Annotated in this window: 54 protein-coding genes (2 of these 54 cut by a window edge); 31 read left to right on the plus strand and 23 right to left on the minus strand. The window is 71.8% G+C overall.

The genetic code is table 11. The features are described from left to right. On the minus strand, positions 1-782 hold the 5' portion of the coding sequence (locus tag ABEA43_RS37250; RefSeq protein ID WP_345569408.1) for a GNAT family N-acetyltransferase. The gene continues 298 nt to the left of window position 1, outside the view; 782 of the gene's 1,080 nt are visible here — the first part of the coding sequence; it begins with the start codon at positions 780-782; the stop codon falls past the left edge of the window. A gap of 78 nt (positions 783-860) precedes the next feature. Here ABEA43_RS37250 and ABEA43_RS37255 point away from each other — a divergent pair, with 78 nt between their 5' ends. Both ABEA43_RS37255 and ABEA43_RS37260 read left to right on the plus strand, forming a co-directional pair. Then, on the plus strand, positions 861-1,268 hold the full coding sequence (locus tag ABEA43_RS37255) for a DUF2795 domain-containing protein (RefSeq protein ID WP_345569410.1): 408 nt from the start codon (positions 861-863) through the stop codon (positions 1,266-1,268). A gap of 3 nt (positions 1,269-1,271) precedes the next feature. After that, a complete protein-coding gene (locus ABEA43_RS37260; protein ID WP_345569411.1) occupies positions 1,272-2,294 on the plus strand; it encodes a baeRF2 domain-containing protein in 1,023 nt (340 codons plus the stop codon). A gap of 18 nt (positions 2,295-2,312) precedes the next feature. Here the strand turns inward: ABEA43_RS37260 and ABEA43_RS37265 are convergent, their stop codons facing one another. Genes ABEA43_RS37265 through ABEA43_RS37275 form a run of 3 tightly spaced genes read right to left on the minus strand, consistent with a single transcriptional unit; the run spans position 2,313 to position 4,985 of the window. Next, on the minus strand, positions 2,313-2,879 hold the full coding sequence (locus tag ABEA43_RS37265; protein WP_345569413.1) for a LutC/YkgG family protein: 567 nt from the start codon (positions 2,877-2,879) through the stop codon (positions 2,313-2,315). After that, positions 2,866-4,257, minus strand: a complete 1,392-nt coding sequence (locus tag ABEA43_RS37270; protein WP_345569415.1) for a lactate utilization protein B — start codon at positions 4,255-4,257, stop codon at positions 2,866-2,868. Before ABEA43_RS37270 ends, ABEA43_RS37265 begins: the two co-directional genes overlap by 14 nt. Then, positions 4,254-4,985, minus strand: coding sequence for a (Fe-S)-binding protein (locus ABEA43_RS37275; protein ID WP_345569417.1), 732 nt, complete (start codon positions 4,983-4,985; stop codon positions 4,254-4,256). Before ABEA43_RS37275 ends, ABEA43_RS37270 begins: the two co-directional genes overlap by 4 nt. A gap of 87 nt (positions 4,986-5,072) precedes the next feature. On the opposite strand from ABEA43_RS37275, the gene ABEA43_RS37280 reads away from it, so the two are divergent. Next, positions 5,073-5,774, plus strand: a complete 702-nt coding sequence (locus ABEA43_RS37280; RefSeq protein ID WP_345569419.1) for a FadR/GntR family transcriptional regulator — start codon at positions 5,073-5,075, stop codon at positions 5,772-5,774. An 8-nt stretch (positions 5,775-5,782) separates the two neighbouring features. Here the strand turns inward: ABEA43_RS37280 and ABEA43_RS37285 are convergent, their stop codons facing one another. Beyond that, positions 5,783-7,147 (minus strand): sulfatase family protein, encoded by a 1,365-nt coding sequence (locus ABEA43_RS37285; RefSeq protein WP_345569420.1) that lies wholly within the window; start codon positions 7,145-7,147, stop codon positions 5,783-5,785. 148 nt (positions 7,148-7,295) lie between these two features. On the opposite strand from ABEA43_RS37285, the gene ABEA43_RS37290 reads away from it, so the two are divergent. Beyond that, the gene (locus ABEA43_RS37290) at positions 7,296-8,297 is read left to right on the plus strand and encodes an LLM class F420-dependent oxidoreductase (protein ID WP_345569421.1); all 1,002 of its coding nucleotides are present in this window, start codon (positions 7,296-7,298) and stop codon (positions 8,295-8,297) included. Here the strand turns inward: ABEA43_RS37290 and ABEA43_RS37295 are convergent, their stop codons facing one another. Then, the gene (locus tag ABEA43_RS37295) at positions 8,298-10,235 is read right to left on the minus strand and encodes an FtsX-like permease family protein (protein WP_345569423.1); all 1,938 of its coding nucleotides are present in this window, start codon (positions 10,233-10,235) and stop codon (positions 8,298-8,300) included. Beyond that, entirely contained in the window at positions 10,232-10,909 is a 678-nt protein-coding gene (locus ABEA43_RS37300) for an ABC transporter ATP-binding protein (RefSeq protein WP_345569425.1), read from the minus strand. The genes ABEA43_RS37295 and ABEA43_RS37300 overlap by 4 nt, the downstream gene beginning before the upstream one ends. A 92-nt stretch (positions 10,910-11,001) precedes the next feature. Between ABEA43_RS37300 and ABEA43_RS37305 the strand changes: the two genes are divergently transcribed. Together ABEA43_RS37305 and ABEA43_RS37310 are read left to right on the plus strand one after the other, a co-directional pair. Continuing rightward, a complete protein-coding gene (locus ABEA43_RS37305; RefSeq protein ID WP_345569426.1) occupies positions 11,002-11,649 on the plus strand; it encodes a response regulator in 648 nt (215 codons plus the stop codon). A gap of 46 nt (positions 11,650-11,695) precedes the next feature. Next, positions 11,696-12,409, plus strand: a complete 714-nt coding sequence (locus ABEA43_RS37310) for a DUF4328 domain-containing protein (protein ID WP_345569428.1) — start codon at positions 11,696-11,698, stop codon at positions 12,407-12,409. 14 nt (positions 12,410-12,423) lie between these two features. Here the strand turns inward: ABEA43_RS37310 and ABEA43_RS37315 are convergent, their stop codons facing one another. From ABEA43_RS37315 to ABEA43_RS37325, 3 genes are all read right to left on the minus strand, one after another. Then, positions 12,424-16,083, minus strand: coding sequence for a DNA polymerase III subunit alpha (locus ABEA43_RS37315; protein WP_345569429.1), 3,660 nt, complete (start codon positions 16,081-16,083; stop codon positions 12,424-12,426). Then, a complete protein-coding gene (locus ABEA43_RS37320; RefSeq protein WP_345569431.1) occupies positions 16,083-16,349 on the minus strand; it encodes a DUF6504 family protein in 267 nt (88 codons plus the stop codon). The genes ABEA43_RS37315 and ABEA43_RS37320 overlap by 1 nt, the downstream gene beginning before the upstream one ends. Before the next feature lie 79 nt (positions 16,350-16,428). After that, entirely contained in the window at positions 16,429-17,175 is a 747-nt protein-coding gene (locus ABEA43_RS37325) for a GntR family transcriptional regulator (RefSeq protein WP_345569433.1), read from the minus strand. Between the two features lie 226 nt (positions 17,176-17,401). On the opposite strand from ABEA43_RS37325, the gene ABEA43_RS37330 reads away from it, so the two are divergent. The 6 genes from ABEA43_RS37330 (at position 17,402) to ABEA43_RS37355 (ending at position 23,448) form a co-directional block, all read left to right on the plus strand. Continuing rightward, the gene (locus ABEA43_RS37330; RefSeq protein WP_345569435.1) at positions 17,402-18,442 is read left to right on the plus strand and encodes an ABC transporter substrate-binding protein; all 1,041 of its coding nucleotides are present in this window, start codon (positions 17,402-17,404) and stop codon (positions 18,440-18,442) included. After that, positions 18,439-19,263, plus strand: a complete 825-nt coding sequence (locus ABEA43_RS37335) for an ABC transporter permease (protein ID WP_345569437.1) — start codon at positions 18,439-18,441, stop codon at positions 19,261-19,263. Before ABEA43_RS37330 ends, ABEA43_RS37335 begins: the two co-directional genes overlap by 4 nt. Then, the gene (locus ABEA43_RS37340; protein ID WP_345569440.1) at positions 19,251-20,093 is read left to right on the plus strand and encodes an ABC transporter permease; all 843 of its coding nucleotides are present in this window, start codon (positions 19,251-19,253) and stop codon (positions 20,091-20,093) included. The genes ABEA43_RS37335 and ABEA43_RS37340 overlap by 13 nt, the downstream gene beginning before the upstream one ends. Beyond that, on the plus strand, positions 20,090-21,163 hold the full coding sequence (locus tag ABEA43_RS37345) for an ABC transporter ATP-binding protein (protein WP_345569442.1): 1,074 nt from the start codon (positions 20,090-20,092) through the stop codon (positions 21,161-21,163). Before ABEA43_RS37340 ends, ABEA43_RS37345 begins: the two co-directional genes overlap by 4 nt. Beyond that, positions 21,153-21,761, plus strand: coding sequence for an HAD family hydrolase (locus tag ABEA43_RS37350; protein WP_345569443.1), 609 nt, complete (start codon positions 21,153-21,155; stop codon positions 21,759-21,761). The genes ABEA43_RS37345 and ABEA43_RS37350 overlap by 11 nt, the downstream gene beginning before the upstream one ends. Before the next feature lie 61 nt (positions 21,762-21,822). Then, on the plus strand, positions 21,823-23,448 hold the full coding sequence (locus ABEA43_RS37355; protein WP_345569445.1) for a serine/threonine-protein kinase: 1,626 nt from the start codon (positions 21,823-21,825) through the stop codon (positions 23,446-23,448). 124 nt (positions 23,449-23,572) lie between these two features. On the opposite strand, the gene ABEA43_RS37360 is transcribed toward ABEA43_RS37355, so the two are convergent. After that, positions 23,573-24,121, minus strand: coding sequence for a TetR/AcrR family transcriptional regulator (locus ABEA43_RS37360; RefSeq protein ID WP_345569447.1), 549 nt, complete (start codon positions 24,119-24,121; stop codon positions 23,573-23,575). A gap of 115 nt (positions 24,122-24,236) precedes the next feature. On the opposite strand from ABEA43_RS37360, the gene abc-f reads away from it, so the two are divergent. From abc-f to ABEA43_RS37380, 4 genes are all read left to right on the plus strand, one after another. Next, positions 24,237-26,081 (plus strand): ribosomal protection-like ABC-F family protein, encoded by a 1,845-nt coding sequence (abc-f, locus tag ABEA43_RS37365; protein ID WP_345569613.1) that lies wholly within the window; start codon positions 24,237-24,239, stop codon positions 26,079-26,081. A gap of 2 nt (positions 26,082-26,083) precedes the next feature. After that, positions 26,084-26,974, plus strand: a complete 891-nt coding sequence (locus tag ABEA43_RS37370) for a Vgb family protein (protein WP_345569449.1) — start codon at positions 26,084-26,086, stop codon at positions 26,972-26,974. 543 nt (positions 26,975-27,517) lie between these two features. Further along, the gene (locus tag ABEA43_RS37375; RefSeq protein ID WP_345569451.1) at positions 27,518-28,465 is read left to right on the plus strand and encodes a quinone oxidoreductase family protein; all 948 of its coding nucleotides are present in this window, start codon (positions 27,518-27,520) and stop codon (positions 28,463-28,465) included. A 5-nt stretch (positions 28,466-28,470) separates the two neighbouring features. Next, positions 28,471-29,091 (plus strand): LysE family translocator, encoded by a 621-nt coding sequence (locus tag ABEA43_RS37380; protein WP_345569453.1) that lies wholly within the window; start codon positions 28,471-28,473, stop codon positions 29,089-29,091. A gap of 61 nt (positions 29,092-29,152) precedes the next feature. Here the strand turns inward: ABEA43_RS37380 and ABEA43_RS37385 are convergent, their stop codons facing one another. From ABEA43_RS37385 to ABEA43_RS37395, 3 genes are read right to left on the minus strand one after another with little or no spacing between them, the layout of a single operon-like run. Continuing rightward, positions 29,153-30,205 (minus strand): PucR family transcriptional regulator, encoded by a 1,053-nt coding sequence (locus tag ABEA43_RS37385; protein ID WP_345569455.1) that lies wholly within the window; start codon positions 30,203-30,205, stop codon positions 29,153-29,155. Beyond that, entirely contained in the window at positions 30,205-30,996 is a 792-nt protein-coding gene (locus ABEA43_RS37390) for an ABC transporter permease subunit (RefSeq protein WP_345569457.1), read from the minus strand. Before ABEA43_RS37390 ends, ABEA43_RS37385 begins: the two co-directional genes overlap by 1 nt. After that, a complete protein-coding gene (locus ABEA43_RS37395; RefSeq protein ID WP_345569459.1) occupies positions 30,974-31,885 on the minus strand; it encodes an ABC transporter ATP-binding protein in 912 nt (303 codons plus the stop codon). Before ABEA43_RS37395 ends, ABEA43_RS37390 begins: the two co-directional genes overlap by 23 nt. A gap of 95 nt (positions 31,886-31,980) precedes the next feature. Between ABEA43_RS37395 and ABEA43_RS37400 the strand changes: the two genes are divergently transcribed. Next, positions 31,981-32,799: a patatin-like phospholipase family protein gene (locus ABEA43_RS37400; protein ID WP_345569461.1), complete on the plus strand. Its 819-nt coding sequence runs from the start codon at positions 31,981-31,983 to the stop codon at positions 32,797-32,799. Between the two features lie 25 nt (positions 32,800-32,824). Next, complete coding sequence (locus ABEA43_RS37405) at positions 32,825-33,835, plus strand: 1-acyl-sn-glycerol-3-phosphate acyltransferase (protein WP_345569463.1); 1,011 nt, start codon at positions 32,825-32,827, stop codon at positions 33,833-33,835. 46 nt (positions 33,836-33,881) lie between these two features. Here the strand turns inward: ABEA43_RS37405 and ABEA43_RS37410 are convergent, their stop codons facing one another. Further along, positions 33,882-35,381: a cobyric acid synthase gene (locus tag ABEA43_RS37410; protein WP_345569465.1), complete on the minus strand. Its 1,500-nt coding sequence runs from the start codon at positions 35,379-35,381 to the stop codon at positions 33,882-33,884. A 157-nt stretch (positions 35,382-35,538) separates the two neighbouring features. On the opposite strand from ABEA43_RS37410, the gene ABEA43_RS37415 reads away from it, so the two are divergent. Next, positions 35,539-36,897, plus strand: coding sequence for an MFS transporter (locus ABEA43_RS37415; protein WP_345569467.1), 1,359 nt, complete (start codon positions 35,539-35,541; stop codon positions 36,895-36,897). Positions 36,898-36,906: 9 nt separating this feature from the next. Further along, on the plus strand, positions 36,907-37,707 hold the full coding sequence (locus ABEA43_RS37420) for an MBL fold metallo-hydrolase (RefSeq protein WP_345569469.1): 801 nt from the start codon (positions 36,907-36,909) through the stop codon (positions 37,705-37,707). A 3-nt stretch (positions 37,708-37,710) separates the two neighbouring features. Here ABEA43_RS37420 and ABEA43_RS37425 read toward each other — a convergent pair whose 3' ends face one another. Further along, the gene (locus ABEA43_RS37425; protein ID WP_345569471.1) at positions 37,711-38,064 is read right to left on the minus strand and encodes an antitoxin; all 354 of its coding nucleotides are present in this window, start codon (positions 38,062-38,064) and stop codon (positions 37,711-37,713) included. Positions 38,065-38,236: 172 nt separating this feature from the next. On the opposite strand from ABEA43_RS37425, the gene ABEA43_RS37430 reads away from it, so the two are divergent. The 7 genes from ABEA43_RS37430 to ABEA43_RS37460 all read left to right on the plus strand — a co-directional run bounded on the left by ABEA43_RS37430 (position 38,237) and on the right by ABEA43_RS37460 (position 43,375). Continuing rightward, positions 38,237-38,935: an SDR family oxidoreductase gene (locus ABEA43_RS37430; protein ID WP_345569473.1), complete on the plus strand. Its 699-nt coding sequence runs from the start codon at positions 38,237-38,239 to the stop codon at positions 38,933-38,935. A gap of 80 nt (positions 38,936-39,015) precedes the next feature. Then, positions 39,016-40,221, plus strand: a complete 1,206-nt coding sequence (locus ABEA43_RS37435) for a sensor histidine kinase (RefSeq protein ID WP_345569475.1) — start codon at positions 39,016-39,018, stop codon at positions 40,219-40,221. After that, a complete protein-coding gene (locus ABEA43_RS37440) occupies positions 40,214-40,891 on the plus strand; it encodes a response regulator transcription factor (protein WP_345569477.1) in 678 nt (225 codons plus the stop codon). The genes ABEA43_RS37435 and ABEA43_RS37440 overlap by 8 nt, the downstream gene beginning before the upstream one ends. Before the next feature lie 63 nt (positions 40,892-40,954). Further along, on the plus strand, positions 40,955-41,401 hold the full coding sequence (locus tag ABEA43_RS37445) for an ATP-binding cassette domain-containing protein (RefSeq protein ID WP_345569479.1): 447 nt from the start codon (positions 40,955-40,957) through the stop codon (positions 41,399-41,401). Further along, positions 41,284-41,682, plus strand: coding sequence for an AAA family ATPase (locus tag ABEA43_RS37450; RefSeq protein ID WP_345569616.1), 399 nt, complete (start codon positions 41,284-41,286; stop codon positions 41,680-41,682). Before ABEA43_RS37445 ends, ABEA43_RS37450 begins: the two co-directional genes overlap by 118 nt. After that, entirely contained in the window at positions 41,679-42,545 is an 867-nt protein-coding gene (locus ABEA43_RS37455; protein WP_345569480.1) for an ABC transporter permease, read from the plus strand. The genes ABEA43_RS37450 and ABEA43_RS37455 overlap by 4 nt, the downstream gene beginning before the upstream one ends. After that, positions 42,545-43,375: an ABC transporter permease gene (locus tag ABEA43_RS37460; protein ID WP_345569482.1), complete on the plus strand. Its 831-nt coding sequence runs from the start codon at positions 42,545-42,547 to the stop codon at positions 43,373-43,375. Before ABEA43_RS37455 ends, ABEA43_RS37460 begins: the two co-directional genes overlap by 1 nt. Positions 43,376-43,382: 7 nt before the next feature. Here the strand turns inward: ABEA43_RS37460 and ABEA43_RS37465 are convergent, their stop codons facing one another. Further along, complete coding sequence (locus ABEA43_RS37465; protein WP_345569484.1) at positions 43,383-43,721, minus strand: hypothetical protein; 339 nt, start codon at positions 43,719-43,721, stop codon at positions 43,383-43,385. A gap of 127 nt (positions 43,722-43,848) precedes the next feature. Next, on the minus strand, positions 43,849-47,535 hold the full coding sequence (locus tag ABEA43_RS37470; protein ID WP_345569485.1) for a S8 family serine peptidase: 3,687 nt from the start codon (positions 47,533-47,535) through the stop codon (positions 43,849-43,851). A 208-nt stretch (positions 47,536-47,743) separates the two neighbouring features. Between ABEA43_RS37470 and ABEA43_RS37475 the strand changes: the two genes are divergently transcribed. Then, on the plus strand, positions 47,744-48,625 hold the full coding sequence (locus tag ABEA43_RS37475; RefSeq protein WP_345569487.1) for a DNA-3-methyladenine glycosylase family protein: 882 nt from the start codon (positions 47,744-47,746) through the stop codon (positions 48,623-48,625). A 101-nt stretch (positions 48,626-48,726) separates the two neighbouring features. Beyond that, positions 48,727-49,518 (plus strand): DUF1206 domain-containing protein, encoded by a 792-nt coding sequence (locus tag ABEA43_RS37480; protein WP_345569489.1) that lies wholly within the window; start codon positions 48,727-48,729, stop codon positions 49,516-49,518. Positions 49,519-49,602: 84 nt separating this feature from the next. Here the strand turns inward: ABEA43_RS37480 and ABEA43_RS37485 are convergent, their stop codons facing one another. Both ABEA43_RS37485 and ABEA43_RS37490 read right to left on the minus strand, forming a co-directional pair. Next, positions 49,603-50,232, minus strand: a complete 630-nt coding sequence (locus ABEA43_RS37485; protein ID WP_345569491.1) for a phosphatase PAP2 family protein — start codon at positions 50,230-50,232, stop codon at positions 49,603-49,605. A gap of 43 nt (positions 50,233-50,275) precedes the next feature. Beyond that, on the minus strand, positions 50,276-51,016 hold the full coding sequence (locus tag ABEA43_RS37490; protein ID WP_345569493.1) for a phosphatase PAP2 family protein: 741 nt from the start codon (positions 51,014-51,016) through the stop codon (positions 50,276-50,278). A 98-nt stretch (positions 51,017-51,114) separates the two neighbouring features. Between ABEA43_RS37490 and ABEA43_RS37495 the strand changes: the two genes are divergently transcribed. Next, a complete protein-coding gene (locus ABEA43_RS37495; RefSeq protein ID WP_345569495.1) occupies positions 51,115-52,005 on the plus strand; it encodes a diacylglycerol/lipid kinase family protein in 891 nt (296 codons plus the stop codon). Between the two features lie 46 nt (positions 52,006-52,051). On the opposite strand, the gene ABEA43_RS37500 is transcribed toward ABEA43_RS37495, so the two are convergent. Beyond that, a complete protein-coding gene (locus tag ABEA43_RS37500) occupies positions 52,052-53,026 on the minus strand; it encodes a zinc-binding dehydrogenase (protein ID WP_345569497.1) in 975 nt (324 codons plus the stop codon). A gap of 139 nt (positions 53,027-53,165) precedes the next feature. Between ABEA43_RS37500 and ABEA43_RS37505 the strand changes: the two genes are divergently transcribed. Next, complete coding sequence (locus ABEA43_RS37505; RefSeq protein ID WP_345569499.1) at positions 53,166-54,344, plus strand: AI-2E family transporter; 1,179 nt, start codon at positions 53,166-53,168, stop codon at positions 54,342-54,344. A gap of 60 nt (positions 54,345-54,404) precedes the next feature. Here ABEA43_RS37505 and ABEA43_RS37510 read toward each other — a convergent pair whose 3' ends face one another. Further along, complete coding sequence (locus ABEA43_RS37510) at positions 54,405-55,091, minus strand: nucleoside/nucleotide kinase family protein (RefSeq protein WP_345569501.1); 687 nt, start codon at positions 55,089-55,091, stop codon at positions 54,405-54,407. Between the two features lie 71 nt (positions 55,092-55,162). Next, positions 55,163-55,713, minus strand: partial view of a cytochrome P450 gene (locus tag ABEA43_RS37515; protein WP_345569503.1) — the 3' end only. 661 nt of this gene lie beyond the right edge of the window; only the last 551 of its 1,212 coding nucleotides appear in the window; the start codon falls outside the window, past its right edge — the gene reads right to left on this strand; the stop codon is at positions 55,163-55,165.

Genomic DNA, 55,713 nt, shown 5'->3' on the forward strand with positions numbered 1-55,713 from the left:
TAGCCGCCGGTCTCGGACACTTCGCCGGTCCACGCGACGCCCGCGCCCCTCGTCCGCATGCGTTCCGAATGGCCGATGTAGGCCAGGGCGTGCGCCTCCGTGTAGTCGCGCGGCACGCCCGCCTGGGCCTGGGTGAGCGGGTCCGCGCACGTGGCGGCCAGGTGGGGGACGTCCGCGGGGGCGTGCGGCCTCAGGAACAATCGCCGGGTACGCAGCTCCGTCCTGGGCACGGTGTCGGCGGGCACCCGGGTGTCGTCGCGCAGCAGCCCGAAGATGACGAGGTCGTGCGGGCCGTCCACCTCCATGACCGCGTCCCGGAGCACGCCTTCCCAGGTGAAGCCCGCTTTGTGCGCCACGCGGAGCGAGGCGAGGTTGTCCAGGTTGGCCGTCAGGTCGATCCTGCGCAACCCCACGGTCTCGAACGCCCAGCGGGTCAGCCCGCGCACCGCCTCGGTGGCGAAGCCGCGGCCCCGGTAGTACGGGTGCACGCCGTACCCGACCTCGGTGGTGCCCGCGCTCCACGAGGTCTTGAACAGGCTGATGGCGCCCACGATCAGGCCTTCGGCGTCCGTCATGGCCAGGTGCACCCCCTGCCCCGAGCGGCGCAGCTCATGCACGCCGTGCGAGAGCCACTGGGCGATGCCCGAGGTCTTGGCGGGCGCGCCCGGCGGGAGGAACCGGACGCCGGACTTCACGATGGACCGGATCCTGTCGGTGTCCCGGAGGGTGAAGGGCCGCAGCGTCAGCCGTCCCGTGGCGATGTTCACGTCGAGGTCGAACACGGTCGGCAGGGTACACAGCGGCGATGTTTGCCCACGAAAGCGGGGGTAGGGGCCGCAATTGAGAGGAGTGAGGGAACTATGGAACGTGGGAGCGACAAGCACAACCCCCGCCTGGACGACCAGCAGAAGCACGAGACCGAGGGTCTGGTACGCGGTGGCGGCACCACGCATGCCGAGGAGTGGAAGGAAACCGAGGCCATGCCGGCGCCCGGCGAGGAGTCCCCGCAGTCGTACCCCCCAGGACATGAGCCCGGCACCCCCGAGGGCATCACGGCGGAAGGCGTCGATGTCCGCAGCGATCTGGCCAAATGGCTCAGCGACGCCCACTGGCCCGCGTCCAAGGACGAGCTGGTCCGGCACGCCGAGCGCATGGAGGCGCCCGACCAGGTGGTGAGCATGGTGGACGCCCTCCCCGATCGCCGCTACACGAACGTGGCGGAAGTGGCCAAGGCCCTCGGGCTCGGCGTGGAGAAGAGGAGGTGGTGAGGGGTGCGGCTCGACTTCATCAGGCCGCTGTACGAGCGGCGGGGCCCGTACGCGTCCGTGTATCTGGGCGCGCTCACCGGCCCTGAGCGGGAGACGCACTGGCACAGCGTGCGCGACCAGCTCCACCGGCTCGACCACGTCGACAAGGCCACCCTGCAGGCCCTGGAGGAGGAGGCGACCGAGGCCGCCGCCGGCCGGGCGCTGTTCGCCACGCACGGGGACGTGGTGCTGGCCGAGTCGCTGGCGAAGCCGCCGTCCGAGCAGGCGACCTGGTCGCCGTTGCCGCTCGTCACGCCGATGCTCATGCAGCGCGGCGAGAACGTGCCGCACATCCGCGTCATCGTGGACCACGCGGGGGCGGAGGTGACGGTGTTCGGGGGCGGCTCGCCGCGCAAGGCCACCGTCGAGGCCGCCGTGTGGCCGCTGCAGAAGACCGCGCAGGGCGGCTGGTCGCAGAAGCGCTACGAGCGGGCCGTGGACGAGACCTGGGAGCGCAACGCGGTGGCCGTCGCGCATGAGGTCGACGAGCAGGTCCGCCGCATCGGCGCCGAGCTGGTCCTGGTGGCCGGCGAGCCGAAGTCGCGCTCGTACCTGCTGCACCACCTCGGCACCAAGTCCGCGGACCGGGTGCTGATGGTCGAGCACGGCAGCCGCTCCAACCATGGGCAGTTCGAGGAGGACGTGGAGCGGGCGCTCGACGAATGGCTCGACCGCAGGTGCGCCGAGCTGATCGAGCGTCATCAGGAGCACTCGGGGCCCGCCGGCCTGTCCAGGGTCGCCCAGGCCCTGCGGGAGGGCAGGGTGCACGCGGTGCTCGCGCCCGGCGAGCTCGCACAGCGCGTGTGGATCGGCGAGAGCGGCGGCACCCAGATCGCCACCGACCCGGCCGAGCTGCGCCGCTGGGGTGTGGACCGGCCGATCGCGGAGCGTTCGGACTCCGCCCTGGTCAGGGCGGCCGCGATGACGGATGCCGAGCTGTGGTTCACCGACCGCGTCACCGACGTGGCGGCCGTCCTCAGATACTGACGACCGCCCGCTTTGTGCTCAGGTACTGATGATCACTTCGAGGGTGCGCGGGCCGTGCACTCCTTCGACCCGGTTCAGCTCGATGTCGCTGGTGGCGGAGGGGCCGCTGATCCAGGTGAGGGGTCGAGCCGGGTCGAGCCTGGCGATCGCCTCCGGCACGCCGGAGACGATCTGATCGGCCCTGACCAGGCACAGGTGGTAGTCGGGGACCAGGGTCTGCGCCCGGGTGCCCTGGCCCGTGCCGTGGTCGAGGACGATCGTGCCGGTCTCGGCGATGGCCACGGCGCAGCTCGTGATCACGCCGTCGGCCTCGTCCAGGCCCCCGGCCACGCTGAACCCGGCGGATCCGTCGAAGCCGTCCGGGACGATCATGCGGCGGTCGCCGACGCTCTCGGCGATCCTGGCGGGGACGTCCGCCGAGGGGATCACGTGCACGATCGCCCGGTAGTCGTCCACGCGCTCGGCGAACAGGCCGACCAGGTCCTCGACGTACCCCGACGTGCGGTATCCGCGCGGGATCTCCACGTCGTCCGCGCCTGCGACCGCCTTGGCGATCCTGGCGAGGATCTCCTCACGCGCGCTCATTCCGCTCCCACCAGTCTCTGAAGGATTCTTCCGGGATCTCGGGCAGGTCCCTGGTGTCGGTCCACCCCGACAGCGGCCCCGGCAGGCGTTTCGGCACCAGCTTGCGCAGGCGGGTGGCCGCGCGCTGGGCCTTGGCCAGCCGTTCGTGGTCGTTCAGTATCCAGCCCGCCACCTTCATGCCGGCCCGCTCGGCCGCCCCGTGCGGGGCCTTGGCCCGCAGGTCCACCAGCACCTCGGGGATGTCGATGGCCACCGGGCAGACGTCGTAGCAGGCGCCGCACAGGCTGGAGGCGAACGGCAGCGAGGCGTCCAGGTCCGAGGACATGCCCCTGAGCTGCGGGGTGAGGATCGCGCCGATCGGCCCCGGATAGACGGAGCCGTACGCGTGACCGCCCGTCCGCTCGTAGACGGGGCACACGTTCAGGCAGGCGGAGCAGCGGATGCAGCGCAGCGCCTGGCGGCCCACGTCGTCGGCGAGCACGTCGGTGCGGCCGTTGTCCAGCAGCACCAGGTGGAAGTCCTGGCCTTCGACCGCGCCCGTCCACATGCTCGTATAGGGATTCATCCGCTCGCCGGTGGAGCTTCTCGGAAGAAGCTGGAGGAACACCTCCAGATCCCGCCACGACGGCAGCAGCTTCTCGATCCCCACCACGCTGATCAGCGTCTCCGGGAGGGTCAGGCACATGCGGCCGTTGCCCTCCGACTCCAGCACGACCAGCGTGCCGGTCTCGGCGATCATGAAGTTGGCGCCGGAGATGGCGACCTTGCTCTTGAGGAAGCGTTCGCGCAGGTGCAGCCGGGCCGCCTCGGCCAGGGCGGGCGGGTCGTCGGTCAGGTTCTCCGGGACCTTGGGCATCTTGTCGAGGAAGATCTCGCGGATCTCCGACCTGTTGCGGTGGATCGCGGGGACCAGGATGTGGCTGGGGAAGTCGTCGCCGAGCTGGACGATCAGCTCGGCCAGGTCCGTCTCGTACGCGGTGATGCCCTGCTCGGCCAGCGCCTGGTTGAGCTCGATCTCCTGGGTGGCCATGGACTTGACCTTGACCACCTCGGTCTCGCCGGTGGCCTTGACCAGCCCCGCGACGATGCCGTTGGCCTCGGCCGCGTCCCTGGCCCAGTGGACGGTGCCGCCCGCGGCGGTCACGGTCTCTTCCAGCCGGACCAGGTAGCGGTCGAGGTTGCGCAGCGTGTGGTCCTTGATGGCCTTGCCGGCCGCGCGGAGCTCCAGCCAGTCGGGCAGCTCGCCCACCACGCCGGCCCGTTTGCCGCGGATGGTGTGCGTGGCCTTCCTGAGGTTGTAGCGGAGCTGCGAGTTCTGTACGGCCTTCGCGGAGTTCTCCGGGAAATTTCCTGGCATGCCGAGGAAAGTCGCGCTCATTGGGCCTCCTCCGTCGCCGCGAGGATCTCGGCCAGGTGCATCGTCCTGACCCCGGTCTTCTGGCGGCTCAGCGTGCCGCCGATGTGCATCAGGCACGAGTTGTCGGCCGCGCAGAGCACCTCCGCGCCCGTGTCCAGGATGCTGCGGGTCTTGTCGGCGCCCATCGCCGCCGAGACGGACGGGTTCTTGACCGAGAACGTGCCGCCGAAGCCGCAGCACTCCTCCGCGCCCTGCAGGGGCACCAGCTCAAGGCCGCGGACGTTCTGGAGGAGCCTGGTGGGCCGGTCGGCCAGGCGGAGGCCGCGCAGGGAGTGACACGTCGAGTGATATGTCACCCGGTGCGGGAAATATGCGCCTACGTCGTCGACTTTCAGGACGTCGATCAGGAACTCGGACAGCTCGTACACCCTCGGCGTGAGCTCGGCGATCGCCTTCGCGCCCTTGCTGCCCGGCTTGGCCAGCTTCGGGTACTGCTCGCGCACCATGGCGGCGCACGACCCCGAAGGCGTGACGACGGCGTCGTAACCGGCGAACACCTCGGTGAAGTGCCGCGCCAGCCGTACGCCCTCCTCGCGGTAGCCGGTGTTGACGTGCATCTGACCGCAGCACGTCTGGGCGGCGGGGAAGTCCACGTCGCAGCCGAGCCTGCGCAGGAGCGACACGACGGCCTTGCCCGTGCCGGGGAAGAGCGTGTCGTTCACACAGGTGATGAACAGAGCGACTCGCACGGCTCTCCTTCCACTCTATGGTCCGACCACTGTATGGTCAGACCATACCTAACACCACCATTTCCGGCCACCACGAGGGAGGCTCGTTTGGACGGCAGCGGCTGGCGGCCCGTCAAGCGAACCCGGACGTTCGAGGACGTGCTCGCACAGATCGAGCGGCGCATCGCCGAGGACGGCCTGACCGCCGGCGACCGGCTGCCCGCCGAACGCCAGCTCGCCGAGCAGCTCGGCGTCAGCCGCTCGTCGGTGCGCGAGGCCATGCGCGTCCTGGAGACCCTGGGCGTGGTGTCCTCGCAGGTGGGCCGGGGTCCTGACGCGGGGGCCGTACTGACCGCGCGGCCCGACTCCGCGCTGACGGACCTGCTGCGGCTGCACCTCGGGCTGGCCAGCCTGGAGATGCGCGAGGTCATCGACACCCGGCACATGATCGAGCAGTGGGCCGCCGCGCAGGCGGCCGCCGCCGGGGCCGACACCGCCGGGCTCGCCGCCGCGCTGGCCGGGATGGACGGCGCCAGGACGGCCGAGGAGTTCGTGGAGCACGACACGGCCTTCCACTGCGCGATCGCGGACGCGTCGGGCAACCGGCTCATCGCCGCCATCATGCGGTCGCTACGCGATTCGATGCGGAAATACTCGGTCGAAGCGGTGCAGCGCCTGGGCGACACGTCGATCCTGCGGGCCGACCACGTGCGCATCCACCAGGCGATCGGCGGCGGCGACGCCGACGAGGCCGCACGAGCCGTAACCGACCACCTGGCGCACGCCTACCCGTCGCTGTTCGGTCACTGAGGGGTCGATCACTGGCGGACGTCGGCCTGCCGGCACGTGGCTCCCGAGCAGGCCGCCATCGCCGCCAGCCGCGCCTGCAGGCTTCCCAGCAGCGCGGGATCGGCGCTGCCCGCCAGGTTGCGCAGCTGGTAAGGGTCCGCGGCCAGGTCGTAGAGCTGCGTCTCCCCTGTCTCATAACGCACATACGTGTACTGATCCGTACGCAGGGCTTGATACGCCGGCACCGGCGTCTGGGCGGCCGACGACCTGTTCGCCGGCCGGGTGAACTCGACCAGCACGTTTCGCCGCCACTCCGCGGGCGGCGTGCCGCGCAGCAGCGGCGCCAGCGACCTTCCTTCGGCGAACGGCGCCGCCGTGGCCCCGCCCAGCTCCGTGAACGTCGGCGCCAGGTCCACCGTGGCCCCCAGCCGGTCGATCGTGGAGCCCGCCTTGATGCCCGGCCCGCGCACCACGAGCGGCACCCTGATCGCCTCGTCGAACGGCGTGGTCTTGCCCTGCTTGAGGCGATGGGTGCCGAGATGAAAGCCGTTGTCGGAGGTGAAGAAGATGTAGGTGTCGTCGAGCTTGCCGGAGTCCCGCAGCGCCTGGACCACCGAGCCGACCAGGTCGTCCACGCCCAGCATGGCCCGCAGCCTGGCGCGGTAGCGCTCGTCCACGCCCTCCATGCCGGACTCGGAGATCGGCGGCCTGGCCTGCAGCCAGAGCGGCTCGGCGCTCACGTCCTCCTGGTTGAACGACGGCGTACGCGGCGCCATGGCCGTCGGGAAGGCCCCGGCGTGCCGGATGGCGGGATTGGCCGGGTTGTGCGGCCCGATCGGCGCCAGGTAGAGGAAGAACGGCTCCTGCGACCCGGTGATGAAGTCATGGGCCTTGTGCGCCAGCACGTCCGACAGGTAGTCCTGCTCCGACCAGCCGTAGTCGAACAGCTCGCCGTTCTCGTTGAGCCGGTAGCCGTACTCCTCGTAGAGGTCGCGCACCGGCACGTCCCACTCGTTCCACCCCGGCGGCACGAACGACTCGTCGGCCGTGCGCCCCGGATAGTGGTTGAGGAACTTGCCCATCAGCCCGGTGCGGTATCCGGCCTGCTGCATCCAGGTCCCGACGGTGGAACGTTCCAGATCCAGCGCGTGGAAGCGGTCGAATCCGCCTTCGGGCGCGGTGTTGGTCAGCACGCCGTGGCTGTGGACGTACTGGGAGCGCAGGATCGACGCCCTGGACGGGCAGCACCAGGAGTTGGTCACGAAGAACCGGTCGAACGAGGCGCCCTGGCCGACGAGCTCGCGCGTGATGTTCGGAAAGTACGGGAGCGTGCCGGTCTCGAGGTCGTCGGCCATGATGAGCACGATGTTCGGCCGGGAGCCGCTTTCGGCCATCGTCGTCTCCGCCGCCGGCATCAGAAGAACCAGCAGGCAGGCGAGACGGCAGAGACCCTTGACCACAGAGTGTGACTTCCCCGGAAGATCCTCCATTGACACTTAGGACCGCCTCCGCCGTAATAGAACTTAATTCGGGAGGTGTCCTATGAAACTCGGCCTCAATCTCGGCTACTGGCAGCGGAACGCGGACGACGCGACCGAGTCGGTGCTGGCCGCCGAGCGGCTCGGCTACGACTCGGTGTGGACGGCCGAGGCGTACGGCAGCGATGTGTTCACGCCCTTGGCCTGGTACGGAGCGCGTACGAGCCGCATCAAGCTGGGCACCTCGATCGCCCAGATCTCGGCCAGGCCGCCCGTCACGACGGCGATGACCGCGATGACCCTCGACCACCTCACCGGCGGCCGCCTGCTGCTCGGCATCGGCGCGTCCGGGCCGCAGGTCGTGGAGGGCTGGTATGGCCAGCCGTTCGCCAAGCCGCTGGCCAGAACGCGCGAGTACGTCGACATCATGCGCCAGGTGTGGCGCCGCGAGGAGCCGGTCACGGGAGACGGCCCGCACTATCCCCTGCCGCTGCCGGGCGGCCTGGGCAAACCGCTCAAGTCCATCACCCATCCGCTCCGCCGTGACATCCCCGTCTATCTCGGCGCGGAGGGCCCCAAGAACGTCGCCCTGGCCGCCGAGCTGGCCCAGGGCTGGCTGCCGCTGTTCGCGTTCCCCGCCAAGATCGAGGAGATGTACGGCGAGGCGCTGTCCGGCGCCGCCGAGGGCTTCGACGTGGCCGCCATGGTGATGGTGGTGATCTCCGACGACGTGCGCGCCGCCCTGGACGGCGTGAAGATGATGCTCACGCTCTACATCGGCGGCATGGGGGCCAAGCAGCGCAACTTCCACGCCGACATCATCGGCAGGATGGGCTACGCCGAGGCCGCCGAGCACATCCAGGCGCTCTACCTGGCCGGGCGCAAGGACGAGGCGTTCCAGGCGATCCCGGACGAGCTGGCCGACGGCATCTCACTCGTCGGCCCGCCCGGCCGGATCAAGGAACGCCTGGAGCTCTGGCACAAGAGCCCGGTCACGAGCCTGCTGGTGATGGGCCCGCGCGACGAGCCCTCGCTGAAGCTGGTCCGCGACCTGGTGCTCGGCTGACTAGTCGGGGCGGGGCGCGGGGTCGGCGGTGACCGACCGCAGCAGCGGCCTGCTCAGCGCGCCCGCCCCGATCACGCCGGCGAACCCGGCGGCCACGCAGCCCAGCAGCGTGATCATCCCGACCACGCTCACCGAGCCCAGCATGAACGGCATCCCGCAGAACACCCCCACCAGGATCGCCCCGCCGCCCATCACCGTCAGCGGGATGAGCGTCTCCGCGCGCCTGGCACCGTCCAGCACCTCCAGCGGCGTGCCCGCCAGCCGCAGCAGCCCGTACGTCTGCCGCCGGTCCAGGACCGACGACGCCGCCGTGATCCCCGCGCTGGCGATGGCCACCAGGAACGACACCGACAGCACGACGATCGTGCCCACCCGGACGTCGTCCAGGATCTGGGTGCCGAAGCGCTGGTCGTCGTCCTGGGTCGTGGGCGTGCGGCCGGGCACGATCCCGGTCAGCGCGGTGCGCGCCCGGTCGATGACGGCCGCGTCGGCGCTGCTGCCGAGTGCCGCGGCCACGACGTTCTTCGTGGACTTCACGGTGGCCGTGACCTTGGCCGCCGCCAGCCGTTCACGGGCCTGATCGGCCACCTGCGCCACCTGCCCGGCCGGCGCGGTGACGCGGAGCTGGGGCGGTGCGCCGTCGCCGGCGAACGCACCCGGGCTGAGCAGTCCGAGGAAGCCCGCCACGAAGCCGGTCAGCGCCACGCCGCTCACGGTGCGCCAGGCGGAGCGAGGATCGTCCACCAGGCGGCGGCCGGCCAGCAGCCGGGCCGGCTTGCGCGCGCCACCCGCGGTGATCCGGCCGATCAGGCCGACCACCCAGGGTCCCGCCAGGTTGATGCACAGGAACGCCAGGGCGAGCGCGACGGCGATGAGCGTGACGCTGGATCCCCTGCTCAGCAGGGGGAAGACGGCCAGCACGGCCAGCAGGGCGAGCACCCGTACGAACCGCATGGCGGGCGGCGTCTCCCGCTTGGCCACGCCGAGCGGGCTGACCACGACGCGCCGCAGCCCCGCCACCGCCGACAGCCCCACCAGCAGCGGCACCGCCACCAGCACCGCGGCCAGGTGCAGCGGCTCGGGGAACAGGTCGGAGACGAACCACGGGCCGCCCTGCATCTCGATGCCGGACAGCAGCGGCACGGCCAGGGCGAAGACGGCGGCCCCCGTGAGCGCGCCGGCCAGCGCCACGATCACCGCCTCCGCCACCGTCATCCCGGCCACCTGGCCGGGCGTGGCCCCGATCAGCCTGAGCGCGGCCAGCCGCTGGTCGCGCCTGGCCACCGTGAGCCGGGCCGCGGCGCCGCCGAACACCAGCAGCGGCACCACCATGAGCACGCTCGCGATGAGCGTGAGCACCCGGTACGCCTCCGCGTCCTCGCTGGGCGTGCCCGCCAGCCCGGACACCTTGACGGGCGGCTTGGCGATGATCCAGTCGTCGCTGCGCGCCGCCGTCATCTCCGGTGCCGCAGGCTCGTGGCCGACGACCGCGACCAGCTCGTCCGGATGGACCAGCGCCGCGTCGCCGAGCACGCCCGCCGGGTCCGGGTAGCGCTTGGCGAGCTGGTCGGCGGGTAGTTCCTTGGCCAGTTCGGCCAGGGCGGGCGACAGCCACACCTCGCCGGGCGCGGGGAAGCGCGGCATGCCGGGCGGCACCGGCGCCCGGCCGAGATCGGCCAGATCGACGACCGTGATCGCCTGGTCGCGGACGAAGTCGAAGCGCGACGCCTCGATCGCGACCGCGCTCTCCCCCGCGCCCGCGGGCACGGGGTTGCGCCAGGCGCCGCGCTCGGCCCTGGCCTCGAAGGCGGAGTTCGCGGCCACGGCGAACAGCAGCAGCGCCGTGGACACGGCGACGGCGCCCAGCGTGAGCCAGGTGCCCAGCATCCCCTTGCGGCCGCCGCCCCTGAGCAGCCGCCAGGCCAGTCCGAGATTCATGCGGGCACCCCGCCCGCCAGCAGCTGGCCGTCGCGGACCTCGACGGTGCGGTCGCACCAGGCGGCCACGTTCGGGTCGTGGGTGACCACGATGAGGGAGGCGTCGTTGTGCCTGGTCGCCTCCACGAGCAGGCGCATGGTGTCCTGCCCGGTCCGCTGGTCGAGCGCCCCCGTGGGCTCGTCGGCGAACACGACGGCCGGCTTGCTCACCAGCGCCCTGGCGATGGCCACCCGCTGCGCCTGGCCGCCGGACAGCTCGCCCGGCCGCCTGGACTCCATGCTCTGCAGGCCGAGGGGCGCGAACCACTCCCGCGCCTGACGTACCGCCTGGGCCCGTGCCACGCCGCCCAGCATGAGCGGGAGCGCCACGTTCTCCTCCGCGGGCAGCTCGGGCAGGAGCTGCCCGAACTGGAAGACGAAGCCGAAGCGGGTACGGCGCAGCGCGCTGCGCTTGCGCTCGCCCATGGCGTCGATGCGCTGCCCGAGCAGGTGCACCTCGCCCGCGTCCGGCTTCATGATCCCGGCCAGGCAGTGCAGCAGGGTCGACTTGCCGGAGCCGCTCGGGCCCATGATCGCCACGGCCTCGCCGGCCCGTATCGCGATGTCCACGCCGCCCAGGGCGACCGTCTGCCCGAACCTCTTGGTCAGGGCTCGTCCAACAAGCACGTCGTTCATGGCGTCCAGCCTCGCGGCGGCGCGGGGTCCGGCGGATCGTCCGTGCGACCATAACCGCCTCGGCCGAACGGCTGATCCTTAGAGTTGAGAGCGTGACTATTCGGGTTCTCATCGCCGACGACCAGCAACTGGTGCGCACCGGCTTCCAGATGATTTTGGACGCTCAACCGGACATGGAAGTCGTGGCCGCCGTGGCCGACGGCGCGGAGGCGGTGTCCGAGGCCCGGCGGCTGAGGCCGGACGTGTGCCTGCTCGACATCAGAATGCCCAAGCTCGACGGGCTGGAGGTGACCAGGGCCCTGGCCGGGCCCGGGGTCGAGCGCCCCCTGAGGGTGGTCATCGTCACCACGTTCGACCTGGACGAGTACGTCTACGGCGCGCTGCGCTCGGGCGCCACCGGCTTCCTGCTCAAGGACAGCGGGCCCACGCTGCTGATCGAGGCCGTCAGGGCCGCCGCGGCCGGGGACGCGCTGGTGTCGCCGTCGGTGACCGTACGGCTGTTGCAGCACCTGTCCCAGCCCCGGCGGGCCATGCCCCCGGCGAGCGATCCGCTGACCGATCGCGAGCTGGACGTCGTGCGCCTGGTGGCCAGGGGACGCACCAATCAGGAGGTGGCCGGGGAGCTGTTCGTGTCGCTCTCGACCGTCAAGACGCACCTGGGCAGCATCCAGGCCAAGCTCGGTGTCCGCAATCGAGTTGAAATCGCAGCTTGGGCGTGGGAATCCGGCGTGGTGAGCTGATTAACAGCGGGGCTCCCGGGATACAAGTGAATCAGAACCTCAGCGCATGGCCCGGGGGGAGAACAACGTGCGCTACACCCAGACACTGCCTGTCAGAGCAGCCTCCGCCGTCTATGTGACGCTTGCCGCCCACGTCCTTTCCCTCGGGGCTCTAGTGATCTTCGAGCTGTCCCGCGGCCGCCGGCTCGCCGCCCAGCTCGCCGCGTTCGGCGGCCGGCCCCAGGGAGCGGACGCGGAGGCGGTGGTGGGGGCGGTGACGATGTTCGCGGTGCTGATGATGCTGGTGGCGGGCACCTCGATCGCCGCCGCCGCCGCCTACGTGACCTGGCTCGTACGCGCCAGGCAGGCCAACGACCGCTCGGCGGCCTCCGGCCCGGTGGCCGCCGCCTGGCTGATCCCGGGCCTCAACCTGGTCGCGCCCGCCGTGCTGGTGGACGAGGTGTGGCGGCGCACCAGGCCGCCCGCCGGGCAGCGGGGGCGGTGGCTCGCGCTGCTCACCGGATGGTGGGTGAGCTGGCTGGCCACGCTGGCGCTGGTCACGATCCGGCTGCCGCTCGACTCGTCCGCCGGCGACCTGACGGGGGTGGGGGTGCCCGAGCTGGCCTGCTCGGCGGTGGCCGCCCTGCTGTGCGCGACCACCGTGCGCGAGCTGACCCGGCTCCAGCAGGCCGCCCGCACCTGCAGGGCCGAGCCTGAGACCGTACGCGCCTTCTCGCCGCAGCCGTCCACGGGCAGCACGCCGATCGGGCACACGGGCTAGATCGGGCATACGGGCTAGGCCGCCGTCGGACCCGAGCTGCCCTGGCTGGCGTGCCAGAGCTTCCTGGGCGGCCCGGAGATGGCCGGGCCGAGGTCGGAGTAGGGCGAGAGCCTGAAGCCGTTGGCGTACTCGATCCTGCGCCCGCCGACCCCCGCGAGATCCTCGGGAGTCCGGGCGAGCATGGCGCGGACCGCCTCGACGCCCTGGGCGCGCCACAACGCGTCCAGGTCCGTCAGGTTCCAGCAGTCGACGGCGCGCATCGACACCGCTCGGGTGCCCGTGCGCCTGACCACCCCCCTGGCCAGCATGAGCCACGAGCCGAACACCGTCGCCGCGCACCGCCCCTGCACCGACTCGAAGAACGTCAGGTCGATCGGCCCCGTCGAGTCGTCGAGCGTGGTGAAGATGACACGCTGGCCCGAGCGCACCGCCGGGGTCTGTGTCGCCACCTTGACCCCCGCGACCAGCACCTCCGCCCCGTTGCGCTGCGCGAGCAGGTCTCTGGACCTGACCACGCCGAGCGCGTCGAGCAGCTCGTCGTGGAAGCTGATGACGTGGCGGCTGATGTCGATGCCGAGGATCTCCAGCTCGGCCTCGACCATCTCCGTCTCCGTCATCTCGGGCAGCTCGCCGGGCGGCAGGTGCTCGCTGAACCCCAGCGGGAGCTGCACCGACGGCTGCGCGGCCGGCCGCGAGGAGAGATCCAGGTGCGAGGTGTAGCGCTTGGACTTGCGCGGGCCCGCCCGCACGCCGATCGCCGAGGCCCGGTCGAGCGCCCCGACCTGGGCGATCAGGTCACGCCTGGTCAGCTCGCCGGGACGCCATCGCGGGCCGCCCGGGTGCAGGTCGTGGAGCGCGTCCAGGCCGCCGACCTGGACGATCCGCTCGATCGTGGGCCGCGAGGGCCTGGCACGGTCCCAGAAGTCGGCCAGCGACGTGTACGGCTGCCCGGCGACCATCCGCTCGACCTCGGCCTCGCTCACTCCCTTGATCGCCGAGAACGGGACCCGCAACGCGTACCCTCTGCCGATCTCCCCGATCTTGAAGTCTCTGACCCGGCGCCGCGCGTCGCCGCCCAGGGCGGCGGGGCGCACGCGCACCTGGACGCGCGGCCCGAGCCGCTCCACCCGCCAGTCCTTGCCGGACTTGTTGATGTCGAGCTGCAGGATCTTGACCCCGCACTGCCTGGCCTCGTCGATGATGACGCGCGGCGGGTACATGCCGGGCTCGTGCGTGAGCACCCCGGCGAAGAACGCCGCCGCGTGATGCCGCTTGAGCCACGCCGACTGGTAGGTGGGCAGCGCGAACGCCGCCGCGTGCGCCTTGCAGAACCCGAACGCCCCGAACGCGTCCAGCACCTGCCAGGCCCGCTCCACCGCCGCGTCGTCGAAGCCGCCGGCCTTGGCCATGGGCACGAACGTCTTGCGCACCCGCTCCCGTCCCTCCGGCGTGGACAGCGTGCGCCGCAGCTTCTCGGCGAACGACAGGTCCTGCCCGGTCATCACCGAGATGATCTTCAGCACCTGCTCGTGGAACACCACGACACCGTGCGTCTCCTTGAGCGCCTCCCGCAGTTTCTCGTGCGGATAGTACGGTTGCCGCCACCCATGCCTGGCCTCCAGATAGGGGGTGACCATGTCGGAGTTGACCGGCCCCGGCCTGAACAGCGAGATGTCCACGATGAGGTCGTGCATCCTGCGCGGCTCCAGCTTGGCGACCAGCTCGCGCTGCCCAGGCGACTCGATCTGGAAGCAGCCGAGGGTCCTGGAGGCGCAGATCATGTCGTAGGTCTCCTGGTCGTCGTGCGGCACGTACTGCACGTCCGGGTCGCCGCCCTGCTGCGCGTCCAGCTCGACCACGACGTCGTCCACCCGCTTGATCTCGCTCAGCGCGTACGACAGGGCGGACTGCATCCGCACGCCCAGCACGTCGAGCTTGAGCAGCCCGGCCTCCTCCACGTCGTCCTTGTCGAACTGCGACATCGGGAACTCCAGCATGCTGCGCTCCACCGGCGTCCTGTCGCGCAGCCCCGCGTTGCCGATCAGCACGCCGCACGGGTGCAGCGCGATGTGCCTGGGCAGCCCGTCCAGCTTCTCCGCCAGCCGGAACACCCGGTCCAGCCCCGCCTCCCCGAGCCGGCTCTCGCGCAGCTCGGGCAGGTCGGCCAGGGACGCGGTGATCTGCCTGGCCCTGATGTGCGGGAACGCCTTCGCGATCGCGTCGATCTCGTGCGGGGGCAGGCCCATCGCCCCCGCGACGTCGCGGATGGCGCTGCGCGCCCGGTAGGTCTCCATCATCGACACGCAGGCCACCCGCGCCTCGCCGTACCGCTCGAAGATGGCCTGGTAGCAGTCGAGCCTGCGGGCGGATTCGACGTCCACGTCGATGTCCGGCAGCCCGATGCGGCCCTCCGAGAGGAAACGCTCCATGAGCAGGCCGTGTTCGAGCGGGTTCACCTCGCCGATGCCGATGAGGTAGTTGACCAGGCTGCCCGCTCCTGAGCCGCGGATGGCGCAGCGGATGCCCATGCCGCGGATCATGTCCGTGATGCCGGCCACGGCTATGAAATATCCGGACAGGCGTTTCTTCTCGATCACGGCCAGCTCGTCCATCAGGCGTTCCCTGGCATCGTCCGAGCGGCCGAGCCCGCGCCTGAGCAGCCCGTCCTCGACCCGGTGGCGCAGCAGCGGCACCGGGTCGCGGCCGATCTCGGGCAGGTGCAGGTTGGGCGGGTCGTTCTTCAGCGCGAGCAGCTCGGCCGGCTCGATCGCGCACGCCTCGGCCAGCCGCCTGGTGGTGAACAGCAGCCGCGCGACCCGCTCCTGGTCCGCGCCGCAGACCTTGGCCGCCACCTGCCACATCTCCTTGGTGCTCTTGAGATAGGCGTGCGAAGTGGTGCGTTCCAGGTGGCGCGGGTGCAGGGGGACGAGCTGACGGGCCGCGTCGAGCACGTCGCCCACCTGGTGGTCAGCCGGGTCGAGGTAGCGGGCCGCGTTGGTCAGCACGGCCGGCACGCCCATGGACTCGGCCAGGCCGAGCATGCGGACGGCCGTGGTGGCGTCGCGGAAGCCGTACTGGTCGACCAGCTCGATCACCACGCCGGGCACCGCGGAGCGCCACAGGCCGAGCAGCGTCCTGGCCTGCTCCTCGCGCCGCGCGGCCACCGCCCTGCCCACGTCGGACCGGGGGCCGAGCAGCACCACGAGCCCGTCCTCGTCACCGAGCCCGTGCTCGCCGCCGCGCCCCTCCCCCGGGCCGCCCGCCCATTCGCCGACCAGCTCGCGGGTCACCTTGGGCGCGCCGCGCTCGCCCGCGTGGTGCGCGGCCGTGACCAGCCGGCACAGGCGCGACCAGCCGCCGGAGCGGGCCAGCACCGTGACGCGGTCCTCGGACTCGGGACCGGTCCTGGGCCTGGGCGTCCTGATCCCCGGGACCGGGCTGAAGGCCGAGGCGGGGAGGTCGAGCGCCAGGTTCACGCCGAAGACCGGGGCGATGCCGGCCTCCGCGCACGCCTGGGCGTGCTTGATCGCACCGTAGAGCCCGTCGCGGTCGGTCAGCGCCAGGATGTCCATCCCGTGCTCGGACGCCCGCTTCACCAGCGCCTGCGGGAAGGCGGTGCCGTAGCGCATGGAGTACGCGGAGCACACGTTGAGGTGCGGGAAGGGGGGCGCCATCAGTCCCACGCCCGCAACAGCAGCCAGCCGTTGCTGGCGGTGTCGTATCTCAGCTCGTACGAGCCCACCTCGCGCCCGGGACTGGCCTCCACCCGCCAGAACTGACGCTCGCCGGGGTCGCCCTCACCGGTCTTCCACCACTCGCGCGCGACCACCCAGTGGTCGAGAACGTTGCGAACGAGATAGAGCCGGTCGCGCCAGACGAACTGGGTCGGCTCCCCGTCCCTGGTCCACACCTCTATCGGATCGCCATAGAGTCTGCTCAAGACGCTTCTCCCCGCGGCTCTGGTCCGTATGCTGAGCCACCCGGGGGAAGACGGGCGCTTACGACTCGAACATATGTTCTTACGCCCCGAAACGCAAGTCGCCCGCCCGCCGGACGAGCGGGTTGGCGCCGATCGAGTTGCGGATGCTGAAGGTCACGCTGCCGGGGCGGTAGCGGTCGTCCGACGACTCCACGGGCCTGCCCTCGTGCGTGGTCGTGGTCCTGCGCTGCCGCAGGAGCGGGCTGCCCCGGCGCACCCCCAGCAGCCTGGCGTCCTGCGCCCCGGCGGGGACCGCGTCGATGAGATGCTCGCCGTAGGCGAACACCAGCCCGATCGAGTCGTACAACGCCTCGGTGACCGACTCGCAGCCGGCCGGCAGCCCTTCGACGGCGCCGGCCACCCACCCGGCGTACACCGTCCGCTCGACCAGCACCGGCTCGTCCTCCAGCGAGCGCAGGCGCAGCACCTCCAGCACCTCTCCAGGGCCGAGCCTGGCGGACTCGGCGCCGCTCGCGCGCCTGCGGCGCTGGCCGATCACCTGGCCGCCGAAGCGGTAGCCGTTGGCGCGCGCCCACTGCGCGAAGCTGTGCAGCTCGGCGAAGCTCTGGCTGCGGTCGTTGCCGAGCACGATGCGCCTGGCGCCCTGCCTGGAGCCGACCAGGCCCTCGGCGGCCAGCACGGCCACCGCCTGGCGCACGGTCCCGCGGGCCGCGCGGAAGCGTACGGCCAGCTCGGACTCGCTCGGGAGCTGGGAACCGACCGGATGCGCACCGGTCAGGATCTCGTCCCGCAGCTCATCAGCGATCCGTTCATAGCGAGCAACCATCCCCGACCCTTCCCATTCACGAAAGAGCAATATTTATGCGACTTACTAGTGCTCGCTTGTTTGTACAAGTTCCCTTAAGTTCTTTCCACACCCCCTGGAAAGTGGAGGCGTCGTGTTCACATCTCGCGCCCGTTCGGCCGGCGTTGTCGCAGCCCTCACCGTAGTCACCGCGGCATGCGGCGCCGCCCCCAGCACCCAGCAGACCACTCAGGCGTCGGGAGGCGGTGTGAACGCGGCCACCGCCGCCTCCGCCGCCGATTTCGGCGGATTCGACAAGCTCGTCGAGGCGGCCAAGAAGGAGGGGAACCTCCACGTCATCGCCCTGCCCCCCGACTGGGCCAACTACGGCGAGATCATCGAGAAGTTCCAGGCCAAGTACGGCATCAAGATCGAGAGCGAGACCCCCGACGCGGCCAGCGCGGACGAGATCAACGCCGTGAAGACCCGCAAGGGCCAGGACCGCGCGCCCGACGTGCTGGACCTCGGTCAGTCGTTCGCGATCAGCGGCGCCAAGGAGGGGCTGTTCGCCCCGTACAAGGTGCAGGCGTTCGACAAGATCCCCGAGGGGCAGAAGGAGGCCACCGGGCTCTGGGTCAACGACTACGGCGGCTACGTGTCCATCGGCTGCGACGCGAAGAAGATCACCGCCTGCCCGGCGAGCTTCGCCGACCTGCTCAAGCCCGAGTACAAGGGCAAGGTCGCGATGAACGGCAATCCCACCAAGTCCGGCTCGGCCTTCGCCGGCGTGTACGCGGCCTCCATCGCCAGCGGCGGCTCCTTCGACGACATCCAGCCCGGCATCGAGTTCTTCAAGAAGCTGAAGGACGCCGGCAACTACAACCCGGTGGAGACCACGCCCGCCACCATCGAGAAGGGCGAGACCCAGATCAGCATCGACTGGGACTACAACAACGCCGCCTACGCGCCCCAGATGGCGGCCAAGGGCCTCGACTGGAAGGTCAACGTGCCCACGGACGGCAAGTACTTCCAGATGTACGCCCAGGCCGTCAACAAGGACGCCCCGCACCCGGCCGCCGCGCGGCTGTGGCAGGAATACCTGTACAGCGCCGAGGGCCAGAACCTCTACCTCAAGGGCTTCGCCCGTCCCGTCCTGCTGCCCGCGATGAGCGCCGACGGCACCTCGGACAAGACGCTGGAGGAGAAGCTGCCCGCGGTGGAGGGCACTCCCACGTTCCCCACGACCGAGCAGGTGGACGCGGCCAAGGCCAAGCTGGCCAGCGGCTGGGACGCCGCGATCTCGGGATGACCCGCTCCCGTTCGAGGGGCTGGCTGGGCGCGCTGCCGCTGCTGGCGTTCTTCGCATTCGTGTTCGGCGTCCCCGCCATCGCGCTGGTGGCGGGGGCGTTCACGGCGCAGGGGCGGCCGAGCCTGGCGAACCTGTCGCAGAGCCTGCAGGGCGGCTACCTCACCGCGATGATCGGCAGCGTCAAGCTGTCGGCCGTGGTCGCGCTGCTGGGGGCCGTGCTGGGGACGTTCTTCGCCTCCGCCGTCGTGACCTCCCGCTTCACCCTGCTGCGCGAGGCCGTGCTGACGGCCTCGGGCGTGCTGGCCAACTTCGGCGGCGTGCCGCTGGCCTTCTTCTGGATCGCCACGCTCGGCAACTCCGGCGTGATCAGCGGAATGGCCGGGCTGCCGTCGGGCTCCCTGTACACGTTCTGGGGCCTGGTCGTGGTCTACCTGTACTTCTCGATCCCGCTGATGGTCCTGGTCATGGCGCCGGCGCTGGACGGGCTGCGGCCGCAGTGGCGCGAGGCGGCGGCCAGCAGCGGCGCGAGCTCCTGGCACTACTGGCGCTTCGTCGCGCTGCCCGTGCTGGCGCCCGCGATGCTGGGCGGTGTGGTGCTGCTGTTCGGCTCGGCCTTCTCCGCCTACGCCACCGCGAACGCCATGGTCGGCACCGTCGTGCCGCTCGTCACGCTGAAGATCGCCAGCGCGCTCACCGGAGACGTGCTGGTCGGCTACGAGAACATCGCGCTGGCCCTCAGCGTGGACATGGTCGTCGTGGCCGGGCTGGTGATGGCGATCTACCTGCCGCTGCAGAAGAGGAGCTCCCGATGGTTGCACTGACCGGCCTGGAGCGCGTCTCGGGGACCGCCGCCCGGCCGAGGGTGTGGCGCGGGGTGGTGTTCCTGCTGGCCGCGGCCTACTTCCTCATCCCGCTGTGCGCCTCGCTCTGGTACACGGTCTACACGCCGACCACCGGGGTGTCGCTGTCGGCGTACGGCGAGCTGCTGACGGCCGAGGGCTTCGTGCGGTCGCTGGCGCTGTCGCTGTCACTGGCGGTCGCGACCATCGTGCTGGTGCTGCTGCTCGCACTGCCCGCGATGCTCGCCGTACGGCTCTTCGCGCCGCGGCTGCGGCCCGTCATGGAGGTGCTGTGCACGGTGCCGCTGGTGGTGCCGCCGATCACGTTCGTGGCCGGGATCGGCACGTCGCTGCGCACCGGGACCGAGGTGCTCGCGCCCACGCCGTTCTGGGGCACGCTGATCGCGGTGCAGGATCCGGCGTTCCCCGTCGTGCTGGTGCTGGCGTACGTGGTGCTGGTGCTGCCGTTCGTCTACCGGTCGCTGGACGCGGGGCTGCGCACGATGGACGTGCGGACGCTGGTGGAGGCGGCGCGCAACCTGGGGGCCTCGTGGCCCTGCGTGCTGGTGCGGGTGATCGTGCCCAACCTGCGCTCGGCGCTGGCCAGCGCGTCGTTCCTGACGCTGGCGCTGGTGCTGGGCGAGTACACCGTCGCCAGCCTGCTGGGGTACGAGCCGTTCGCGGTGTGGATCGTGACGGTCTCCGGGTCCAAGGGGCAGCTCTCCGTCGCGGTCTCCATCCTCAGCCTCCTGCTCATCTGGCTGCTGCTGCTCGCCGTGTCGACCGTTTTTGGGAAGGAAAAGGGGAAATGACCGCATCGGTGGAGTTTCGCGGGCTGCGGCGGGTGTTCGGCAAGACGGTCGCGCTGGACGGCTTCGACCTGACCGTCTCCCCCGGCGAGTTCGTCGCCCTGCTGGGGCCCTCCGGGTGCGGCAAGACGACGGCGCTGCGGTGCGTGGCCGGGTTCGAACGGCCGGACTCCGGGGCGGTGCTGGTGGACGGCCGGGACATCACGGATGTTCCGGCCAGCAAGCGGGACGCGGGCATGGTGTTCCAGTCGTACTCCCTCTTCCCCAACCTGAACGCCCGCGACAACGTCGCCTTCGGCCTGCGCGTACGCAAGGTGCCCACGGCCACGAGGCGGACGAAGGCGGACGAGCTCCTCGAAATGGTCGGCCTGCCTGCACACGCCGACCGCTACCCGCACCAGCTCTCCGGTGGCCAGCAGCAGCGCGTCGCCCTGGCCCGCGCGCTGGCCCTGGAGCCCCGCGTCCTGCTGCTGGACGAGCCGTTGTCGGCACTGGACGCCAAGGTACGGGTGGCGCTGCGCGAGGAGATCCGGCGGCTGCAGCTCGGCCTCGGCATCACCACCATCTTCGTCACGCACGACCAGGAGGAGGCGCTGTCCATCGCCGACCGGGTGGCGGTGCTCCGGGACGGGCGGCTCGAACAGGTGGGCCCGCCCGCCGAGGTCTACGACCGGCCGGCCACGCCGTTCGTGGCCGAGTTCGTCGGCACCATGAACCATCTGGCCGGGCGCGTCTCGGGCGATCAGGTCACGGTGCTCGGCCAGCTCCTGCCGCTCGACGGTCCCGCTCCTGCGGATCCGTCCGTGGACGTGCTGATCCGTCCGGAGGCGGTGCGGATCGTGCCCGCCGCCGACGGTCCCTCCGAAGTGCTCGCCGCGTCCTTCCGCGGTGCCTCTGTGCGCCTCAGGGTGGCCGTGGAGGGCGGCGAGGTGCTCGCGGACGTGCCGGGGCACGAGGCGGCCCGGCTCGGGCCCGGGACACGCGTCACGGTCCGGCTGGTGGAGCGCCCTGTCCTGGTGGCGGCGCGCACGGTCACGGTCCCCGTACCCGTCATCGCCGCCGATGCCGTCTGACCTCGCGGGGCTCGACGCCGTCCTGCTGGACATGGACGGCACGCTGGTGGACACCGAGGGACTGTGGTGGGAGGCGGCCGCCGCCGTCGCCGCGTCCCTCGGGCGGCCGCTCGGGCCCGCCGACCTGCCCCACGTCCATGGGCGGACGATCGAGGACGTGGCCCGCCACCTGCTCGGGGACGATCCCGGCCGGCAGGAGGTGGCCGGGCGGCTCACCGACGCGTTCGCCGAGCGGGTCGGGCGGGAGGTGACGCTCATGCCGGGCGCATCGGAGCTGCTGGCCGGGCTCGCCGCGACCGCCGTCCCGACCGCCCTGGTCAGCGCGTCGCCCCGGAGCATCGTGGAGCTGGTGCTGCCGCGGCTGGGGCACGCGTTCGACCTGGTGATCGCGAACGAGGACACGGTGCGGGGCAAGCCGTACCCGGATCCGTACCTGGAGGCGGCCCGCCGGCTCGGCGCGGCCCCGCGGCGGTGCGTCGCCATCGAGGACAGCCCGGCGGGCATCGCGGCGGCCACCGCGGCGGGCTGCCACGTGCTGGTCGCGGGGCCGGAACGCGGCCTGCCCACGCTCGACCGCCTGCGCGCCTCCTTCCGGTGAAAGGCCTGTCTCCCCAATGGGGTCTGCGGTTACCGGGCCCGTGTCGGTAAGCTTGCCCGGCGTGAACGGTGAAACCTCCCACATCGGGCGCTACAGGCTGCTGAGCGTGCTGGGCCGGGGTGGGATGGGGACGGTCCATCTCGCCGAGGACCCCGCCGGCCAGCGGGTCGCCGTCAAGGTGATCAACCCGGAGCTCAGCCAGCACGAGCAGTTCCGCATGCGCTTTCGCAGGGAGGCCGACGCGGCGCAGCGGGTGCGCAGGTTCTGCACGGCCGCGGTGATCGAGGCCGCGCTCGACGGCGGCCTGCTCTACGTGGTGACCGAATACGTGCCGGGCCCGAACCTGGAGGAGGCCGTACGCCAGTCGGGGCCCCTGCGCGGCTCCAGCCTCGACGCGCTGGCCGTCAGCGTGGCGACCGCGCTGACCGCCATCCACGGGGCCGGGGTGGTGCACAGGGATCTCAAGCCGTCCAACGTGCTGCTGTCCCCCGTCGGCCCGCGGGTGATCGACTTCGGCATCGCGCGGGCACTCGACACCCTCGGGGGTGTCACGGGCACCGGCGAGCTGGTCGGGACGCCCCGCTACATGGCCCCCGAGGTGCTGCGGGGCGATCCGGTGTCGCCGGCCTGCGACGTGTTCTCCTGGGGCTGCCTGGTCGCGTACGCGGCCAGCGGGCGGGCGCCCTTCGGCGGCGACACGCTGCCGGCGATCGTCTACCAGGTGCTCAACACCGAGCCGAAGCTGGACGACGTCGAGCCCGGTCTGCGTGAGCTGGTCGGGGCCGCGCTGCAGAAGGACCCGGCTCTGCGGCCGACCGCTCAGCAGCTGCTCGACCACCTCGTCGGGCGCTCGGCCGCGCCTGAGCAGGCGGCGCACACCGTACAGGTGGCCTGGCAGCGCGCGACCACGCCGTTCACCGGGGCCATGCCCAGCGGCGCCAAGCGGCGCGGCCGGCTGATCGCCGTCCTCGCGGCGGCCGTCGCGCTGCTCGTGGCCGGGTCCGTGACCGCCTGGGCGGTGCTCAGCCCGAGCGGGCCGCCCGACGACCTGGGCGTGCTCTATCGCGAGGACTTCACCCAGACCTCCGGCGGCTGGAACGGGACCTACGATCCCGACGAGAGCGCGAGCTACGGCTACCGTACGGACGGGACGTACGGGCTGGACGTGGAGGAAGGGTACGAGGAGCGGTGGGCCAAGGCTCCCATCCCCTTCCTCATCGCCACGCCGACGACCACGCCGGACCCGTCGGCCACGCCCACGCCGATGCTGCCCTCGACCGTCGTCGTCGCCGTCACCGCCGAGGTCAAGAAGACGACCGGGACGGGCGAATACGGCATCTACTGCCACAACTCCGACAATGACGACACCTACTACGAGTTCGCGCTCGACACGACGGGCAAGGCGCGGATCCGCCGCATCGTGGACGGGTCCGGCGGGACGCTGGCCCAGCCGGTGCAGGTGGAGGGGCTGCCCGGCAAGGCCAGGATCGTGGCGTCGTGCGAGCAGTCCGGGTCTGCGGTGCGGCTGACGATGTGGGTGAACGATCAGCGGGTGCACGAGGTGGACGACCCCAACGGCATCGGGAACGGGTATGTGGGGGTGTTCGCGCGTACGCCCAAGGGGAGCGAGTCGCTGCTGAAGACGACGTTCGACGACTTCGAGCTGCGCGGTAAGAAGGAGCCCTGACCCGCCTCGCGGGGCCCTGCTCGAAGGCTTGAGGCAACCAGCCCCGTAGAACCCGGCTCCCGCCCTGTGGGACCCCGGCTTGTGGGACCCCGGCTTGTGGGACCCCGCCTCACAGGACCGCGGCCTACAGGACGCCGGCTCGGGCTGCGGCGAGTGCCGCGTCGGCGGCCCGGTCGGCGTCCCGCTCGGTCACCGGCTCGTGCGCGACGAACAACCGGTAGTAGACCGGGGCGACCGCGACCCTGATCACCTCCCGCACATCGACCACGTCGGGCAGCTCACCCCGGGCGATCGCCCGCCGCACCACCTCGGCCGACTGCTCGTGGCGGGCCATGAAGAAGTCGTGCAGCGCCCGAGCCGCATCCGCGTCCTGTACGGCGGCCGCCACGAACGCCGCCGACACCGGCCCCAGCTCCGGATCATCGAACCCGCTGCGCACCAACTGGACGATGCCCCGCAGGTCACCCTCGATCGAGCCGGTGTCGGGGATCGGCCACGGCTCGTCCGTGGCCAGCTCAAGCGCGTCGGAGATCAGCCCCGCCACATTGCCCCAGCGCCGGTAGACCGTCGTCTTGTGCACGCCTGACCGCTCGGCCACGTTCTCGACCGTCAGCCCCCGGAAGCCGTGCTCGGCCAGCTCACCGAGCGTGGCCTGCCGTACGGCGTCACGCACCCGGGCGCTCCGCCCGCCTGGACGCTTGTTCGTTTCCAAAAACTACTCCAGTTGCGTTAACCTTGCCCGCATGGCACACTAAAGCTACAACAGTTGCGATTGGAGTTCCATCCTGATCAGCCTCAAAAAGGTTTCCAAGTCCTACGGCGTGCGGGCGGTCCTCACCGGCGCGAGCATGTCCGTGGGGGCGGGCGAGCGCGTGGGCATCGTCGGCGAGAACGGCTCGGGCAAGTCCACTCTGCTGCGGCTGCTGGCCGGGGTCGAGCAGCCCGACGACGGCGAGATCACGCTGCCGGAGGACACGGGCTACCTCGGCCAAACGCTGGAGCAGACCCTCAACCTGCCGTACCCACCGGCACCCGCCCAACCGCACGGACAGCCGCCGCACGAGCAGTCACCCAGCCTGCCGCACAGACAGTCGCCGCACGTGCCGCACGAGCACACGTCCGCCCTGTCCCACGAGCAGCCATCCGGCCTGCCGCACGATCGGACGTCCGACCTCCCGGACGAACGGGCGTCCAACCTCCCGCACGATCGGACGTCCAACCTCTCGGACGATCGGACGTCCAACCTCCCGGACGAACGGGCGTCCAACCTCCCGGACACCCACGGAGAACCGTCCGGCCGCCCCCTCCCCCTGCTCGGCCACACGGTCCAGGAGGCGATCGACGCTGCGCTCAGCGATCTGCGGGCCATGGAGGCGAGGATGCGGGAGCTTGAGTCCGCACTCACCGACGAGGTCATGGACGAATACGGCGAGCTGCTCACGGCGTACGAGCTGCGAGGCGGTTACGAGGCGGACGCGCGGGTGGACAAGGCGTTCCACGGCCTCGGGCTGGCCCACGTGGGCCGCGAGCGGGTGCTGTCGAGCCTGTCGGGCGGCGAGCGCGCCCGGCTCGGCCTGGCCTGCGTGCTGGCCGCCGCACCCCGCGTGCTGCTGCTCGACGAGCCGACCAACCACCTGGACGAGTCGGCGCTGACCTGGCTGGAAGACCGGCTGCGCGAGCACAGGGGCGCGGTGGTCGTCGTGTCCCACGACCGCATCTTCCTGGACCGGATCGCCACGGCGGTGCTCGAAGTGGAGGAGGGCTCCATCACGCGCTTCGGCGGCGGCTACACGGGTTTCCTCGCCGCCAAGGCGGCGGCCAGGGCGCGCTGGGAGCAGTCCTACGCCGCCTGGCAGGAGGAGCTGCGGCAGCTGCGGGAGCACGCGGCAACGACCGCCCACCGGGTGGCTCCCGGGCGGATGATGCGCGACAACAACAAGATGGCCTATGACCGGAATGCCGGGCGGGTGCAGAGCTCGGTGGCCAGCCGGGTCCGCAACGCGTACGAGCGGCTGCGCAGGCTGGAGGACGACCCGGTGCCGAGGCCGCCGGATCCGCTCCGCTTCCACGGCGCGTTCGGCAGCCGGTCAGCGGGCTCGCGCACGCTCGTCGAGCTGCGCGACGTCCAGGTCGGCGACCGGCTGCACGTCGGCTCGCTGACGATCGGGAGCGGCGACCGGCTGCTGGTCCGTGGCGCCAACGGCGCGGGCAAGTCCACGTTGCTGCGGACCATCGCCGAGCACGCTCGCGGACGGGTCGGCCACTTGCCGCAGGAGGACGCGTTCGACCCGGATCTGACGGTGCCGGCCGCCTACGGACACGGCTACCCGGACGAGCGCAGGGCGGCCCTGCTGAGCACCGGCCTGTTCAAGGCGCATACGCTCGACCAGAAGGTGGGCGCGCTGTCGGTGGGGCAACGACGCCGGCTGGCGCTGGCCAGGCTGCTCGCGGGCGAATACGACCTGCTGCTGCTCGACGAGCCGACCAACCACCTGTCGCCGGTTCTGGCCGAGGAGCTGGAGCAGGCACTCGCCGACTACCGTGGCGCACTCGTCGTGGTGTCGCACGATCGTGCGCTCACCCGGCGCTTCGAAGGAAACGAGATCCAGCTCGCAGGGGGGCGCATATGCTGACCATGATCGACGCAGGCGGGCCGTACGGCATCGCGACCGGGCCCGATGGGGCACTTTGGTTCACGCTCGTTCATCAGGGGCGTATCGGCAGGCTGGTGCCCGGTCAGGATCCGGTGATCCATCAGCTCGACCCGGCCGACGGGTTGCCGACCGTGATCGTGCCGGGGCCTGACGGGGCGATGTGGTTCACCGAGTACAAGGGCGGGCGGGTCTGCCGCATCACCGCCGACGGGCAGGTGACGGCCCATGTGACGAGCTCACCATACGGGCTGGTCGCGGGCCCTGACGGCGCTATGTGGTTCACCCAGCTGGAGACCGGGAAGATCGGCCGCATCGGGCCCGACGGGGCGCTGACGTCGTTCGACGTGCCGGTGGAGGGTGGCATGCCGTCCTTCATCACCACGGGTCCCGACGAGGCGCTCTGGTTCACCCTCAACCAGGGCAACGCCATCGGGCGCATCACGCTGTCGGGCGAGGTGAGCATTCATCCCCTCCCCACGGAGGGGGCCGCGCCGGTGGGGATCACGCTCGGGCCGGACGAGGCGCTCTGGTTCGTCGAGATCGGCGCGGGCCAGATCGGGCGGATCGACGCATCCGGCAAGATCACCGAATACCCGCTCCCCGACCGGACCGCCCGTCCGCACGCCATCGTCCGGGGCCCTGACGACGCCCTCTGGTTCACGGAGTGGGGCGCCAACCGGCTCGGCCGCATCACCGTCGACGGCACCATCGACGAACACCCGCTCCCTGAGTTCGAGCAGGCCGAGGCAAGCGAGGGTGGCGCGGAAGGTGAGGGTGCGGCGCGCAAGGGCGAGCCGCACGGGCTGACGGTGGGTCCGGACGGGGCCATCTGGGTGGCCCTGGAGGCCGGCGCCCTGGCCCGATTCCCCTGACCCCGCCGAGCCCCACCGGCAACCACCATCCTCACGGGGGCAAGGAAGCGCCTGCCACCGCCAAGGGGGCTCTGGGCGCCTGGCTGCGCGTACGGGCGTCCCAGCGCGCGACGTCCCGGCGTCCCGGCGTGCGTCCCGGCGTGTGTCCCGGTGTCCCCGCGTACAGGCGTCCCGGCGTTCGGCGTCCCGGCGTGCGGGCGGGCGGGCGTGCGTTCGGACGTGCGTCCCGGTGTCCCCGCGTGCAGGCGCACGGGCATCCGGCGTGCAGGCGTCCCGACCTGTGGCGTCCCGGGGTGCGGGCTGGCGCTCCACCCCGTCTCGCATCTCCGCGCCCCGGTGTCTCCGCGTGCAGGCGCGAAGGCGTCCCGACGCGTCCCCGCCTCCAGGTGTGCAGGCCAGCCCCCGCCCCCGTGTCCCGGGGTTTGCGGGCAGTTGGGGTCAGGGCGGAGTGCTGTGGTAGGTCCGAGAGCGAAGGCGGGCTGGTCAGTGGGGTGTGCTGGGGGTGGGTGGCGGGTGCGGGCGGGGGCGGAGTTGACTAGGGGCATGCATGCCATCACCATTTCCGCCCAGGGCGGCCCCGAGGTACTCGAATATGTCGAGCGTCCCGACCCCGTCCCCGGTGACGGGGAGATCGTGGTCGACGTCGCCGCCAGCGGTGTGAACTTCATCGACATCTACCACCGCTCCGGCGCGTACCCGCTCAATCTGCCCATCACCATCGGGTCCGAGGGCGCGGGGACCGTCTCCGCGCTCGGCCCCGGCGTGGACGGCGTCGCCGTGGGCGACACCGTGGCCTGGGCCAGCGTGCTCGGGAGCTACGCCGAGAAGGCCGTCGTGCCCGCCGGCCGGGCCGTACCCGTGCCGGACGGCGTTCCGGCCGAGGTGGCCGCCGCGGCGATGCTGCAGGGGCTGACCGCCCATTACCTCACCCACTCCACCCACGAGGTACGCCCGGGCGACCAGGTGCTCGTGCACGCCGGAGCCGGCGGCATGGGGCAGCTGCTGGTCCAGCTCGCCAAGCTCAAGGGCGCCAAGGTGTACACCACCGTCTCCACCAGCGAGAAGGAGAAGCTGGCGAGGGAGGCGGGGGCCGACGAGGTCCTGCGGTACGAGGACTTCGCCGAGGCCCTGAGCGGCAAGATCGACGTGGTGTACGACGGCGTCGGGGCGGCCACGTTCGACGGCGGCCTTCAGGCGCTGCGCCCGCGCGGCCTCATGGCTCTTTACGGCGCCGCCAGCGGCCCCGTCCCCCCGGTCGATCCCCAGACGCTGAACAAGCAAGGCTCCCTCTTCCTCACCAGGCCCACGCTCGTCCATTACATCGCCGAACGCGCTGAGCTGCTCCAGCGCGCCTCCGACCTGTTCGGCTGGATCGCGTCGGGCAAGCTCGCCGTCAACGTCTCGCACCGCTACCCGCTGGCCGAGGTTCGCCAGGCGCACGAGGATCTCGCGGGCCGCCGGACAACAGGGAAGCTCATCCTCATACCCTGACCGGTATGGACATCGCAGGATCGATCTGGTCGTTCGCCGCCGTGGTGGCGCTCCTCACGCTCACCCCCGGCCTCGACACGGCTCTCATCCTGCGTACGTCGCTGCTGGCAGGCCGGCGCCCCGCCTGGGGTGTGACGCTGGGCATCCAGCTCGGCACACTCGTCTGGGGCGTGCTGACCGCGGCGGGGCTGTCGGCGCTCCTGGCGGCCTCGCAGCCGGCCTACGACGTCCTGCGCTGGGCCGGCGCGGCGTACCTGGTGTGGATGGGGTTGCGCATGCTCCTGGTCAAGGACGGGCCGGAAGGTCTTCCCGAGCAGGAGGCGGTGGGGTTCGGGAAGGGGTTCACCCGCGGGCTGGTCACGAACCTGCTCAACCCCAAGGTCGGGGCGTTCTACGTGGCGATGCTGCCCCAGTTCATCCCGGCCGAGGCCCCGCACGCGGTCATGGGGCTGCTGCTGGCCGGGGTGCACGTGGCCGAGGGGCTGGTGTGGAGTGTCGTGCTGATCGGGTTCGCGTCGTTGATGAGCGGTTTTCTGCGTACGCCTGCCGTGCGGCGTTTCCTCGACCGTCTGACCGGCGTGGTGATCATCGGTTTCGGCGTCCGGCTGGCGTTGATCGACGATTGAGCCCCCCGGTTCATGCCTGGGCGACGGTTGCGGTCTCTGGGCTCTGATGGTCTTGAACGGCTTACGTCCCGGTGCCGTTCTCGAACGGCTGGGTCCCGCCCTGGAAGCCGGTGGGCCAGCCCAGCAGGCGGGCGCCGAGTACGGCCGTCTCCAAGGTGAAACGCTGCGTCGGGTCGTCCGGCGAGAAGCCGGTCAGACGGCGGATGCGTTCCAGCCGGTACGTGACCGCCCGCGGGCTGAGCCCCAGCCGCCGGGCCGCGGCCGTCTGGTTGCCGTGCGAGGCGAAGATGGCCTCCAGGGTCTCCAGCAACGGCTCATGCCCGCCCCGCGCCCCCAGCAAGGGGCTCAGCACGCTCGTCACCAGATCCTCGATGGCGCCCCTGTCGCGCAACAGCACAGGGAAGACGAGCAGGTCGGCCGCCTTGACCACGTCGATCTTGAGCTTCAGGCCATCGGCCAGCTCCAGCGCCTGAGCCGCCTCCCGGTACGACGTCACCACGCCGCCGGGCCCCCGATGCGCCCGTCCCACGCCGACCCGCCACCCGGCCGGGAAGCGGGTGCGTACGTGATGGGTGAACTCCCCCACCGCGGCCGGCAGCGTCGCGGGCGCCACGCACACCAGCAGCCCGTCGCGTACGGCCACGAGCACGTTGTGCGAGCCGAACCTGGTGATCAGGTCCCGCTCGATCCGCTCCTGGTGCCCCTCGCCCAGGCCCCTGGCCACGGCCACCACGTACGACTCGGCCAGCCGCAGCCCGAAGTGCTCCGCCCGCTCGGCCAGCCGCTCGGCCCGTCCCTGGAGCAGGTCGTCCACGAACTCCCTGCGCGCCGCCTCCTCGTTGCGCAGGGCCGCGAGCTGCGCCTGCTCGTACCCCTCCATCAGCGCCGACACCGCCCTGCGCAGCGCGGGCAGCACCCCCGGCAGCCCTTCGCCGGCGGCCAGCGCGCCGTCCACGAGGACCCGCAGCGGGATCCCCAGCTCGGCGGCCCGCGTGCCGGCGGCGCGGTAGGCGTCGAGGGCTTCGCGATCCGGTAAGCGCCCGGTCGCGGCGGACTCGGCCAGCACCTTGCGATGCCCGCCGAGCAGGTCGGCGGGCACCTCGGAGATCGCCATCACACTCCCACGTCACGCCTGTCGAACGCGAGCACCGCGGTGAGCGCGAGCACGGCCGTCGCCCCCGCCAGGACAAGGTAGTCCCCCACCGGCAGCCCCTCATAGAGCGGCCTGCCCTCGGCGTAGTAGTGGAACGGCGAGAGCCACTTGAGCCACGCGATGACGTCGACGTTGCGGCCGATCGTGACGACCATGTAGCCGGCCACCACCCACACCCCGACCACGGCCGAGGCGACCATCCGCCGCCCGGTGGCCGCGCCGACGGCCAGCGCCATCGTGCCGAACAGCAGCCCGAGCAGCAGCACTCCCGTGTGCGCGGCCAGCATCCGGTCGAACGGCACCCCCATCTCGACCGCCTCACTGACCGCCCACGCGACGGCCAGGGTCACGCCTGCCACCAGGAGCATCGACACCGCCAGCGCCGCGAACCTCTCCAGCACCAGCCGCCGCCGGTCCACCGGCAGCGTGACGACCAGCTCCAGCGTGCCCGCCTCCTCCGGCTGCGCGATGGCCCGGTTGGCGAGCAGCGTCGCGCACACGATGAACAGCATGGGGACGAAGAGCTGGTAGACGACCGTCTGCAGGTAGCCGGTGCCGGTGACGAAGTCCTCGAAACCGCCCATGAGGTCCTTCAGGGGGCCGGGGAACTTGCCCATGGCGGCCCGCCCGTAGGTCTCGGGCGAGAGCTTGACGCTGGCGTACGTGCCCAGGTAGACGCTCATGAACAGGCAGATGCCGACGCACCAGAGGATCAGCGCCCGCCGGTTGTCACGCAGACTCTTGGTGATCATGGTGCGGCTCCTCGTCGCTGTAGTAGGTCAGGAAGATCTCCTCCAGGTCCGGCTCCGCGCTGACCATGTGCACCACGGTGAAGCGGGCCGCCGCCTTGACCAGCGCGTCCGGCCGCCCGTCGATCGTGCACCGCACGCTGGCGCCCTCCACCCGCAGGTCGCGTACGCCGGGGAGGTTCTCGAAGGCCGCCCGCGGCACCGGCGCGTCGAAGTGCAGCTCGACCCGGCGCACCGCCTTCTCGCGCAGCGCCGCCACGTCCTCCACCGCCACCAGGCGGCCGGAACGTACGATGCCGACCCGGTCTGAGACGCTCTCCACCTCGGCGAGCACATGCGAGGACATCAGCACGGTACGACCGGACTTGCGCACCTCCCTGACCAGGGCCAGGAACTCGTGCTGCACCAGCGGATCGAGCCCGCCCGTCGGCTCGTCCAGGATCAGGAACTCCGGCTCGTGCATGAACGCCTGGATCAGCCCCACCTTCTGCCTGTTGCCCTTGGAGAGCTTGCGCATCTGCACCGACAGATCGGCGTCGAACCGCTCGGCCAGCTCATGGATGCGGGATTCCGGCACGCCGCCGCGCACGCGGCCGAGGAAGCGCAGGTAGTCCGCGGCCCGCTCGCGGCCTTCGAGCGCCAGCTCGCCCGGCAGGTAGCCGATCCTCGCCCGGATGGAGGGCTCGCGCGGATCGGCCCCGAGCACGCGTACTGTGCCACGGGTGGGCCTGATCACGTCGAGCAGCAATCTGAGCGTGGTGGTCTTGCCGGCGCCGTTCGGCCCGAGATAGCCGAAGATCTCCCCCGGCTGGATCTCGAGCGTGAGATCCTCCAGGCCCCGGCGCCCGCCGTAATACTTGGTCAGCCCTTCGGTCTGCACCACTGCTGTCATGGCGGCATCGTCCCGTTCGCCGGGGTGCTCCGTCACTGGACGGGTTCGGCAGGCTGCCGAGGGTTTTGCTTCCGGGACGCGGCAAGGAGAGGGTGGTGGATGTGGAGACCGCGTTCGTGCTCGGTGGCGGCGGCGTGCTCGGCGCGCACGAGGTGGGCATGCTGCAGGCGCTCGACGAGGCCGGGATCAGCCCCGACCTCGTGGTGGGCACGTCCATCGGGGCCCTGAACGGCGCGCTGATCGCCGCCGCCCCCGCCAAGGCGGTGACTCGGCTGACGTCTTTGTGGCGCTCCGATGTCGTACGTACGGCGTTCGCCGGCAACTGGGTCACCCGATTGTCCACGCTGGCCAGGTCCGGCACCCATCTGCACCCGATCGGCCCGCTTCGTGAGCTGCTGAGCGCGACCGTGCGGGTTTCGCGGATCGAGGAGCTGGAAGTCCCGTTCCAGTGCGTGGCGGCCTCGGTGGAGCGGGCGGCGGCGCACTGGTTCACCGGAGGGCCACTGGTCGACGCGGTGCTGGCCTCGTGCGCGGTGCCCGGCCTGCTGCCGCCCGTGCAGATCGGCGGCGAGCACTTCTACGACGGCGGCCTCGTGCACAGCATCCCGATCGGGCGGGCCGTGCAGCTCGGGGCCAAGCGCGTCTACGTCCTGCACGTCGGGCGGATCGAACGGCCGCTGTCGCCGCCGCGGCGGTTCTGGGAGGTGGGCATGGTGGCGTTCGAGATCGCGCGCCGGCACCGCTTCGCCGAGGACCTGGCCACGCTGCCGCCGGGCGTGGAGGTGCACGTGCTGCCCGCCGGGGTCACCGAGCCGCTGTCGCCGCTGCGCTATCGCGACCTCTCGCAGATCTCCGCGTACATCGATCGGGCGTACGAAGCGTCTTCCCGCTACCTGCGGACGGGAGGAGGATGAAAGGTGAGACCGTTCAGGGAGGCCCATGTTGCTCCCCCCTCGCATCCTTCGCCGGCTCGTGCTGGCTCCGCTGGTCATCGTGGTGACCTTGTTCATGCTGGTGACGCTGCCGTTGTGGCTGATCGTCACCGCCGCGGCCTCGCTGCGCCTGCCGCCGCCGCAGCGCAGGGGCCTGAGGTTCGTCTGGTTCGGGGTGGCGTGGCTGACGCTGGAGTCGGCCGTGCTGATCGCGTGCCTGTGGTTGTGGGTGGCGGGCGGGGCGCGCCGCCAGGAGCGGCACTATTCGCTGATCAAGTGGTTCCTGGCCAAGGTGTACGCGGCCGCGGTGCGGATCTTCCGGCTGACCCTGGAGATCCAGGAGCCGGAGCTCACCCATGACGAGCAGGCCGCCCGGCTGACCCGGCCGGTCATCGTGCTGGCCCGGCACGCGGGACCGGGTGACTCTTTTCTCCTGATATTTCATCTTCTGGAGCTCTACCGGCGGCGGCCCCGCATCGTCATGAAGGCCGCCCTCCAGTTCGACCCGTCCCTGGACGTGGTGATCAACCGGCTGCCGAACGCGTTCGTGCCCCGCAAGGCCGGACAGAAGGGGATCATCGAGGAGATCCACCGGCTCGCCGCCACCATGAGCGACGAGGACGCGCTCGTGATCTTTCCTGAGGGCGGGAACTTCACCCCGCGCCGCCGCCGGCTGGCGATCAGGCGGCTGGAGGAGAAGGGGCTGGCCGAGGAGGCGGAGCGGGCGCGGGGCATGGACCACCTGCTGCCGCCGCGTCCGAACGGCGCGATCACGGCCATCGAGGCGTGCCCGTCGGCGGACGTCGTCTTCGTCGCGCACACCGGGCTCGACGATCTCATCACGTTGGGGGACGTCTGGCGCAAGCTTCCCTTCAGCGCTCAGATCACCGCGAAGTGGTGGCGGGTACCGGCTGCCGAGGTGCCCCTGGAGCGCGAGGATCGGATCCGCTGGCTGTACGACCACTGGGAGCGCATCGACGCCTGGATCGCCGCCCAGCAACTGGCCAAAACCGGCTGATCAGCGCTTAACCGCGCCCGGTCTGGGCGCTCTTGTGTTCGAGGGGTCAGGCGGCTGGGGCGCCCGGCGGGAGGAGCGGGACCTCGGGCGGGCCGTGCTGGATCAGGTGGAGCAGCGCGTCCGTGTCCAGGTGCCGCTCGACCAGGTCGCCGAGCGCGTCGAGCCGCTCCTCCCTGAGCCGGGCGAAGTCCGTGTCCGGAGCCGGCGTGAAGTCCCGCCCGGCCCGCTCGGCCACGTCGGCCAGGAAGGCGCGGCGGAAGCCGTCGTTCTCCAGAGCGCCGTGCCAGGTGGTGCCCCACACGTTCCCGGCCCGGCACCCGTCGAGGAAAGGCTCGCCCCCTTCCACCGTCGCCCGCCCGTGGTGGATCTCGTACGCGGCCACCCGGTGCCCGTACGCCATGCCCTCCGGCCGGCCGAGCCGCTTGTCCTGGGCGAACTCCACCCGCACCGGCAGCCGCCCCAGCCCGTCGACGCGCCCGGCGCCCGACTCGACCGTGTCGACGATCTCCCGTCCGAGCATCTGGAACCCGCCGCAGATCCCGAGCACGGGCCCGCTCCGCTCCGAGATCGCCGCCGCCAGCCCGGTCTCACGCAGCCAGGCCAGATCGGCGACCGTGGCCCGCGAGCCCGGCAGCACCACGAGATCGGCGTCGTCCAGCTCGACCGGATCGGTCACGAACCGCACCACCACGCCCGGCTCGGCGGCCAGCGCGTCCAGGTCGGTGAAGTTCGAGACGCGCGGCAGCCGGACGACCGCCACCCGCAGGGTCTGCCTGCCGTGCGGCCGGCCCGCGATGACCCGGCGGCCGTCCAGGTCCAGGGAGTCCTCCACGTCCAGCCAGAGCCCGTCGAGCCAGGGCAGCACGCCGTAGACCGCGCGGCCGGTCAGCCGCCTGAGCATGTCGAGACCGGGCTCCAGCAGCTCTTTCGCGCCACGAAACTTGTTCACGACAAATCCGGAGATGTGGGACTGATCCGCGGCGTCCAGCAGACCCACCGTGCCGTAGAAGGCGGCGAACACCCCTCCCCTGTCGATGTCGCCGACCACGATCACGGGGAGGTTCGCGGCCCTGGCCAAGCCCATGTTGGCGATGTCGCCGCGGCGCAGGTTGATCTCGGCGGGGCTGCCGGCCCCCTCGCAGACGACCACGTCGTACTGCTTCCGCAGCCGGCCCAGCGCCTCCAGCGCGGCGGTGCGCAGGAGGTCCTTCAGCGCGCCGTACTCCATCGCGTCCACGTCCGCCACCGGCTTGCCCATGAGGACGACCTGGCTGCGGCGGTCGCTGCCCGGCTTGAGGAGGATCGGGTTCATGTCGGCGACGGGCTCGAGGCAGGCGGCCTGCGCCTGCATGGCCTGCGCGCGGCCGATCTCGGCGCCGTCCGCGGTGACGTACGAGTTGAGTGACATGTTCTGGGCCTTGAACGGCGCGACGCGGACGCCCTGACGGGCCAGCCAGCGGCAGATCCCGGCGGTGACCACGCTCTTGCCCGCGTCGGACGTGGTGCCCGCGACCAGCAGCGCCCCTGTGACCTGCGCGTCTCCCATGCGATCACCGTACCGGAGCACCGCGAGACCCCTACGTAAGCCCTATAAGGCGAAATCTCGCTGAAATCCACCATTTACGAATGCTGTGACTTCTGCCACTCTGGCTAGAACGTTGCCCTAGAACGAGATTCTAGATTTCCCTACTGAAAGGGTGGGCATGGTCGGGACGTTGGGTTCGCCGCGCACCGGCGCCATCGACGCGCGGGCCCGCGCGCCATTCGGCTGGGCGCCGCTGGTCGTCCTCTTCATCGTCGGACTCGTGGATCGGATCGAGTACAACCTCCTCTCGGGGGTGCTCCCGGACATACAGAAGGAATGGGGCTTCAGCGACACCGCGGCCGGCTCGATCCCCACGGCCGCCGCCCTGGCCGCCGCGGTCGTGGCCCTGCCCGCCGGTTTCCTGGCCGACCGGTTCAGCCGGACCAGGATCATCGCCGTCGTCGTCTTCTTCTGGGCGGTCGCCACACTGGGCTCCGGCCTGGCGACGGGCTTCATGATGTTCTACCTGATGCGGGTGTTCCTGGCCGCCGCCGAGAACATCGACAACCCCGCCGCGGGCAGCCTCCTCGCCGACTACTACCCGCCGGTCAGCCGCGCCAAGGCGTACGGGCTCACCCGCGTCACCACCTACCTCGGCGGCGTCGGAACGCTGCTCGGCGGCGTGCTGGCCGACGTGTTCTCGTGGCGTACGGCGTTCCTGATCATGGTGATCCCCGGCCTGCTCACGGCCGTGCTCGTCTGGTTCCTGCGCGAGCCGCGCCGCGGCGAGCTGGACCGGCTGGTCGCCGACGCCGATGCCGATCCGAACGCCGATCCGGACGCGGGCCCCAGGGAGGCCGCCGTTCCCAAGGCCGCCGAGCCGAAGGCGCCCTTCTGGTGGCAGTTCCGCCAGGTGATGTCCATCCCCACGCTCCTCTTCGTCTGCGTCGGGCTGTCCTTCCTCACCCTCGGCCTGGCCGGCATCTTCTTCTGGCTGCCCACGCTCATGGTGCGCGGCTTCGGGGTCGGCGTGGGCGCGGCCGGCTCGCTCAGCGGCCTCATCACCATCGCCGGCACGCTGACCGGCACTCTCGTCGGCTCGTGGCTGGGCAGGAAGTGGCACGGCACCCGCAAGGGCGGCCGCCTGCTGGCGGGCGGTGGCGGCATCACGGCCGGCTCGCTCGTCCTGGCCGCGGCGCTCGCCATGGACTCGATCGCCGGGCTCGCCGTCCTGGTCCTGGTGGCCTGCTCGCTGATGTCGATCGCGATCCCCAACATGACGGCCTGCCTGGCCGACGTGGTCCCGGCCGCCGCCCGCGGCCTCGGCTTCGCCGTCCTGCAACTGCTCATCACGGCCGGCGGGGCCTTCGGCTCGCTCATCGTCGGCATCGCCTCGGACCAGCTGGGGTCGCTGCTGTCCGGCATGTACGTCCTGGTCATCCCCATGGTCATCGGCGGCCTGGTCACGCTGGGGGCGCGGGCCTCGTTCGAACGCGACGCGCGCAAGGTCCTGGAAGCCGCCAGGACTGACGCCTAAGCTGATCGAATGGCCAGCGATCTGCCCATCTGCCGCACTTGTGGCGTCCAGTACGCCGAGCCCCGCCCGGACTGCCCGATCTGCGAGGACGAACGCCAGTACGTCGGCTGGCACGGCCAGCAGTGGACCACCCTGGCGGGGCTGGCGGCAGAGGGCCACCGGGGTCGCGTGGAAGAGGAGGGGCCGGACGTCGTGGGCATCGGCGCCGCCCCGCCCACGGCCATCGGCCAGCGTGCCCTCCTCGTCCGCACACCGACCGGCAACGTGCTCTGGGACATGGTGTCCTACCTGGACGACGATCTGTTCGCCCAGGTCCGGGAGCTGGGCGGGGTGTCGGCCATCGCCATCAGCCACCCGCACTTCTACGGCTCCATGATCGAATGGGCGCACGCCTTCGACGCCCCCGTCTACCTGCACGCCGCCGACCGCGAATGGGTGGCCAGGCCGGACGACGCGGTGGTGTTCTGGGAAGGCGAGACCCACCGGATCGCTGAGGACCTCACGCTCGTGAACGCGGGCGTCCACTTCGCGGGCGGCCAGGTCCTGCACTGGTCCCGCGGCGCGGGCGCCCTGTTCTCCGGTGACATCCTCACGGTCGTCCAGGATCGGCGCTGGGTGAGCTTCATGTATAGCTACCCGAACTTCATCCCCGAACGTCCGCAGGTCGTGCGGCGTGCCCTGTCGTTGCTGGAGCCGTACGCGTTCGACCGGGTTTATGGCGGGTGGTGGCAGCGCGTCGTCCACACGGACGGCGCCGCGGCCGTGCGCCGCTCGGCGGAGCGCTACTTGCGGTTCACCGGCGAGGGCTGAGCGTCACTGCTGCGGCCCGCGCCGCTCCTGCTCCTGCTCGGGCGCCCGCTCGCCGCCCGTCGCCGGGCCCGCACCTGTCGCGGGGTTCGCACCGGTGGCAGGGTTCGCGGGGTTCGCGGGGTTCGCGGGGTTCGCGGGGTTCGCGGGGTTCGCGGGGTTCGCGGGGTCTGCGCCCGAGCCGCCACCGCCGTAGCGGCGCTGCACCTCGTCCACGCCCTTGCCGATCTGGTCGTCGTACTTGTGCCCGGTACGCTCCTTCGCGTACTGCTCGGCGCGGTCCAGGATCTGGTCGGCCTGCTTGGAGTGGCCTCTGGCCAGGTCCTCCGCCTTCTTCAGCCATTCCCCGATGCGGCTCATCACGGTTCCCCCGTTCTTCCGGCTAATCGCCCCATACCCGCGCATATCCGGATGATGTGACCACCCGGGCCAAGCCACCGGTGTCCGCAGTGATTCCGCTCACAACCCTTGCCTTTCACGTCAACGTCAGGTTTTAGCGTTGCCTCGAACGAACCACGCAAGGAGGAACACCATGCAGATTTCCGGCTCCATCGCCCTCGTGACCGGCGCGAACCGCGGCATCGGCCGCCGGTTCGCCACGCAGTTGCTGGAGCGGGGTGCGAAGAAGGTCTACGCCACGGCTCGCAACCCGGAGCTCGCCGACCTCCCCGGTGTGGAGGTCCTGCGGCTCGACATCACCGACCCGGCCTCGGTGTCCGCCGCGGCCGCGGCGGCGCAGGACGTCACGCTGCTGATCAACAACGCCGGCATCTCCACCGGCGCGAACCTGATCACCGGCGACCTCGCCAGGATCCGCCTCGAGATGGACACCCACTACTACGGCACGCTGAGCATGGTCCGCGCCTTCGCGCCCATCCTGGCCGCGAACGGCGGCGGCGCGATACTCAACGTGCTGTCGGCGCTGTCCTGGTTCTCGTACGACGGCGCCAACGCCTACAGTGCGGCCAAGGCGGCCGAGTGGAGCCTGACCAACGGCATCCGGCTCGAGCTCCGGAGCCAGGGCACCCAGGTCACCGGCCTGCATCTGGGAGCGGCCGACACCGACATGATGGCCGGCTACGAGGGCGACATGATCGATCCCGCCGACGTGACGCGCGCCGCGCTGGACGGGATCGAGGGGGGTGACCTGGAGGTCGTCGTCGACGAGTGGAGCGCCAAGGTCAAGGCCTCACTGTCCGCCGACCCAAGCCTCTTCTACGGCCGCCCCTGACCCGCCACCCCACCCGAACGGGACCGACGGGCGGGCCGAGCAGGGCGGGCGGGGGCCTGCGGGCGGGCTAGGGTGGGCTGATGGCCGAGCCTTCATCCGTCTCCCGGCACCGGCTGAGCTCCGCCGGTCTGGACGCCGGTGCGGCGCTGGTGTGCGTACTGGCGTTCTGGCTGCCTTTGGACGGCCGGTTCGGCGCGCCCGTGACGGGCGGGCTGGTCGTGCTGCTGATCGGCGGGATGCTGTTACGTTCCCGCCTGCCGCTCGCCGCGTTCTGCGTCGTCACCGCGGTCACCGTCGCCGGCCTCATCCTGGAAGCGGCGAACGATCCGTTCATCGCGGCGGCGTGGACGCTCTATCCCGTGGCCGTGGTGCGGGCCACGCCCAGGTCGCTTTCCGTGGTCAAGATGTCGATCGGCACGTTCGTTCTCGCGCTCGCCCTGCTGGGCACCGCCGACGGACAGGGCGGCGCGCTGCGGAACATCATGCTCAGCCTGCTCGCCCTGACCGGCGCCTGGCTGCTGGGCGGCACCACGCGCCGGGCGGTGCTGGAGGCCGAGCACGCGACGCGCGCGGAGCGGCAGGCCGCGGTGGTGGCGGAGCGGCTCCGCGTGGCACGCGAGGTGCACGACGTCGTCTCCCACTCCCTGGGCACGATCGCGGTGACGGCCGGGGTCGCGGCCCGGGTGGGCGCCGGGAACCCCGACCACCTGCGGGACCGGCTGGTACAGATCGAGGCAACCGGCCGGCAGGCGCTGGACGAGCTGCGCGCCACGCTGGGGGCCGTCCGCGTCGGCGAGGAGGGCGCCGGACGCCGCCCGCAACCGGGCACCGGCGACCTGCCCGCCCTGGCCGAGCACGCGCGGACGGGAGGCGTCGCGGTCCGCATGACCGTGACCGGCGCCGACGCCCTCCCACCGGGCATCGGCCTGGCCGTCTACCGCATCGTGCAGGAGGGGCTGACGAACGCGGTCAGGCACGCCCCCGGCGCGCGCTGCGCCGTGACCGTATGCGGGCTCGGCGGCGAGGTCCAGGTCACGGTCACGGACGACGGCAAAGGGGCACGGCGATCGGACGAGCCCGGACACGGGCTGGGCGAAGGGGCGCAGGAGCCGGACGCGCCCGGTTACCGGCTGGGCGTAGCGGCGCAGGAGCCGGACGCGTCCGGGCACGGGCTGATCGGGCTGCGTGAGCGGGTGGAGCTGCTCGGCGGCCGGCTCACCGCCGGGCCCGGCCCGCAGGGCGGCTTCGAGTTACGCGCGAGCATCCCGGCGGCAGCGCATGGGTGACCGCACGTCCGGGCGGATCGGCGTACTGATCGCCGAGGACCAGGACCTGCTGCGCACCTCGCTGCGCGAGCTCGTGGACAGCGACCCCGGGCTGGTCACCGCCGGTGAGGCGCGCGACGGCCGGGAGGCGGTCGCGGCGGCGGCGCGGCTCCTGCCCGAGGTCGTCCTCATGGACATCCGCATGCCGGTCATGGACGGCCTGGCGGCGACGAGCGCCATCTGCGAGCGCCTGCCGGCGGCCAAGGTCGTCGTGCTGACGACGTTCGACCTCGACGAGTACGTCTACGAGGCGCTGCGGGCCGGCGCGTCCGGGTTCCTGCTGAAGAACGCCTCCCCTGAGGACATCCTGCGGGCGATCCACACCGTCCACGGCGGCGACGCCATGCTCGCGCCCGAGGTGACCGGGCGCGTGATCGCCGGCTACGCCCGCGAGCGCGGCCGCGCGTGGCAGGGCCCTTCGCCGTTCGGCGCGCTGACCGAGCGGGAGCGGGAGGTCGTGGGCGCCATCGTCCAGGGGATGTCGAACGAGGAGATCGCCGCCGAGCTGTTCCTCAGCCGGGCGACGGTCAAGACGTACCTGAGCCGGTTGTTCCTCAAGCTCGGCGTGCGGGACCGTACGCAGCTCGTCATCCTGGCCTACGAGTCCGGCTTCGTGGAAGGGCGGGGCTGACGGCCAGGGGTGTCAACCTTTGGCCGATGCGCCCGGCGCGGTCCGCTTGGAACGCTGGACGTCATGATCGAAATCGTTGGCCTCACCAAGCGCCACGGCGGAAAACCGGCCCTGGAGGACGTCGGTTTCAGCGCCGTCCCCGGGCGCGTGACCGGGTTCCTCGGCCCGAACGGCGCGGGGAAATCATCCACCTTGCGCATCCTGCTCGGCCTCGACCGCGCCGACTCGGGCCGCGCGACCATCGGCGGCCGGGCGTACCGGGAGCTCAGGAAGCCGCTGCGAACCGTCGGCGCGCTGCTGGAAGGCGCGGCGCACACCGCTCCAGGACCGCGCGGTCGCACTTGTCCTGGGTGGCCCGCAGCAACGGCATCCCGCGCGGCCGCGTGGGCGAGGTGCTGGAGGAGGCGGGGCTGGCGGCGGTCGCGGGCAAGCGCGTCGGCACGTACTCGCTGGGCATGGGGCAGCGGCTCGGCGTCGCGGCGGCGCTGCTCGGCGAGCCCGAGGTACTGATCTTCGACGAGCCGGTCAACGGCCTCGACCCCGACGGCATCCGCTGGATCAGGCGGCTGCTGAAGGAGCACGCGCAGGCCGGGCGGACCGTGCTGGTCTCCAGCCATCTGATGAGCGAGGTGGCGGAGACCGCGGACGACCTCGTGGTGATCAGCGCGGGCCGGATCGCCGCGAAGGGCCCGCTGGCCGAGGTCACCGCCGGGTACGCCTCGCTGGAGGAGGCGTTCTTCGCCCTGACCGCCGCAGCACACCCCGCCCACGACGCACGGAGCACCTCATGAGCGCCGCCGAGCGGACCCCCCTGCGACGCACGGAGCACCTCGTGAGCGCCGCCGAGCGGAACGGCGGGGGCAACGTCCTGGTGAATGCCGTCGCCGCCGAGCTCAGAAAGCTGCTCACCCTGCCCTCGGCCCTGATAGCGCTCGCGCTGGGCGGCGCCGCCACGCTCGGCTTCGCCGCCATGTCGGCCGGCTCCATGCGGGGCAAGCTCGACGCCGGCGACCCCACGGCGCTGGCCTACACCACCCCGACCGAGGTCGGCTTCGACCTCGTCCCGATGGGCGCCATCGGCACGATTATCCTGGGCGTGGTGGCCATCAGCAGCGAGTACGCCTCCAACAGCAAGGACGTGGGCGGCGGCAGGCAGCTCCCGGCCAGCCTGGCGTGCGTCCCGCGGCGCGGCGTGCTGCTCGCGGCCAAGACGATCGCGCTGCTCCTCGTCGCCGGCGTGTTCGCGGCCGTCACGATCCCGGCCACGGTCCTGCTGTCGCAGCTGCTGCTCGGCCCGCACGCGGAGCCGCTGGGCGAGGTGGCGGCGGCACTCGGCTGGCGGGCGGCGGGCGGCGTCGTCTATTGGGTGCTCATGTCGGTGCTCGCCTTCGCCGTCACCGTGCTGACCCGCAGCGCCATCCTGCCGCTGATCGCGTTCATCGCCAACCTCACGGTGGTGTCGGTCACCTTCCTGCTGACCAGGCTGACCCCGGTGGCGAACTACCTGCCCGACGTGGCGGGGGCGGGGATGCTGGGGGTGTTCGAGCCCACCGAGGGCATGCTGGATCCGGTGCCCGGCGGCCTGGTGATGGCCGCGTGGGCCGCTGGGCTGCTCGCCGTCGCCACGGTCGCCTTCACCCGGCGGGACGTCTGATGACCGCCGCGACGCCCGGCGGCGCCCGGAACGCCGGCACCCCAGGCCCCGTCCCCCGGACGCCTGGCGGCGCTCCGAACGCCGACGCTCCGGGCTCCGTCTCCCTGCGCACCGTCTTCCTGAACGCCGTCGCCGCGGAGCTCGTCAAGCTCCGCACCCTGCCCGCCACGCTGATCACCGTCGCCTCGACCGTGGCCGGCACGACCGTCCTGGCCGTCGCCTTCGCCTCCGGCCGTGACCGGCTCGGCGGCTCAGCCTCGGCGGCCGAGTCCGTGCTGCGCACGATCGAGTACGGGCAGATCGGGCTCATCGTGCTCGGCATCCTGGCCGTCGCCACCGAGTACGGCGGCAGCCAGATCCGCACCACGCTGACCGCCGTCCCCGGCCGCACACTGCTCATGGCCGGGAAGGCGGTCGCCTACGTGGTGGTCGCGTCGCTGACCGCGCTGCCGGCCATCGGCGTGCCCCTGCTGGCGGCCCGCCTGGTGCCGGGGATGAGCTGGGCAGGGGAGCACGCCGGGGCGCTGTGGGGCGCGGGCGCGTACCTGGTGCTGATCGGGCTGCTCGGCTACGCCGTCGCCGCCCTGGTCCGCGACCTCATCGCGGCCCTGGTGAGCGCGCTGGCGATCGTCCTGGTCGTGCCACCCCTGCTGGCGGGCCTCACCACGCTGGCGGACCACCTGCCCAGCCACGCGGGGATGCGCATGTACGCGGTCGGTCCCGCGCTGGCGCAGGGCCTCACCCCCGTCGAAGGCGCGCTCACCCTCGCCGCGTGGCTGGCATCGGCACTGTCCGCCGCCGTGGCGCTCTTCGTGAGAAGAGACGCCTAGGCTCCGGTCAGGAGAAGACGGCCGACTTGAGCAGCAGGCGCTCGGAGGCCCGGCCGCCGTCGGGGCGCAGGGAGTAGTAGTCGCCCTTGCAGTTGAAGCCCGTGAAGACGGTGACCGTGGAGTCAGTGTCGTTGCGCGGCGTGTGAGCGCTGCCGCCGGTGCCGCGGAGCTCGGACAGGTTGATGCACTCCCTGCTCTCCGGGTTGACGAACCCGCCGATCCGCAGGTCACCGTCGAGGTCGCGGTAGCGGTAGGTGAAGGTGCCGGTCGCGGCCTGGGCGGGAGCGCACAGCGACATGACCAGGGCCAGGGAGCCGGCGGCGAGTACGGCGGAACGAGCGCGCATGGCGGGGAATTCCCTTCGTCGGGAAGAAGACTTCGGACAGCACCCCACCCTAAGGCCACGCTCTGTAGTTGCATAGTTACGAACAGTGGAGGGCTCCGCGTCGCGAGAACGCGGAGCCCTCGTGCGGTCACTTCAGCGCGAACGCCCTGGTCACCGTCTGCTCGACCTTGTCGCCCGACGTGTCCCAGGCGGCCACCTTCAGGGACACATGCCCGCCGTGCCCCTTGTGCTGGACCCGGACCCGGTAGGTCCCGTTGCCCCGCCGGTCCACCTCGGCCTCGGCCCAGGTCACGCCGTCGTCGTACGAGACCTGCGCCGTAGCCCCAGCGATCTTGACCGGCGCGGCCCCGGTGGGCGCCCGGACGCCGAGCTCGAACGTGTGCCGCCCCCGCGCGGAGACGGCGTTGCGGAGATCGACGCCGAGGTCGTAGTCGATCGTGAGCAGCGGCAGCACGTCCCGCTCGGCGGTGTGCGCCGAGGAGAACGTCCAGGCCGTCTCCGTCTTCGTGGCCGTGCCCCACCAGGCGGCGGTCCGCTCGGCGCGCTGTTCCAGCCGGTAGGACGCCCGCTCGGCGGGGACGGCGAACACCTTGTTGTACAGCTCACCGCCGGAGCCGATCAGCTCCTCCCCGCGGAACAGCCGGTACGACGCCGTGTCCGCCGGGCCGTAGACGAAACCGAAATGGCCGGGATCGGAGTCGCCGAACGCCGGCGTCATCATCCGCAGCTCGTCCCCGGTGCGCTGGGCGGGCAGGCCGTACTCGGAGTAGGCGCTGGACAGGTTGCGCGGCTGTCCCGGCCCGCCGGGCGCGAACCAGTGCTCGCCGGTCCGCTGACCCGCCCGGTAGGCACGGTCGCCGCTGATCAGCTCGGCCCCCTCCACCGAGCGCTGGAACCTGGTCCGCACGACCAGGTCGCCGGGCGTCGTCCACTCCTCCCGTTCCATGGCGCCGGTGATCGGCGACGGCTTGATCATCATGCCGCCGACCTTGGGACGGAAGCTGGCACGCGTGCCGTAGCCGGCCTCGCCGGAGGTGCCGTGGTAGCTCGCGTCGATGCGCGCCATGGTCCGCGGCGAGACCTCGTACCGCAGGTCGCGCGGCACGCCGTCGTGCCAGCGCAGCACGTCGTACCAGTACGGGCTCACCGACGTGCCCTCCAGCCACGCCCGGCCCGCCTTGCGCAGCGCGGCGGCCTCGTCGTAACCCGTGGTGAACGCGGGCACCGCCAGCCCGCTCCCCCAGTACGACAGGGCGCCGGGGCGCTCGTTCAGCGCCAGCACGACGACGGAGGCGCCGGCCGCGGCCGCGCTCTCGATGGCGGGGAACATGTCCGCCCCCGGCCGGTAGGTCAGCAGCGCCAGCTTGCCCGACAGGTCGATGCCGGTGAAGTCCGTACGGCTGCCGCCGTCGTAGACCCGCAGGTCACGCCGCCCGTCGAACCTGGGCCCGTAGTCCATGTGCACCAGCCGCAGGTCCTTGCCGCCCGCCGTGGCGGTGGCGATCGGCTGGTACAGGTCCCAATGGTGGTACATCTCGAACACGCCGGTCTCCGCCTTCGGCATGGGCGTGAGATAGGCGCGCTCGGTGGCCGGGGTCAGCATCCACGACGAGTGCAGGCCGGGCGCGTCGCCGTACCGGACGTGGCCGATGGTGAGCTGCGAGTGGTCCACCCGCTTCGCCGTCTCCAGACGGACCCGGTTCGCGCGGCGCGCGTCGATCGGCACCGTGGCCGGGCCGGTGATCCGCACGTCGGGGTCGCCGGCGAAGACGACCTCGGCCGAGTGCACGCTCTCCTGCCTGCGCTCGAACAGGGTGGCCATCATCGAGTACCGGCCTTCGGGCAGGTCGGCGGCGAGCTTGCCGTCCTCGGGCACCTCCAGGTCGTAGAACTCCCCGGTGTCCAGGTCGAGCACGTCCACGCCCGACTCGGCGCCGGGCGCGCCGCCGTCCCGGTAGGTGACCGGGATCTCGACGCGGTGCCTGGTCGCGCTGATGCTCTGCACGATCGCGACCGTCACCTCGACTCCCGCCGCCGTGGCGCGCAGGCGTCCGGTGTAGCGGCCCCGTGAGCCCTTGGACGGGTCCACGGCCACGGCGACCTGCGCCTTGCCGCCGGCCGGGACCTCCGCCCGGTTCGCGGGGAGGGTGAACATGCCCGCGGGGGCCGGCTCACCGTTCCTGTCGCGTACGTCGAGTGCCAGGTCGAGGGCCACGGCCGCGTCGCCGGCGTTGACGATCTCGACGGCCGAGGTGCCCGCCTCGCCGTCGGCCGCAACGGTGGGCCGGCTGATCGTGGCCGGGCTGGCGTACACCTGCTGGGCGACCGCCCGCCCCGCGTCCACGCGGCCCGCGCCGATCGCGTCGAGGTCGCCCGCCACCGGCTTGGCCGTGCTGACCAGGGCGGCCTTGAGCTGCTGGGCACCCCAGTCAGGGTGGCGCTGGGCGAGCAGCGCCGCCGCGCCCGACACGTGCGGGGTGGCCATGGAGGTGCCGTTCAGCGAGCTGTAGCGGTCGTCGATCGGGGTGCCGATCGACGTGCCCGCCGCGCGGGCGGCCACGATGGCCACGCCCGGCGCGCTGATCTCCGGCTTGAGCGCGTCGTCGCCGAGCCGGGGGCCGCGCGAGGAGAAGGAGGCCAGCTCGTCCCGCTTGCTGACCGCGCCGACGGTGAGCGCGGCGGCGGCGGCGCCCGGCGAGGAGACGGTCCCCGTGTCGGGGCCCGCGTTGCCCGCCGCGACCACGAACAGCGCGCCGGACTCGCCGGACAGGGTGTTCAGCGCCTGGCTCAGCGGGTCCTGGCCGTCGGAGGGGTCGTCGGTGCCCAGGCTCATGCTGACGACGTCCACCTTCTGGGCCGCCGCCCACTCCATCCCGGCGACGATCCAGGACAGGTAGCCGGCGCCCGTGTCGCCGAGGACCTTGCCGACGTATAACTCGGCGCCGGGCGCGACGCCCTTGCGCTTCCCCGCGTCGGCGGCGCCGCTGCCCGCGATGGTGGCGGCGACGTGCGTGCCGTGACCGTTGCGGTCCACCGTGTCGGCGGCGTCGGAGAAGTTGACGCTCTCGGTGATGCGGCCTGCGAGGTCGGGGTGGGCGGCGTCGGCGCCGGTGTCGAGCACGGCCACCTTCACGCCCTTGCCGTCGTAGCCCGCCTGCCACGCGGACGGGGCGCCGATCTGGGGCACGCTGGTCTCCAGCGTGGCGCGTACGGGACGGTCCAGCCACACTTTCTCGTACGTGCCGGAAGCCGCTGCCTTGGGGGCGGCCGAGCTCAGCGCGGTCCAGAACGCCGCGGCCTGCGCGGGGGTGCGCTCGACGGCGGCGGCGTTCGCGCTGGCCAGCACCCGCGTCCTGCGGGCGCCTTCGGGCACCGGCTGAGCGGCGAGCGTCCGCCGGGCGGCCGCGCCGTAGCTGACGATCAGCGGCAGCGCGGGGCGGTGCGCGTCGTCGAAGCCGGCCTCGATGAGCGTGGTGACGTTGAACAGCTCCTGGTCCAGCCGGTTCGCGGCCAGCAGCGGGCGGGCCGTGTCCGGGATCACGTACAGGTCGCCGCGCCGGTCGATGCTCTTGAACGCGGGCTGCGCGCGGCCCGGGGCCGGTCGGGGGCTGGCGACCTGGCGGCCGTCGGCGTAGGTCTGCACCTCTATGACGTCGCCGGTGACCAGCGTAAGCGTGTGCGTGACCGGCGGCGGCTGCTGGGTCGTCGGTCCGGCGGGTGGATCTCCCGCTGCAGCTCCTGCGGGTACGGCCGGCCCGAAAGCGAGTACGGCCGCGCCGGTGGTCGCTGCGACGACACGGAAAAGTGGTCGCATCTTTGGGGTTCCTCCCTTTGCTCCACGCGGTTGATCATCCACACCGCGCAGGACAAATTGTCAGGAAAGGCGTATTTCACCCCAAGAGGTGTTACCGGCGGAGAGCCGCCACGGCATGTTTCCGCCACCCGCGAACTCACGCCCGCCGCACCTCGGACGCGGGCTGGGCGGGTGCCGATCTGTCGGAGCGGCCTCTTACGATACGCGCATGACCACGCACGGATTCACGCTCACCGCCGAGGGCCCGTTCGACTTCGGCGCCTCGCTGCGCTTCGTCGAAGACTGGCCGGCCACCAGCGCGCTGCCCTCCGACGGGAAGGCGCTGCGCTTCGCCTACAGCGCGGAGTCCGACTGGCTGCCGATCGGCGTGACCGTGACTGGCGAGCCGGGCGGGGTCTCGGTCGCCACCACCAGGGCCGCGGGGCCGGGGATCCGGGGCGAGGTGGCGCGGATCCTCTCCCTCGACGTCGACGGAGCCGGCTTCGCCAAGCTCGGCGAGGCCGATCCGGTGCTCGGCGACCTGCAGCGGCGCAGCCCGGGGCTGCGGCCGGTGTGCTTCTGGAGCCCGTGGGAGGCGGCGTGCTGGGCGGTGATCGTGCAGCGGTCGTCGATGCTCATCGCGTCCAGGATCAAGCAGCGCATCGCGGAGCGGTACGGCGCCCGGGTCACCGTGGACGGGCAGACCTACCCGGCCTTCCCGCCGCCTGTTTCGCTGGTCGAGGCCGGCGGGCTCGGGCTGCCCGCGCAGAAGGAGGAGTGGCTGCGCGGGCTGGCTCAGGCGGCGCTCGACGGCGTGCTGACCACCGAGCACCTGCGCTCGCTCGATCCGGTGGACGCCCTGGCCGAGCTGCGCGCCCTGCCCGGGGTGGGGCCGTTCTCCGCGGGGTTGATCCTGATCCGTGGCGCGGGCGCGCCGGACGCGTTCCCCGGCGACGAGCCGCGCCTGTTCGGAATCCTGCGCGAGGCGTACGGGCTGCCCGAGGACGCGCCGCCGTCCGCGTACCGGAAGCTGGCCGAGGCGTGGCGGCCCTACCGCTCCTGGGCCTCCTTCCTCTTCCGCGCCTCCGGCTACGGCGTCGCCGACGACTAGCCGGGCTTCGGCGGTCCACGAGGGCTGATCGCATCGGGCGCACGCCTAGAGCGAGCGATCCTGGGCAGTTCGAGGGTCTTTCGCGACTCTCGGGAGAAACCATGAGTGAAGCTGAGGCCGTCGCCCGCCGGGCGGCGGACAGTCCGGCGATGGACAAGCTTGCGCGGGTCGGGCTGGTTTGCCGCGGGGTGCTCTACGGGCTGATCGGCGTGCTGGCGATCCAGATCGCGTTCGGCGACGGCGGGCAGCAGGCCGACAAGAACGGCGCGATCACCACGGTCGCGGCCCTGCCGTTCGGAGCCGTGATCTTATGGATCATGGTCGTGGGGTTCGCCGCGCTGACCGTGTGGCAGGCCTGTGAGGCGATCTTCGGAGCCCATCGGCTCAAGGACCGGGTCGAGCCCGGCGCCCGGGTCGTGGTGTACGCGTTCATCTTCGCCGCGCTGCTGACCATGCTGCTGTCCGGCAAGACCGCCTCCGACGACCAGCGGTCCCAGAACGTGACGGGCATGCTGCTCGACCTGCCCGCCGGTCAGATCATCGTGGGCGCGGTCGGGCTCGGCATCATCGCGCTCGGCGTCTACTGGATCCGGTACGGGATCAAGAAGGAGTTCCGCAAGCAGCTCAGGCCGATGCCGCCGCAGGCAGGCAAGGTGATGGACCGGCTCGGGCTGGCCGGCTACCTCGCCCGCGGGGTGATCGCCGCGCTGGCCGGCGTCTTCGTGATCCAGGCGGCCGTCACCTTCGACCCCGACAAGGCCGGGGGCATCGACGCGACGCTCAGGGCGTTCGCCGACACTCCCGCGGGGCCCTGGCTGCTGGCGGTGGTGGCGCTCGGGCTGCTGCTGTTCGCCGTCTACTGCCTGGGCGAGGCCCGCTGGCGGCGTACCTGAGCCCGAGCCGAACCCCAGCTGACAGCGCCGAGAGCCCGAGCCCACAGAACGCGGGCTCGGGCTCTCGGCGTGTCCGAGCCCTGGCTAGGCCCGCTTGACCAGCTCGGGCACCTGCGGCCGGCGCTGCTTCTCGCGCCGGTACAGGATCGCCCGAGCGGCCATCACCACGCAGCCGGCCCCCAGCAGCAGGCCCCACATGACGTCGCTGAGGAAGTGCATGCCGCGATACAGCCGGGAGAACGCGACCACGAGCGGCGCCCCGACGGCGAGCACCCAGATCACCACCTGGAGTGCCCTGTTGCGGACGTGCGTGGTCAGGACGAGCGCGAGCCCGCAGTAGAACGCGACGGCCGCGCTCACGTGCCCCGACGGGAAGCTGGAGGTCGGCGGGGCCGGGTCGATGTGCTGCACCGGCGGCCGATGCCGTCCGACGGGCGTGGTGGTGGCCAGGAAGATGAGCGACTGGCTCCAGACGGCCGCGATCATGAAGATCGATTCCCGCCAGCGCTTGTACACAAGCCTGAACACGATCGCGGCCACCGCGGTCAGCGCCACGATGTACGGGGTGTCCGACAGGCTGCTGCCGAAGTCGGTGTAGGTGTTCCACAACGATGTGCGGTCGGCGGCCAGGTCCCGGCTCACGGCCGCCTCACCGGTGGGCCAGGCGAGGATCAGCAGGCCTGCGCCGTAGGTCACCCCCGCCATCAGGAGCATCGGTAATAAGATCGTCAACGCATAGTACCTGGCATGCTCTGTCTTACTCATGGCCCACCTTCACCGACTCGGGTTCCAATCCCTCGGCCAGCGGCGCGGCGGGCCTGCGGCCCTGCTCACGCCGCCATGTCTCGAATCCCGCCACGGTCGCGGCGATCACCGCCGCCCCCAGGACGAGGCCCGCCGCCACGTCGCTCACCCAGTGCACGCCGAGCGCGATCCTGGTGTAGCCGACCGACAGCACCAGGAACGCCGCGACCGCCCACGCCACCCGCCGCCCCCACCGGGGCAGTCTGGGCAGGAGGAGCAGCACGATCACGCCCGCGCCGAGCGTCACGTTGACCGTGTGACCCGACGGGAAGGAGTCGCCCGGCGCGAGCGCGACGGGGTCGGGCAGGTGCGGCCGCGCACGGGCGACGATGATCTTGAGTGCGAGACCCAGCAGCCCGCCCACGGTCACGGTGGTGACCGCCCAGACGGCCAGCCGGGGCGCGCCGTGGCGCAGCAGCCAGACCGCGTACGCGATGACCGCGATGCGCCAGGGCCACGGCCCGAACAGGTCCGTCCACACGATGAGCAGCCTGGTCACGTCGGGGTGGGCGAGCGCGTATTCGTGCAGCTCAGCGGCGACCTGCGCGTCCAGCTCGTTGACCGGCATCTTCGCCACGACCAGCAGCAGGCTGAACGGGATCATGATGAGCGCCACCGCGACACTGGCGATCGTCAGGCGCAGCCCCAGGCTGCGGTCGCGGTTCGCACGGGCTCCAAGCAGTCGCCGCCTCACAGTTCCGGCCCTTCCTCGATGGACGGTTGCGCTCGGCTACCCCGTCAGGCGGCGTTGATTCCTGCCTGAAAGCCGGGGCCGGGGGTAGTCCGGGAGGCATGTCCCCCACCGTGGCGGTTGTCGCGCACCGCAAGAAGACTCTCGGCGCAGGCCTGGACAGGCTGCGTGTGCTGATTACCGAAGAGGACATCGGCGAGCTGCTCTGGTACGAGGTGCCCAAGAGCAAGAAGGCCCCCAAGAAGGTCCGGCAGGCGCTCAAGGAAGGCGCGGACCTGGTGTTCGTGTGGGGCGGGGACGGCATGGTGCAGCGGTGCGCCGACGTGCTGGCCGACTCGGGCGTGCCGATGGCGATCCTGCCCGCGGGGACCGCGAACCTGTTCGCCGGCAACCTCGGCATCCCCACCGACCTCGATGAGGCGGTGCGGATCGGCTTTCACGGCCGGCACGCGAAGCTGGATCTCGGGGTGCTGAACGGCGAGCACTTCGCGGTGATGGCGGGGGCCGGGTTCGAGGCCGAGATGATCGCCGACGCCGACGGGCGGTCCAAGAAGCGGCTCGGCAAGCTGAGCTACGTCAAGGCGGCCATCCGGCACGTCGGCGGGCCGCTGGTGCCGATGACGATCAAGGTCGACGGGGAGACGTGGTTCGAGGGGCAGGCGAGCTGCCTGCTGCTGGGGAACGTGAGCACGATCGCCGGCGGCATCGAGGCGTTCGACGACGCCCGGCCGGACGACGGCTGGCTGGACGTCGGGGTCTCGACCGCCAAGGGGCCGATCCAGTGGGCCAGGGTGATGGGGCGGATGACCACGGGGCGGTCGGAGGACTCGCCGTTCGTCCGGATCACCCGGGCCAGGAAGGTGTCGGCCACGTTCGGGGCGCCGCTGACGTACGAGCTCGACGGCGGCGAGCGGGCGGCCACCACCCGGTTGAAGGCGGCGGCCGTCCCGGGCGCGCTCACGATCTGCCTGCCCCCCGACGACCAGCCTTAAGCGCCGGGCCCAAAGCTCAGCACGCCCCTGCGGCCGGGCCCCGCGATCAGGGGAGCAGCAGGGTTTTGCCTGGGACGGCGCGGGCCTCCATGGCCGCGTGCGCGTCGGCCGCCTGCTCCAGCGGGAACGTGCGGCCGATGACCGGCCTGATCCGGCCCGCCGCCGCGGCGGCCAGCGCCGTCTCGGTCCGGCCGCGCGGATCCGCGCCCAAGGCCCCGAGCTGCTCCAGCCCGAGCACCGTGACGCCGCGGCGCGCGGCCTCCTCCGGCTCGATCGTGGTGGCCCGGCCGCTGGAGGCCCCGTGTACGGAGAAGCGCCCCCCGCGTGCCGTCACCTCGAACGCCTCGCGCCCGATCCGCCCGCCGACCCCGTCGAAGACCACGGTGGGCCCGGTGCCGCCGGTCGCCTCCCACACCTGCTTCGCCCAGCCGGGCCGCCCGTAGTCCACGGCCGCCTCGGCGCCGAGGCCACGGGCCACCTCCAACTTGGCCTCGCTCCCGGCGGCGGCCACCACGCGTGCCCCGGCCGCGAGGGCGAGCTGCACCAGCAGGCTGCCCAGGCCCCCGGAGGCCGCCTCGACGAGCACCCAGTCCCCGGCCCGCACCCCGGCGTTCGCGATCAGGCCGACCGCCGTGCTGCCGTCGTTCAGCAGCGCGGCGGCCTCGGGGAGCCCCAGACCGTCCGGCACCGCGATGAGATCGGCCGCCGCCGCGACGGCCAGCTCGGCGTTGCCGCCGCCATTCCCCACCGTGCGGGTGACCACGCGCCGATCCTGCCAGGAGGCGTCCACGCCCGCGCCGAGCACCGCCACCCGCCCGGCCACCCCGCCGCCCGGGACGTAGGGCGTCTCGGGCAGCGGCGGTCCGGGCGTGCTACCCCGCCGGAGCTGCGTCTCGACAAAGTTGATCTCCGCTGCCTCGACGCGGACCACGACCTGGCCCGGTCCCGCCACCGGCTCCGGCGCCTGCCCGGCCTCGATCACCTCGGGCCCGCCGAACCGGGTCACTCGCACCACTCGCATGCCGCCTGCTCCCTCGAATCCTTCGCGTCAATGTCCGTGGCCAGCTTGCAACCTCAACAAGACTTGAGGTCAAGCCGAGCCGCAGGATATGAAGCGATCGCGCAGGGCAGAGGAGGTGTACCCACCTAAGGAGCCCCCCGTGCCCGAGACCCGCAGCGATGCCACGGCATCCGCCGCCGGCGAACCTCATGACCGCCAGGACGCCGGCGACCCGCCACGCCACCGGGAGGATCCAGGTGATCCCCCCGGCCGCCGGGAGGCTCCCGGCCTGCCGTTCGGGCGGCCCGGCCGTCCCTTCTCCAGCACGCCCTTCACCTTCGGCTTCACCGCCGCCCTCGGCGTGCTGAGCGCCTGGCTGCTGGTCCAGTCGCTGACCGCGGCCAGCTCCGTGCTGATCGTGATCTCGATGGCGCTGTTCCTGGCGGTCGGGCTGAACCCCGTCGTGGAGTGGCTGTGCCGGCGGGGGGTGCCCCGGCGGCTGGCGATCGCGGCGGTGTTCGTGATGGTCATCGCGTTCTTCACCGGCTTCGCCTTCGCCATCGTGCCGGCCGTGTCGGACCAGGCCGGCCAGTTCGTCAAGCAGTTACCCACTTACGTCACCCAGCTGCAGAGCAACCCCCAGATCCGCGATCTCGACCAGCGCTACGGGCTGCTGGAGAAGGCCGCGCAGTACCTGACCAGCGGCCAGCTCGGCCAGCAGCTGTTCGGCGGGATCCTGGGCGTCGCGAGCATCGTCATCAGCGCCGTCTTCACCACGCTCACGCTGCTGATCCTGACGTTGTACTTCCTCGCCGCCCTGCCCTCCATCACGCGTACGGGCTACCGGCTGGTCCCCAGGACCCGGCGGCCCCGGGTGCAGATGCTCGGGGACGAGATCCTGCGCCGCGTCGGCGGATACGTGGCGGGCAACCTGCTCATCTCGCTGATCGCCGGGGTGACCTCGTTCGTCTTCCTGTCGATCGCGGGCGTGCCGTACGCGCTGCCGCTGTCCATCATCGTCGCCATCACCGACCTGATCCCGCTGATCGGCGCGGGCATCGGCGCGGCCATCGCGACGCTGAGCGCGCTGTTCGTCTCCCTGCCGGTCACGATCGCCACCCTGGTCTTCTTCATCGTCTACCAGCAGGTCGAGAACTACTGGATCGCGCCCAGGGTGATGAAGTCCTCGGTGGACGTGCCCGCGGCCACGACCATCGTCGCCGCCCTGATCGGCGGCACGCTGCTGGGCGTGGTGGGCGCGCTGCTGGCCATCCCGGCCGCCGCCGCGCTCCAGCTCATCGTGGCCGAGGTGGTGGTGCCCCGGCAGGAGCGGAATTGACCGCCGGCCCCGGTCCGCTGAGGGGATCATGGCGCGACCCCGACGGCAACCTCGTCGAGCTCAGCAACTACGTGCGGGGCTGAGCGGCAGCGCGCCGATGTCCACCAGCAGGTCGGCGCTCTCGCGGGTGGCCCGGATGGCGACGGCGTTGGGCTCGTCCACCTCCGCGACCCAGCGGACGGCCTCGCCGGGGGCCTTGCCGAACTGGACGTGCCGCTTGACGAGGCGGTCCAGGCGGACGCGGTCGTCGAGGTCGGCGTACCAGACCTCGGTCATGGCCGCGCGCACCTGCCGCCACGGCCCGTCGGCGGCCAGGAGGTAGTTGCCCTCGCTGACGACGACCCGCGCGTCCGGCGGGACCGGGATGGCGCCCGCGATCGGCTGCTCGATCTCGCGGTCGAAGGACGGCGCGTAGACGATGTTCGCGGTCTCGGCGCGGACGCGGCGCAGGAGCGCGAGGTAGCCGTGGGCGTCGAAGGTGTCGATGGCGCCCTTGCGCCGGCGCCACCCGAGCCGTTCGAGCTCGACGTCGGCCAGGTGGAAGCCGTCCATCGGCACCCACACGGCCGGCAGCCCGGCCGCGGTGAGCCGACCGGCCAGCCAGCCGGCCAGCGTGGACTTGCCCGCGCCCGGGCACCCCGCGATGCCCAGCACGACCCGCTCGCCGGCCGCGGCGAGCCCGCGCACGCGCTCGACGAGGTGCTCCCCCGTCAGGTCCAGGGGGTTGGGGACGTCGCAGTGGCTCAAGGTGCTCCTCGGATCGGGTGGGCCGCGTCACAGCGTAACGATGCCGTGGGCGGCCAGATCCGCGCCAGGGGTCAGCCGTCCGCGACGCCGTCGTAGTCGACCAGCAGGTGGCGCGGCCCCCGCAGGACGGCGCTCGGCCGGTAGGGCGGCGGGTCGGTGACGAGCCGGGGGTTGCGCAGCCTGCGGATCAGCTCCGACAGCACGATCTGGGCTTCGAGCCTGGCCAGCGGCGCGCCGAAGCAGTAGTGGACGCCGCCGCCGAAGCCCAGGTGCTCGTTGCGCGGGCGGTCGAGCGCGAACCGGCCGGGGTCGGCCAGGTGGGCGGGGTCACGGCTGCCCGCGGCCAGGGCGAGGACGATGGGCGAGCCGGCCGGAATGGTGGTGCCCGCGATGGTGATGTCGTCGAGGGCGATCCGCGAGGACACGAGCTGCACGGGCGGCTCGTAGCGCAGCAGCTCCTCGACGGCGGGAATGATCAGACCGGGGTCGGTGCGGACCCGTTCCAGCAGGTCCGGGTGGCGCAGGAACGTGAGCATGCCGTTGGCGATCAGGTTGATCGTGGTCTCATGGCCGGCGATCAGCAGCAGCACGGAGGTCGCGACGACCTCCTGCGGCGTCATGG

Origin of the sequence: Nonomuraea rosea (assembly GCF_039539705.1) — a bacterium.
In the GTDB taxonomy this organism is placed as follows: Bacteria; Actinomycetota; Actinomycetes; order Streptosporangiales; family Streptosporangiaceae; genus Nonomuraea; species Nonomuraea rosea.

Excerpts from the sequence above, each read along its gene's own strand:
- ABEA43_RS37350 (WP_345569443.1), top strand. The coding sequence starts at position 21,153 with ATGCCGTCTGACCTCGCGGGGCTCGACGCCGTCCTGCTGGACATGGAC.
- ABEA43_RS37405 (WP_345569463.1), top strand. The coding sequence starts at position 32,825 with ATGTTGCTCCCCCCTCGCATCCTTCGCCGGCTCGTGCTGGCTCCGCTG.
- ABEA43_RS37385 (WP_345569455.1), bottom strand. The coding sequence starts at position 30,205 with ATGGCGATCTCCGAGGTGCCCGCCGACCTGCTCGGCGGGCATCGCAAG.
- ABEA43_RS37425 (WP_345569471.1), bottom strand. The coding sequence starts at position 38,064 with ATGAGCCGCATCGGGGAATGGCTGAAGAAGGCGGAGGACCTGGCCAGA.
- ABEA43_RS37410 (WP_345569465.1), bottom strand. The coding sequence starts at position 35,381 with ATGGGAGACGCGCAGGTCACAGGGGCGCTGCTGGTCGCGGGCACCACG.
- ABEA43_RS37315 (WP_345569429.1), bottom strand. The coding sequence starts at position 16,083 with ATGGCGCCCCCCTTCCCGCACCTCAACGTGTGCTCCGCGTACTCCATG.
- ABEA43_RS37460 (WP_345569482.1), top strand. The coding sequence starts at position 42,545 with ATGACCGCCGCGACGCCCGGCGGCGCCCGGAACGCCGGCACCCCAGGC.
- ABEA43_RS37395 (WP_345569459.1), bottom strand. The coding sequence starts at position 31,885 with ATGACAGCAGTGGTGCAGACCGAAGGGCTGACCAAGTATTACGGCGGG.
- ABEA43_RS37340 (WP_345569440.1), top strand. The coding sequence starts at position 19,251 with ATGGTTGCACTGACCGGCCTGGAGCGCGTCTCGGGGACCGCCGCCCGG.
- ABEA43_RS37485 (WP_345569491.1), bottom strand. The coding sequence starts at position 50,232 with ATGCTCCTGATGGCGGGGGTGACCTACGGCGCAGGCCTGCTGATCCTC.
- ABEA43_RS37295 (WP_345569423.1), bottom strand. The coding sequence starts at position 10,235 with ATGAATCTCGGACTGGCCTGGCGGCTGCTCAGGGGCGGCGGCCGCAAG.
- ABEA43_RS37455 (WP_345569480.1), top strand. The coding sequence starts at position 41,679 with ATGAGCGCCGCCGAGCGGACCCCCCTGCGACGCACGGAGCACCTCGTG.
- ABEA43_RS37470 (WP_345569485.1), bottom strand. The coding sequence starts at position 47,535 with ATGCGACCACTTTTCCGTGTCGTCGCAGCGACCACCGGCGCGGCCGTA.
- ABEA43_RS37390 (WP_345569457.1), bottom strand. The coding sequence starts at position 30,996 with ATGATCACCAAGAGTCTGCGTGACAACCGGCGGGCGCTGATCCTCTGG.
- ABEA43_RS37435 (WP_345569475.1), top strand. The coding sequence starts at position 39,016 with ATGGCCGAGCCTTCATCCGTCTCCCGGCACCGGCTGAGCTCCGCCGGT.
- ABEA43_RS37345 (WP_345569442.1), top strand. The coding sequence starts at position 20,090 with ATGACCGCATCGGTGGAGTTTCGCGGGCTGCGGCGGGTGTTCGGCAAG.
- ABEA43_RS37265 (WP_345569413.1), bottom strand. The coding sequence starts at position 2,879 with ATGAGCGCGCGTGAGGAGATCCTCGCCAGGATCGCCAAGGCGGTCGCA.
- ABEA43_RS37300 (WP_345569425.1), bottom strand. The coding sequence starts at position 10,909 with ATGAACGACGTGCTTGTTGGACGAGCCCTGACCAAGAGGTTCGGGCAG.
- ABEA43_RS37310 (WP_345569428.1), top strand. The coding sequence starts at position 11,696 with ATGGCCCGGGGGGAGAACAACGTGCGCTACACCCAGACACTGCCTGTC.
- ABEA43_RS37335 (WP_345569437.1), top strand. The coding sequence starts at position 18,439 with ATGACCCGCTCCCGTTCGAGGGGCTGGCTGGGCGCGCTGCCGCTGCTG.
- ABEA43_RS37375 (WP_345569451.1), top strand. The coding sequence starts at position 27,518 with ATGCATGCCATCACCATTTCCGCCCAGGGCGGCCCCGAGGTACTCGAA.
- ABEA43_RS37440 (WP_345569477.1), top strand. The coding sequence starts at position 40,214 with ATGGGTGACCGCACGTCCGGGCGGATCGGCGTACTGATCGCCGAGGAC.
- ABEA43_RS37445 (WP_345569479.1), top strand. The coding sequence starts at position 40,955 with ATGATCGAAATCGTTGGCCTCACCAAGCGCCACGGCGGAAAACCGGCC.
- ABEA43_RS37255 (WP_345569410.1), top strand. The coding sequence starts at position 861 with ATGGAACGTGGGAGCGACAAGCACAACCCCCGCCTGGACGACCAGCAG.
- ABEA43_RS37475 (WP_345569487.1), top strand. The coding sequence starts at position 47,744 with ATGACCACGCACGGATTCACGCTCACCGCCGAGGGCCCGTTCGACTTC.
- ABEA43_RS37380 (WP_345569453.1), top strand. The coding sequence starts at position 28,471 with ATGGACATCGCAGGATCGATCTGGTCGTTCGCCGCCGTGGTGGCGCTC.
- ABEA43_RS37420 (WP_345569469.1), top strand. The coding sequence starts at position 36,907 with ATGGCCAGCGATCTGCCCATCTGCCGCACTTGTGGCGTCCAGTACGCC.
- ABEA43_RS37370 (WP_345569449.1), top strand. The coding sequence starts at position 26,084 with ATGATCGACGCAGGCGGGCCGTACGGCATCGCGACCGGGCCCGATGGG.
- ABEA43_RS37495 (WP_345569495.1), top strand. The coding sequence starts at position 51,115 with ATGTCCCCCACCGTGGCGGTTGTCGCGCACCGCAAGAAGACTCTCGGC.
- ABEA43_RS37465 (WP_345569484.1), bottom strand. The coding sequence starts at position 43,721 with ATGCGCGCTCGTTCCGCCGTACTCGCCGCCGGCTCCCTGGCCCTGGTC.
- ABEA43_RS37290 (WP_345569421.1), top strand. The coding sequence starts at position 7,296 with ATGAAACTCGGCCTCAATCTCGGCTACTGGCAGCGGAACGCGGACGAC.
- ABEA43_RS37325 (WP_345569433.1), bottom strand. The coding sequence starts at position 17,175 with ATGGTTGCTCGCTATGAACGGATCGCTGATGAGCTGCGGGACGAGATC.
- ABEA43_RS37415 (WP_345569467.1), top strand. The coding sequence starts at position 35,539 with ATGGTCGGGACGTTGGGTTCGCCGCGCACCGGCGCCATCGACGCGCGG.
- ABEA43_RS37270 (WP_345569415.1), bottom strand. The coding sequence starts at position 4,257 with ATGAGCGCGACTTTCCTCGGCATGCCAGGAAATTTCCCGGAGAACTCC.
- ABEA43_RS37500 (WP_345569497.1), bottom strand. The coding sequence starts at position 53,026 with ATGCGAGTGGTGCGAGTGACCCGGTTCGGCGGGCCCGAGGTGATCGAG.
- ABEA43_RS37430 (WP_345569473.1), top strand. The coding sequence starts at position 38,237 with ATGCAGATTTCCGGCTCCATCGCCCTCGTGACCGGCGCGAACCGCGGC.
- ABEA43_RS37285 (WP_345569420.1), bottom strand. The coding sequence starts at position 7,147 with ATGGCCGAAAGCGGCTCCCGGCCGAACATCGTGCTCATCATGGCCGAC.
- ABEA43_RS37480 (WP_345569489.1), top strand. The coding sequence starts at position 48,727 with ATGAGTGAAGCTGAGGCCGTCGCCCGCCGGGCGGCGGACAGTCCGGCG.